General features: G+C 68.0%; 46 protein-coding genes (1 of these 46 running past the window's edge). 29 read left to right on the plus strand and 17 right to left on the minus strand.

Translation table 11 applies throughout. The annotated features are described in order from the left end of the window. Positions 1 to 95: 95 nt before the first annotated feature. Positions 96 to 2,357: an ATP-binding cassette domain-containing protein gene (locus tag ACZ6DT_RS25780; RefSeq protein ID WP_465599713.1), complete on the minus strand. Its 2,262-nt coding sequence runs from the start codon at positions 2,355 to 2,357 to the stop codon at positions 96 to 98. Positions 2,358 to 2,435: 78 nt separating this feature from the next. Between ACZ6DT_RS25780 and ACZ6DT_RS25785 the strand changes: the two genes are divergently transcribed. The 5 genes from ACZ6DT_RS25785 (at position 2,436) to ACZ6DT_RS25805 (ending at position 6,743) form a co-directional block, all read left to right on the plus strand. Further along, positions 2,436 to 3,218, plus strand: a complete 783-nt coding sequence (locus tag ACZ6DT_RS25785; RefSeq protein ID WP_465599715.1) for a TetR/AcrR family transcriptional regulator C-terminal domain-containing protein — start codon at positions 2,436 to 2,438, stop codon at positions 3,216 to 3,218. Between the two features lie 10 nt (positions 3,219 to 3,228). Beyond that, positions 3,229 to 3,660 (plus strand): nitroreductase family deazaflavin-dependent oxidoreductase, encoded by a 432-nt coding sequence (locus ACZ6DT_RS25790; protein WP_465599717.1) that lies wholly within the window; start codon positions 3,229 to 3,231, stop codon positions 3,658 to 3,660. Between the two features lie 381 nt (positions 3,661 to 4,041). Continuing rightward, positions 4,042 to 4,521: a pyridoxamine 5'-phosphate oxidase family protein gene (locus ACZ6DT_RS25795; RefSeq protein WP_465600045.1), complete on the plus strand. Its 480-nt coding sequence runs from the start codon at positions 4,042 to 4,044 to the stop codon at positions 4,519 to 4,521. A gap of 30 nt (positions 4,522 to 4,551) precedes the next feature. Continuing rightward, positions 4,552 to 6,099, plus strand: a complete 1,548-nt coding sequence (locus ACZ6DT_RS25800) for a GAF domain-containing protein (RefSeq protein WP_465599719.1) — start codon at positions 4,552 to 4,554, stop codon at positions 6,097 to 6,099. Further along, a complete protein-coding gene (locus ACZ6DT_RS25805) occupies positions 6,096 to 6,743 on the plus strand; it encodes a response regulator (RefSeq protein WP_465599721.1) in 648 nt (215 codons plus the stop codon). Before ACZ6DT_RS25800 ends, ACZ6DT_RS25805 begins: the two co-directional genes overlap by 4 nt. On the opposite strand, the gene ACZ6DT_RS25810 is transcribed toward ACZ6DT_RS25805, so the two are convergent. Continuing rightward, on the minus strand, positions 6,740 to 7,381 hold the full coding sequence (locus tag ACZ6DT_RS25810) for a sigma-70 family RNA polymerase sigma factor (protein ID WP_465599723.1): 642 nt from the start codon (positions 7,379 to 7,381) through the stop codon (positions 6,740 to 6,742). The two genes, ACZ6DT_RS25805 and ACZ6DT_RS25810, sit on opposite strands and share 4 nt — an antisense overlap. Positions 7,382 to 7,624: 243 nt before the next feature. On the opposite strand from ACZ6DT_RS25810, the gene ACZ6DT_RS25815 reads away from it, so the two are divergent. After that, positions 7,625 to 9,394, plus strand: a complete 1,770-nt coding sequence (locus ACZ6DT_RS25815) for a chitinase (RefSeq protein ID WP_465599725.1) — start codon at positions 7,625 to 7,627, stop codon at positions 9,392 to 9,394. 311 nt (positions 9,395 to 9,705) lie between these two features. Here the strand turns inward: ACZ6DT_RS25815 and ACZ6DT_RS25820 are convergent, their stop codons facing one another. From ACZ6DT_RS25820 to ACZ6DT_RS25830, 3 genes are all read right to left on the minus strand, one after another. After that, positions 9,706 to 11,082: a cellulose binding domain-containing protein gene (locus ACZ6DT_RS25820; protein ID WP_465599727.1), complete on the minus strand. Its 1,377-nt coding sequence runs from the start codon at positions 11,080 to 11,082 to the stop codon at positions 9,706 to 9,708. A gap of 10 nt (positions 11,083 to 11,092) precedes the next feature. Next, the gene (locus ACZ6DT_RS25825) at positions 11,093 to 12,730 is read right to left on the minus strand and encodes a glycosyl hydrolase family 18 protein (protein WP_465599729.1); all 1,638 of its coding nucleotides are present in this window, start codon (positions 12,728 to 12,730) and stop codon (positions 11,093 to 11,095) included. Between the two features lie 262 nt (positions 12,731 to 12,992). Then, positions 12,993 to 13,424 (minus strand): RpiB/LacA/LacB family sugar-phosphate isomerase, encoded by a 432-nt coding sequence (locus tag ACZ6DT_RS25830; RefSeq protein WP_465599731.1) that lies wholly within the window; start codon positions 13,422 to 13,424, stop codon positions 12,993 to 12,995. A gap of 60 nt (positions 13,425 to 13,484) precedes the next feature. Between ACZ6DT_RS25830 and ACZ6DT_RS25835 the strand changes: the two genes are divergently transcribed. Next, the gene (locus ACZ6DT_RS25835) at positions 13,485 to 14,123 is read left to right on the plus strand and encodes a TetR/AcrR family transcriptional regulator (RefSeq protein WP_465599733.1); all 639 of its coding nucleotides are present in this window, start codon (positions 13,485 to 13,487) and stop codon (positions 14,121 to 14,123) included. Here the strand turns inward: ACZ6DT_RS25835 and ACZ6DT_RS25840 are convergent. Then, positions 14,110 to 14,670, minus strand: a complete 561-nt coding sequence (locus tag ACZ6DT_RS25840) for a DM13 domain-containing protein (RefSeq protein ID WP_465599735.1) — start codon at positions 14,668 to 14,670, stop codon at positions 14,110 to 14,112. The genes ACZ6DT_RS25835 and ACZ6DT_RS25840 overlap by 14 nt on opposite strands. Positions 14,671 to 14,875: 205 nt before the next feature. Between ACZ6DT_RS25840 and ACZ6DT_RS25845 the strand changes: the two genes are divergently transcribed. After that, positions 14,876 to 15,733, plus strand: coding sequence for a bile acid:sodium symporter family protein (locus ACZ6DT_RS25845; protein ID WP_465599737.1), 858 nt, complete (start codon positions 14,876 to 14,878; stop codon positions 15,731 to 15,733). A 50-nt stretch (positions 15,734 to 15,783) separates the two neighbouring features. On the opposite strand, the gene ACZ6DT_RS25850 is transcribed toward ACZ6DT_RS25845, so the two are convergent. Then, positions 15,784 to 17,124 carry an aspartate aminotransferase family protein gene (locus ACZ6DT_RS25850; RefSeq protein WP_465599738.1) on the minus strand — a complete coding sequence of 447 codons (1,341 nt, stop codon included), beginning with the start codon at positions 17,122 to 17,124 and terminating at the stop codon, positions 15,784 to 15,786. 87 nt (positions 17,125 to 17,211) lie between these two features. Here ACZ6DT_RS25850 and ACZ6DT_RS25855 point away from each other — a divergent pair, with 87 nt between their 5' ends. Further along, positions 17,212 to 18,108: a LysR family transcriptional regulator gene (locus ACZ6DT_RS25855; RefSeq protein ID WP_465599740.1), complete on the plus strand. Its 897-nt coding sequence runs from the start codon at positions 17,212 to 17,214 to the stop codon at positions 18,106 to 18,108. Here ACZ6DT_RS25855 and ACZ6DT_RS25860 read toward each other — a convergent pair. Then, positions 18,029 to 19,255, minus strand: coding sequence for an MFS transporter (locus ACZ6DT_RS25860; RefSeq protein WP_465599742.1), 1,227 nt, complete (start codon positions 19,253 to 19,255; stop codon positions 18,029 to 18,031). The genes ACZ6DT_RS25855 and ACZ6DT_RS25860 overlap by 80 nt on opposite strands. A gap of 64 nt (positions 19,256 to 19,319) precedes the next feature. On the opposite strand from ACZ6DT_RS25860, the gene ACZ6DT_RS25865 reads away from it, so the two are divergent. Further along, positions 19,320 to 19,691: a MerR family transcriptional regulator gene (locus tag ACZ6DT_RS25865; protein ID WP_465599744.1), complete on the plus strand. Its 372-nt coding sequence runs from the start codon at positions 19,320 to 19,322 to the stop codon at positions 19,689 to 19,691. Positions 19,692 to 19,779: 88 nt separating this feature from the next. After that, complete coding sequence (locus tag ACZ6DT_RS25870) at positions 19,780 to 20,919, plus strand: Gfo/Idh/MocA family protein (protein ID WP_465599746.1); 1,140 nt, start codon at positions 19,780 to 19,782, stop codon at positions 20,917 to 20,919. Here ACZ6DT_RS25870 and ACZ6DT_RS25875 read toward each other — a convergent pair. Further along, on the minus strand, positions 20,916 to 21,659 hold the full coding sequence (locus ACZ6DT_RS25875) for a GAF and ANTAR domain-containing protein (protein ID WP_465600047.1): 744 nt from the start codon (positions 21,657 to 21,659) through the stop codon (positions 20,916 to 20,918). The genes ACZ6DT_RS25870 and ACZ6DT_RS25875 overlap by 4 nt on opposite strands. Before the next feature lie 369 nt (positions 21,660 to 22,028). Between ACZ6DT_RS25875 and ACZ6DT_RS25880 the strand changes: the two genes are divergently transcribed. From ACZ6DT_RS25880 to ACZ6DT_RS25915, 8 genes are all read left to right on the plus strand, one after another. Continuing rightward, on the plus strand, positions 22,029 to 22,964 hold the full coding sequence (locus ACZ6DT_RS25880) for an NAD(P)/FAD-dependent oxidoreductase (RefSeq protein WP_465599748.1): 936 nt from the start codon (positions 22,029 to 22,031) through the stop codon (positions 22,962 to 22,964). 67 nt (positions 22,965 to 23,031) lie between these two features. After that, a complete protein-coding gene (locus ACZ6DT_RS25885; RefSeq protein WP_465599750.1) occupies positions 23,032 to 23,631 on the plus strand; it encodes a TetR/AcrR family transcriptional regulator in 600 nt (199 codons plus the stop codon). After that, entirely contained in the window at positions 23,621 to 24,502 is an 882-nt protein-coding gene (locus ACZ6DT_RS25890; protein ID WP_465599752.1) for a crotonase/enoyl-CoA hydratase family protein, read from the plus strand. The genes ACZ6DT_RS25885 and ACZ6DT_RS25890 overlap by 11 nt, the downstream gene beginning before the upstream one ends. Next, on the plus strand, positions 24,499 to 25,389 hold the full coding sequence (locus ACZ6DT_RS25895) for an AurF N-oxygenase family protein (RefSeq protein WP_465599754.1): 891 nt from the start codon (positions 24,499 to 24,501) through the stop codon (positions 25,387 to 25,389). The genes ACZ6DT_RS25890 and ACZ6DT_RS25895 overlap by 4 nt, the downstream gene beginning before the upstream one ends. Positions 25,390 to 25,405: 16 nt before the next feature. Beyond that, positions 25,406 to 25,663 carry a hypothetical protein gene (locus ACZ6DT_RS25900; protein WP_465599756.1) on the plus strand — a complete coding sequence of 86 codons (258 nt, stop codon included), beginning with the start codon at positions 25,406 to 25,408 and terminating at the stop codon, positions 25,661 to 25,663. A gap of 114 nt (positions 25,664 to 25,777) precedes the next feature. Then, positions 25,778 to 26,089 carry a hypothetical protein gene (locus ACZ6DT_RS25905; protein WP_465599758.1) on the plus strand — a complete coding sequence of 104 codons (312 nt, stop codon included), beginning with the start codon at positions 25,778 to 25,780 and terminating at the stop codon, positions 26,087 to 26,089. A 482-nt stretch (positions 26,090 to 26,571) separates the two neighbouring features. Beyond that, complete coding sequence (locus ACZ6DT_RS25910; RefSeq protein ID WP_465599760.1) at positions 26,572 to 28,026, plus strand: hypothetical protein; 1,455 nt, start codon at positions 26,572 to 26,574, stop codon at positions 28,024 to 28,026. Beyond that, the gene (locus ACZ6DT_RS25915) at positions 27,918 to 30,383 is read left to right on the plus strand and encodes an ATP-dependent DNA helicase (RefSeq protein ID WP_465599762.1); all 2,466 of its coding nucleotides are present in this window, start codon (positions 27,918 to 27,920) and stop codon (positions 30,381 to 30,383) included. The genes ACZ6DT_RS25910 and ACZ6DT_RS25915 overlap by 109 nt, the downstream gene beginning before the upstream one ends. Positions 30,384 to 30,896: 513 nt before the next feature. Here the strand turns inward: ACZ6DT_RS25915 and ACZ6DT_RS25920 are convergent. The 3 genes from ACZ6DT_RS25920 to ACZ6DT_RS25930 form a co-directional block, all read right to left on the minus strand. Next, positions 30,897 to 32,000: a glycoside hydrolase family 88 protein gene (locus tag ACZ6DT_RS25920; RefSeq protein WP_465599764.1), complete on the minus strand. Its 1,104-nt coding sequence runs from the start codon at positions 31,998 to 32,000 to the stop codon at positions 30,897 to 30,899. Positions 32,001 to 32,387: 387 nt separating this feature from the next. Beyond that, the gene (locus ACZ6DT_RS25925; protein WP_465599766.1) at positions 32,388 to 33,623 is read right to left on the minus strand and encodes a hypothetical protein; all 1,236 of its coding nucleotides are present in this window, start codon (positions 33,621 to 33,623) and stop codon (positions 32,388 to 32,390) included. Positions 33,624 to 33,754: 131 nt separating this feature from the next. After that, positions 33,755 to 36,706, minus strand: a complete 2,952-nt coding sequence (locus ACZ6DT_RS25930; RefSeq protein WP_465599768.1) for an AfsR/SARP family transcriptional regulator — start codon at positions 36,704 to 36,706, stop codon at positions 33,755 to 33,757. 144 nt (positions 36,707 to 36,850) lie between these two features. Between ACZ6DT_RS25930 and ACZ6DT_RS25935 the strand changes: the two genes are divergently transcribed. Together ACZ6DT_RS25935 and ACZ6DT_RS25940 are read left to right on the plus strand one after the other, a co-directional pair. Beyond that, positions 36,851 to 37,507, plus strand: coding sequence for an SH3 domain-containing protein (locus tag ACZ6DT_RS25935; RefSeq protein WP_465599770.1), 657 nt, complete (start codon positions 36,851 to 36,853; stop codon positions 37,505 to 37,507). Between the two features lie 43 nt (positions 37,508 to 37,550). Beyond that, positions 37,551 to 39,122, plus strand: coding sequence for an alkaline phosphatase D family protein (locus ACZ6DT_RS25940; protein WP_465599772.1), 1,572 nt, complete (start codon positions 37,551 to 37,553; stop codon positions 39,120 to 39,122). A gap of 3 nt (positions 39,123 to 39,125) precedes the next feature. Here ACZ6DT_RS25940 and ACZ6DT_RS25945 read toward each other — a convergent pair whose 3' ends face one another. Further along, positions 39,126 to 40,130: a winged helix-turn-helix domain-containing protein gene (locus tag ACZ6DT_RS25945; protein ID WP_465599774.1), complete on the minus strand. Its 1,005-nt coding sequence runs from the start codon at positions 40,128 to 40,130 to the stop codon at positions 39,126 to 39,128. A 54-nt stretch (positions 40,131 to 40,184) separates the two neighbouring features. Further along, positions 40,185 to 41,363 carry a glycoside hydrolase family 88/105 protein gene (locus tag ACZ6DT_RS25950; RefSeq protein WP_465599776.1) on the minus strand — a complete coding sequence of 393 codons (1,179 nt, stop codon included), beginning with the start codon at positions 41,361 to 41,363 and terminating at the stop codon, positions 40,185 to 40,187. Between the two features lie 277 nt (positions 41,364 to 41,640). On the opposite strand from ACZ6DT_RS25950, the gene folP reads away from it, so the two are divergent. Then, entirely contained in the window at positions 41,641 to 42,507 is an 867-nt protein-coding gene (gene folP / locus ACZ6DT_RS25955) for a dihydropteroate synthase (RefSeq protein ID WP_465599778.1), read from the plus strand. A 192-nt stretch (positions 42,508 to 42,699) separates the two neighbouring features. Here the strand turns inward: folP and ACZ6DT_RS25960 are convergent, their stop codons facing one another. Continuing rightward, positions 42,700 to 44,220: a sensor histidine kinase gene (locus ACZ6DT_RS25960; RefSeq protein WP_465600049.1), complete on the minus strand. Its 1,521-nt coding sequence runs from the start codon at positions 44,218 to 44,220 to the stop codon at positions 42,700 to 42,702. 215 nt (positions 44,221 to 44,435) lie between these two features. Here ACZ6DT_RS25960 and ACZ6DT_RS25965 point away from each other — a divergent pair, with 215 nt between their 5' ends. The 4 genes from ACZ6DT_RS25965 (at position 44,436) to ACZ6DT_RS25980 (ending at position 48,354) form a co-directional block, all read left to right on the plus strand. Continuing rightward, positions 44,436 to 45,494 carry an ABC transporter substrate-binding protein gene (locus ACZ6DT_RS25965; RefSeq protein ID WP_465599780.1) on the plus strand — a complete coding sequence of 353 codons (1,059 nt, stop codon included), beginning with the start codon at positions 44,436 to 44,438 and terminating at the stop codon, positions 45,492 to 45,494. A 16-nt stretch (positions 45,495 to 45,510) separates the two neighbouring features. Next, positions 45,511 to 46,293 carry an ABC transporter ATP-binding protein gene (locus tag ACZ6DT_RS25970; RefSeq protein WP_034323110.1) on the plus strand — a complete coding sequence of 261 codons (783 nt, stop codon included), beginning with the start codon at positions 45,511 to 45,513 and terminating at the stop codon, positions 46,291 to 46,293. After that, entirely contained in the window at positions 46,280 to 47,173 is an 894-nt protein-coding gene (locus tag ACZ6DT_RS25975; RefSeq protein WP_465599782.1) for an ABC transporter permease, read from the plus strand. Before ACZ6DT_RS25970 ends, ACZ6DT_RS25975 begins: the two co-directional genes overlap by 14 nt. 248 nt (positions 47,174 to 47,421) lie before the next feature. Next, the gene (locus ACZ6DT_RS25980) at positions 47,422 to 48,354 is read left to right on the plus strand and encodes an acyl-ACP desaturase (RefSeq protein WP_465599784.1); all 933 of its coding nucleotides are present in this window, start codon (positions 47,422 to 47,424) and stop codon (positions 48,352 to 48,354) included. A 247-nt stretch (positions 48,355 to 48,601) separates the two neighbouring features. Here the strand turns inward: ACZ6DT_RS25980 and ACZ6DT_RS25985 are convergent, their stop codons facing one another. Further along, entirely contained in the window at positions 48,602 to 50,248 is a 1,647-nt protein-coding gene (locus tag ACZ6DT_RS25985) for a DEAD/DEAH box helicase (protein WP_465599786.1), read from the minus strand. A gap of 275 nt (positions 50,249 to 50,523) precedes the next feature. On the opposite strand from ACZ6DT_RS25985, the gene ACZ6DT_RS25990 reads away from it, so the two are divergent. Together ACZ6DT_RS25990 and ACZ6DT_RS25995 are read left to right on the plus strand one after the other, a co-directional pair. Beyond that, positions 50,524 to 51,861 (plus strand): serine hydrolase domain-containing protein, encoded by a 1,338-nt coding sequence (locus ACZ6DT_RS25990; RefSeq protein ID WP_465599788.1) that lies wholly within the window; start codon positions 50,524 to 50,526, stop codon positions 51,859 to 51,861. Positions 51,862 to 51,886: 25 nt separating this feature from the next. Then, positions 51,887 to 53,617: an acyl-CoA dehydrogenase gene (locus ACZ6DT_RS25995; protein ID WP_465599790.1), complete on the plus strand. Its 1,731-nt coding sequence runs from the start codon at positions 51,887 to 51,889 to the stop codon at positions 53,615 to 53,617. A 66-nt stretch (positions 53,618 to 53,683) separates the two neighbouring features. Here ACZ6DT_RS25995 and ACZ6DT_RS26000 read toward each other — a convergent pair whose 3' ends face one another. Beyond that, positions 53,684 to 56,089 carry a Tex family protein gene (locus ACZ6DT_RS26000; RefSeq protein ID WP_465599791.1) on the minus strand — a complete coding sequence of 802 codons (2,406 nt, stop codon included), beginning with the start codon at positions 56,087 to 56,089 and terminating at the stop codon, positions 53,684 to 53,686. A gap of 161 nt (positions 56,090 to 56,250) precedes the next feature. On the opposite strand from ACZ6DT_RS26000, the gene ACZ6DT_RS26005 reads away from it, so the two are divergent. Then, positions 56,251 to 57,671: the 5' portion of a chitinase gene (locus ACZ6DT_RS26005; RefSeq protein ID WP_465599793.1), read on the plus strand. It continues 70 nt past the right edge of the window; only the first 1,421 of its 1,491 coding nucleotides appear in the window; its start codon is at positions 56,251 to 56,253; its stop codon lies beyond the right edge, outside the window.

Genomic DNA, 57,671 nt, shown 5'->3' on the forward strand with positions numbered 1-57,671 from the left:
TTTCCTCCTTTTTGTTTTGGGTGCTTCCTCTGTGTTGTTTTTTTGTTCTCTTTCCCCCCCCCCCCCCCCCCCCCCCCCCCCCCCACCAGCGCGCGCTACTGGCCCACGTAAGCGCGAAGGTGCTGCGCCGTGAGCGTGTCGCCGGAAGCGACCAGATCGGCGGGAGTCCCCGTGAACACCACCTGACCCCCGTCCGAACCGGCGCCCGGCCCCAGGTCGACGATCCAGTCCGCGTGCGCCATCACCGCCTGATGGTGCTCGATGACCACCACCGTGTTCCCGTCGTCGACGAGCCGGTCGAGCAGCCCCAGCAACTGGTCGACGTCGGCGAGGTGCAGGCCGGTGGTCGGCTCGTCGAGGACGTAGGTCGCGGACTTCTCCGCCATCCGGATGGCCAGTTTGATCCGCTGCCGTTCGCCGCCGGACAGCGTCGTGAGCGGCTGCCCTAGCCCGAGGTAGCCGAGACCGACGTCGGAAAGCCGGTCCAGGATCGTCCGCGCTTGACCCGAGGTGAAGAATTCGCGCGCCTCGGCGACCGGCATCGCGAGGACCTCGCTGATGTCCTTGCCCCGCAGCTTGTACGTCAGCACCTCCGCGGTGAACCGCTTGCCCTCGCATTCCTCGCAGACCGTCGCCACCCCGGCCATCATCGCCAGGTCGGTGTAGATCAGCCCGATGCCCTTGCACTTCGGGCAGGCCCCTTCGGAGTTCGCACTGAACAGGGCCGCCTTGACGCCGTTGGCCTTGGCGAAAGCGGTGCGGATCGGGTCGAGCAGGCCGGTGTAGGTCGCCGGATTGCTCCGCCGCGAGCCGCGGATGGCCGACTGGTCGAGCACCACCACGTCGTCCCTTGTGGACAGTGATCCGTGGATGAGCGAACTCTTGCCCGAACCGGCGACCCCGGTGACCACGGTCAGCACGCCCAGCGGGATGTCGACGTCGACACCGCGCAGGTTGTGCCTGGTCGCGTTCCGGATCGGGATCTGCCCGCCTGCCACGCGGACGTCGGTGCGCAGCCGCGCCCGGTGGCCGAGATGCCGTCCGGTCAGCGTGCCGGACGCGCGCAGCCCGGCGACGTCACCGGTGTAGCAGATCTGGCCGCCGTTCGGCCCGGCGCCGGGTCCGAGGTCGACGACGTGGTCGGCGATCTCGATCGTCTCCGGTTTGTGCTCCACGACGAGCACCGTGTTCCCCTTGTCCTTCAGCAGGAGCAGCAGCCCGTTCATGCGCTGGATGTCGTGCGGGTGCAGCCCGACGGTCGGTTCGTCGAAGACGTAGGTGACGTCGGTGAGGCTGGAGCCCAGATGCCGCACCATCTTCACGCGCTGCGCCTCGCCACCGGACAGCGTCCCGGATTCGCGGTCGAGGCTCAGGTACCCGAGGCCGATCTCCACGAGCGAGTCGAGGGTGCCGCGCAACGTCTGCATCAGCGGGCCGACCGACGGGTCGTCGATCTTGCGGATGAAATCGGCCAGGTCGCTGATCTGCATCGACGAGCAGTCGGCGATGTTCAGTCCCTCGATCTTCGACGAAAGCGCCGCCTGGTTGAGCCGGGCGCCGTCACAGGCCGGGCACAGCCGGAAGGTGATCGCCCTGTCCACGAAGGCGCGGATGTGCGGCTGCGTCGCTTCCTTGTCCTTCGACAGGAACAGCCGCTGGACCTTCACCAGCAGGCCTTCGTAGGTGGTGTTCATCCCGCCGAGCTTCATCTTGGTGGCGGGTTTGTGCATGAAGTCTTCCCACTGCTGTGGGGAGTAGTCCTTCAGCTTGACGGCCGGATCGACGAACCCGGCTTCCGCCAGCCCCTTCCAGTACCAGCTGCCGGGCGCGAAGTTCGGGACGGTGATCGCCCCTTCGTCGAGCGAAAGCTCCTTGTCGACGAGCTGGTCGAGGTCGATGGTGGAGACCTTCCCCAACCCCTCGCATTCGGGGCACATCCCCTCGGGAAGGTTGAAGCTGAACATTCCCGAAGTCCCGATGTGCGGCTGTCCCAGCCTGCTGAAGACGATCCGCAGCATCGTGTGCGCGTCGGTCGCGGTGCCGACCGTGGACCGGGAGTTGGCCCCCATCCGCTCCTGGTCGACGACGATCGCGGCGCTCAGGTTCCGCAGCGCGTCCACGTCCGGCCGTCCGACCGGGGTCATGAAGGACTGGATGAACGCGGTGTAGGTCTCGTTGATCAGCCGCTGTGACTCCGCGGCGATGGTGCCGAACACCAAGGACGACTTCCCCGAGCCCGAGACACCGGTGAAGACGGTGAGACGGCGTTTGGGGATGTCGACCGAGACGTCGGCGAGGTTGTTCTCTCTGGCTCCGCGCACCTGGATCATGTCGTGGCTGTCGGCGGCCGAAGGCATGGCTCTCCCCTGGTTGGAACTCTTTAGCCTGTAAAGTGAGGGTAGCAGAGGTTAGTTTATGCTGTAAGGAGTTGGCAAGTGGTCGTCTACGCGGCGCAGGGAGACCCCTGGCGGTCGATGGCACTGCTGTGGCGCACCGAGTCACCGGAGGCCGAGCGGCCTGGCCCCAAGCCAGGGCTTTCGGTGGAGCTGATCGTCGAAACCGCCATCATCATCGCGGACGCCGAAGGTATGGCGGGCCTTTCGATGCGTGCCGTCGGGGACAGGCTCGGCCGCACGGCCATGGCGCTCTACACCTATGTCCCCAGCAAGAGCGAACTGCTCGATCTCATGTACGACAAGGCGCTCGCCGAACTGCCGGCTTCCTACGACGGGGAGGACTGGCGGGCCGACGCCGCGCGCTGGGCCGAGGATCTGTGGAACTTCTACCTGCGGCATCCCTGGGTGCTTCAGGTCTCGCAGGCGCGGCCGGTGCTGGGGCCGAACGAGTACGTCGTATTGGAGGCGCTGGTGAAGATCCTGCGCCGGACCGGTTTGCGCCCGGCGGCGTTGCGGCGGCTGATCAGCGCGTTGTACTCGTGCGTGCGCGAGCCCGCCAGGACGGCTTCGGAGTCACGCCTGGCCGAGAAGGTGACAGGACAGTCCGACGACGAGTGGTGGTACGCGCGGTCCGCGCGTCTGCGGGAGGTTTCCCCGGACTTCGCCGAGCGGTTCCCGACGCTGACCTGGATGGAGAACGAGCAGGCGTTCCGGATGGAGGACGAGACGGTGTCCTATCTGGAGCAGGAAGCGAGGGAGGCCTTCGAGTTCTCGCTGACCGTTCTCCTTGACGGGATCGAAGTCGCGACGAAAGCGGAGTAGCCTTCTCCACATGCCCAGTGATTTCGCCTTGAAGACCATGAACGCCGTCCACCGCGTCATCCAGAAGGTCAGCGGCGGCCGCGCCGGCTGGCAGGTCGCCGGGATGACCGTGCTGGAACTGACCACGATCGGCCGGAAATCCGGCCAGCCGCGCACCGTGCTGCTGACCTCGCCGCTGCGGGAGGGCGACGCGTACGTCATCGTGGCGTCCCGCGGTGGCGACGACCAGCACCCGGCGTGGTTCCTCAACCTCCGCGACAACCCGGACGTCCAGGTCACCCTGAAGGGCGAAAGCCCGCAGCCGATGGTCGCGACCGTGGCCGACGCCGAGCAGCGCGTCCGCTTGTGGCCCAAGATCACCGCGGACTACAAGAACTACGCGCAGTACCAGACCAAGACCGAACGGGAGATCCCCGTCGTCCTGCTGTCGCCGAAGGCGTAGGCGCTGGGTGGCGCGGCCGATGTCGGGCGGGGTGCGACCCGTCGCAACAGGGGTGCCCGGTGGGTCGCGTGGGGCGTTGAGTGTCCCGATTCCTCCATCGTCGAGAGGGCGTTCCGGTCTCGCCCGGAACCCTCCCCGCTCACACCACCCAGCACGAACCCGAACGGCAGCGGGGCAAGGCCGGATTCCCGTGAGTGGCGATTCGGGCTAGAACCCGAAACGCCACTCACGACCACCTGTACCGAACGGCCACCCGCTGCTCCCGTTCACTCGCCCTTTTCGGCCCGCATTCCCCGCGCGGGCCGGGTCCATCGGCCCTACCGGCGAGTCGTTCAGCCGGGGACCGTGGATCTCGACGTGGTACACGACGAGAACGCGGGGATGCCGATGTCCGACTCCTTGGGTCTCGAGGTGCTCGATCGCGAGCAGTGCCTGTCACTGCTCGCGGGCGCCGGGCTGGGGCGGGTGGTGTTCACCTCCCGTGCCCTGCCGGCGATCCAGCCCGCGCGGTTCGCGCTCCACCACGGCGCGATCGTGGTCCGGACGCCGTCACAGAGCGCGTTGTTCGCCGGGATTCTCGACAGTGTGGTGGCGTTCGCGGTCGACGAGTTCTCCGCGGATTTCGGGACGGGCTGGTTCGTCACCGTGCTGGGCCGTGCCTCCGAGGTGCGTGATCCGATCGTGATCGCCGAGCTCGAGACCTTGCCGCTGGGCTGCTGGACTGGTCAGACGGACGCCCGCCATCTCCGCATCCCGGTCGAATCGGTCACCGGTCGGAGGATCCTCGGTGATCGCGGTAACGAAGCACTGTCCGTGATCGACGCACCAGATGAGCGATCCGGGCGCGTTTGTCATTCCTGACCCCACTGCCCGGGGAGTTACTCCGGGACGGTGACGCCAGTGCGGCGGGTGAGTGCGGCGAGCGACGCCAAGGCGCCCAGGATTCTGGACGCGGTGGCCGGGATCGCCCACGATCTCAGTCTCTCCGACGTCCTGCGGCGTCTGGTCGAATCCGCCTGCGAGCTGACCGGTGCGCCGTACGGCGCGCTGAGCGTGCTCGATTCCCGCGAGTTCATCCGTTTCGGTGACGCCTGGGAACGGCCGCCGTCCGAGGACGAGTCCCGGGTGGTGCCGATCCGCATGCGCGGCCGCATCTTCGGGATGCTGTACCTCGCCCGCAAACCGGACGGCGAGGAGTTCACCGAAGCCGAAGAGGATCTGCTGGTCGCGCTCACCGCGGCGGCCGGTGTGGTGATCGAGAACGCCGCGCTGTTCGAGCAGGTCCAGCGGCGCGAACGCTGGCTCGAAGCCTCCTATCACGTCACCGGCGCGCTACTGGCCGACCAGGATCTGACCGCGACCCTGCACCTGATCGCCGAGCGCGCCCGTGTCGTCGCCGGCGGGACCGCGGGCGCGGTCGCCCGTCCGCGTGGTGACGGGATGCTGGTCTTCGAGATCGTCGAGCCGCCGGGGCCGGACGCCGACCGGATCGCCGGGGTCACCGTGCCGACCGAGGGCACCGCGACCGGGCTGGCGTACACGAGCGGCAAACCCGTCGTGGTCCGGGAGTACGGCGACAAGGTGATCGAGCACCAGGGCGGACGCGGCGTCACGATGCCCGCGATGATCAAGGACCTGGATTCCACGGTCGCCGTCCCGTTGATCGTCGGCGAGGAGAAACTCGGCGTCCTGCTGGTGGCGAAGTTCCGCGACAAGACCCCGTTCTCCGCCTACGACGTCCAGCTCGCCGAGACCTTCGCCGCGCACGCCGCGCTCGCGGTCGAATTCGCCCGCGCGCAACAGGACAGGCAGCGGCTCGCCGTCTTCGAGGACCGCGACCGGATCGCCCGCGACCTGCACGACCTGGTGATCCAGCGGTTGTTCGCGATCGGGCTCGGCCTGGAGGGGCTCAGCAGGCTGACGGGCGAGCCCGCCGTCTCCGGTCGCGTGGCAGGCTTCGCGCACGAGATCGACCGCACGATCCGCGAGATCCGCAACAGCATCTTTTCGCTGCAGGAACCGGCCGAGGCACAGGGCAGCCTCCGGTCGGAGTTGCTGCGCGTCGCGCTCGACGCGGGCTGCGCGTCCGAACCCAGGGTCGGGTTCGACGGGCCGCTCGACTCGGCCGTGCCGGACACGGTCCGCTCGGACCTCGTCGCGACCTTGCGTGAGGCACTGTCCAATGTGGTCAGACACGCGGCGGCGACGGTGGTGTCGGTCGACGTCTCGGTCGACCGCGATGGGCGGCGGCTGGAACTTTCGGTGGTGGACGACGGCGTCGGCATACCTGCCGAACCCGGCCATCGCAGCGGGGTGGCGAACCTCTCCGAACGCGCGGCCCGCTGGAACGGCGCCTTCGCCGTCGAAGCGAGGCCGGAAGGCGGGACGAGGCTCGACTGGTCGGTGGAACTGCCGGCCCGGCAGGGGAGTGTGGGATGACGATTTCGGTGTTCCTGCTGGACGATCACGAACTCGTCCGCACCGGGCTGAAGACCGTCTTCGAGGCGGAAGACGATCTCACGGTGGTCGGCGAGGCGTCCACGGCCGCGGAGGCCTACGTGCGGATCCCCGCGGTCAAACCGCAGGTCGCGGTGCTCGACGTCCGGCTGCCGGACGGTGAGGGGGTCAGCGTCTGCCGGGAGATCCGGGCGTCCGTCGACCCGCCGCCCGCCTGCCTGATGCTGACGTCCTACTCGGACGACGACGCGTTGTTCGGCGCGATCATGGCGGGCGCGGCGGGGTACATGCTCAAGCAGGTCTCCGGCGGTGCGCTCGTCAAGGCCGTCCGCACGGTCGCCGCGGGAGGATCGCTCCTGGACAGCACGCTGACGGCGTCGGTGATGAACCGGCTGCGCGGCGAGAGTGACGCTCCGGACCCGCGTTACGAACAGCTGAGCCCGCAGGAGCGGCGGGTGCTCGACCACATCGCCGACGGGCTGACCAACCGCCAGATCGCGGAAAAGCTCTACCTGGCGGAGAAAACGGTCAAGAATTACGTGTCGTCCTTGCTGCACAAGCTCGGTTTCGAACGTCGTACCGCCGCGGCCGTCTACGCCACCCGACGCCGTAAGCCCACCGTCTAGAAGAACGTGAACTCACCGGCGAATTCGGGATCCTCGCGCAGCACCCGGCGAAGTTCGTTGAGTGCCCTGTGCTGGGTGACGCGGACGGCGCCCGCGCTCGCCATGCCCAGCGCGCCGGCGGTCTCTTCGGCGCTGAACCCGTGGAGCACGCGCAGCACCAGCACGTCGCGCTGCTTCGCCGAAAGGACCTTGAACAGCCGCGACAACCGGCGGCCGAGATCCGCCTTCTCGACCTCTTCGAATGTCGGGTTCCAAGGACCGTCCTGTCCGGGCTCCGGATCGGGCACCGGCGCGGACGGGTCCCGCGCGAGGTTCCGCCGGACGTCGGCGACCTTGTGCGAGGCGATCCCGAAGACGTACGGCAGGAAGCTGTTGTTCTGGTAGTGGTAGCGCGGCAAGGCGACGAGGACGGCCATGAGGACCTCTTGTGCGCAGTCTTCGGCGTTGGAGACACCGCGCGTCGCCCCGCCCAGCCTGCCCGCGCAGTACCGGAACACGATCGGCCGGAGAAGCGTCAGCAGGCTTCCCATGGCCCGCCGGTCACCACTGATCGCCGCCCGGACCATTTCGCCGTCCGGCTCTCCCGGCCGGGGCTGATATGCCGGGCGTACGGCTGTCACGCTCTCGGACACGGTCATCACGACGGATGGGCCGTTCTCGGCAGGTGCCTGTGCGTTCCCATCGTCCCCACCTCTCGAAAGCCCCCAGCCCTCTTTGGCCCTTTCGACATTACGGAGCGCGTTCGCGCGTCACACCGGTACAGCAGCCCGGAGTGGTCGGGTCTTTAGGCCCTGGTGTCCGCGGGGTATGGACTTTCGCCGGATTGGTCTAGACAATTAACGCAGCGCGGCGGCAGGCCGCCCTTTCACGGAGGAATCGCGATGAGGCGTTCCAGATCCCTGGCCTTTCTGGCCGTTTTGGTGCTCACCTTCACCGGTCTGACAACGGGTGGCGGCACCGCGAACGCGGCCAACCTGCTCCTCAACCCCGGCTTCGAGACGGGCTCGACGTCCGGCTGGTCCTGCGCGGCGGGCGCGGCCGTGAGCACGCCGGTCCGTTCGGGCGGTTACGCCGTTTCGGTCACGCCCGGCTCGACGACCGGGAAATGCGCACAAACGGTATCCGTCCGGCCGAACACGACCTACGCGGTTTCGGCCTGGGTGAACGGGAACCCGGTGTACCTCGGGGTCACGGGCGGGCCGTCGACCTGGACGGCGGCGACCTCGTACACGCAGCTGTCGCTTTCGTTCACGACGTCGGCCACGCAGACGACGGCCGAGGTGTACGTCCACGGCTGGTACGGGTCGGGCACCTTCTACGCGGACGACATCAGCCTCGACGGGCCTGGCGGTGGCACTCCCGGCGCGCCGCCGACACCGGGAAATCCGGCCGTGGGCACGGTGACGAACTCGTCGATCGCGCTGTCGTGGGGCGCCTCGGCGGGCACGGTGACCGGTTACCGCGTGTACGAGGGCGGGACCGTCGTCGCGACGGTGACCGGGACTTCGGCGACGATCTCGGGGTTGACGGCCTGTTCTTCGCACAACTACTCGGTGGCCGCGTACAACAGCGCGGGCGAATCGCCGAAGACCACGGAAGCGGGTGCCACGACTTCGGGCTGCGTCGACACCGGCCTGCCGAAACACGCGCTGATCGGCTACCTGCACGCGAGTTTCGCCAACGGTTCCGGCTACACGCGGATGGCCGACGTCCCGGCGGCGTGGGACATCGTCAACCTGGCCTTCGGTGAACCGACGTCGGTGACCTCCGGCGACATCCGCTTCACGCGGTGCCCGGTGGCGGAATGCCCGACTGTGGAAAGCGACGCGGATTTCATCGCCGCGATCCGCGCGAAGCAGGCGCAGGGCAAGAAGGTGCTGATCTCCATCGGTGGGCAGAACGGCCAGGTCCAGCTGACCACGACCGCCGCGCGCGACGCTTTCGTCAGTTCGGTGTCCGCGATCATCGACCGGTACGGGCTGAACGGGCTCGACATCGACTTCGAGGGCCACTCGCTGTACCTCAACTCCGGTGACACCGACTTCCGCAACCCGACCACGCCGGTGATCGTCAATCTCATTTCGGCGCTGAAGACGCTGAAAGCACGCTATGGAGCGGGATTCGTGCTCACGATGGCACCGGAGACGTTCTTCGTGCAGACCGGATACCAGTACTACGGCGGCCTCGGCGGCGCCGACAACCGGACGGGTTCGTACCTGCCGGTGATCCACGCGATGCGGGACGCGCTGACCGTACTGCACGTCCAGGACTACAACTCGGGACCGGTGATGGGCCTGGACAACCAGTACCACTTCATGGGCGGCGCGGACTTCCACATCGCGATGACCGACATGGTCAAGGCGGGCTTCACCGTGTCCTCGACCGGATTCCGGTTCCCGGGGCTGCGCGAGGACCAGATCGCGTTCGGCCTGCCGGCCGCGGTGAGCGCGGGCAACGGGCACACCGCGCCCGCCGCGGTGCATTCGGCGCTGAACTGCCTGGTGAAGAATTCCGGCTGTGGTTCGTATTCCCTGCGCGGCGGCGCTTCGCCTGCGTTGCGCGGGCTGATGACGTGGTCGATCAACTGGGACCGGTACTACGGCTGGGAGTTCCAGAACGCCCACGAACCGTTCCTGAACGCCCTGCCCTGATCGCATTCAGAGGACTAAACGCTTTCCTCGGGAGGCGTTGCTCCAAGTCCGTGAAGGCCTCCTTGAGGGACCCAGGGTCCCTCAAGGAGGCCTTCACGGACCGACGGGTGCGCCGGAGGTCGCGACCCGTCCGGCACCTGATGACCGTGACGTCGTGAAGGCCTCTTTCCCTACCCTCAAAAGTAGGCAAGGAAGCATTCAGAGGACTAAACGCCTCCCGTGCGATTAGTCCTCTGAATGCGATGGATGCGCACGTAAGGAGCGGGCCCGCACCGTGCAGCATCGGTGCGGGCCCGCGGTTCAAGGGGACGTCAGAAGGCCGCGGTGATTCGCGTGAAGTCCCAGTCGTTCTGTGCGATGCCACTGCAGTTCTCGGCGACCCCGCCGCCCGCGCAGCCCCGGTCACGGTTGGTCGACCAGAACGCGAGCCTGGCGATCTTGTTGGTCTTGGACCAGTCGGTGATCCGGGTCCAGGTGTCGAGACTCGTCAGTTCCCGCTGGTCCGAAAGACCGTTCATCCCGCTGATGCCCAGGTGACTGTACGCCGTGGCGTCGTTCCACCCGAAGGTCGACTTCAGCTTGTCCCGCAGGCCGTTCGCCGCCTTGATGGTGTTCCCGTACATGTCCGCGCCACCACCGAAGTCGAACGGCATGATCGTGTAGACGTCGATCCCGGCGTTCAGCGCCTTCGACTGGTCGATCAGCCGTTGTCCCCAGGAGTTCGGGCCGCTGGTCGTCGTGCCGAAGGTGAGGATGGTCTGGATACCGGGGTTGTTCGCCTTCACGATTTTCAGCGCGTTCAGGACGCGGTCCTGCACCACCGCGTTCTCGAACTCGTCGGTGTTCTCGATGTCGATGTCGATCGCCTTCAGAGCGTAGGCGTCGATCACCTTCTGGTAGGCCCCGGCGAGCGCTTCCGGCGTCGAGCAGTTCGGCCCGAGTTTGTTGCCGCTCCACCCGCCGAAGGACGGCACGATCTGCCCGCCCGCGGCCTTGATCTGCGCGATGGCGTTCGCGTCGACCCCACCCTGTAGCGGGCGGCTGCCGTCCCAAGCGGGATTGCACCCACCGGAGGACAGGATGAACGCCATCGTGAACCATTTGATCCCGGTCGCGTTCATGACCGTCTGCGGGTTCGGCGGGCTGCCCCAGCCCATGTACAGATACGGCGCGCCACGGCCGCCGGGCAGCGGCGGGTTGCTCGTGGTCGTCGTCGGAGAGGTCGTGGTCGGAGAGGTCGTGGTGGTGGGCGTGGTCGGCGTGGTGGTCGGGCCGCCGCCGCCCGGATCGCAGGAGCCGCCGTTGATCTTGCAGTTGGCGGGCGCGGTGTAGGCGCCGGAGTACTTGACGTTGAAGCCGAAACTGGTGGAACCGCCGTTGGAAAGGTTGCCGTTCCAGGTGTTCTTGACGGTCACGTGCTGTCCGGAGACCGAATAACTGCCGTCCCACAGCGAAGCGATCGAGTGCCCCGCGGGAAGGTCGAATTCGACCGTCCACGCGGGCAGGCTCGATCCCGAGTTGTTGCTGATCGTGTACTTGCCTTCCCAGCCGGAGCCCCAATCGGAGCCCTTGCCGAAGGCGGCACCGACGCCGCCGGCCGCGGAGGCCGGCGCGATCACGAGGACCGCGCCGGCCGTTGCGGCAGCGGCGGCCAGGCCGACGGCCTGGATCCAAATCCGCTTAGCCACGGTCAACCTCTCAGTTCAGGCCGTTGCGCATGGCCGTGACGAGCTCGCCGTTGGAGGTGTCACCACTGAGTTCCCAGAAGAACGCGCCGCCGAGACCCTGGTTCTTGGTCCAGCCCATCTTTCCGTTGATGGTCGCGGGAGTGTCGTAGCTCCACCAGTTGTTGCCGCACTTCGCGTACGCGGTGCCCGCGATCGTGCCGGTCGACGGGCAGCTGTTCTTCAGGATCTTGTAGTCCTCGATGCCCGCCTCGTAGGTGCCCGGTGCCGCTCCGGTCGCGGTGCCGCCCGGCGCGTCCTGCGTGACACCGGTCCAGCCTCGGCCGTAGAAACCGATACCCAGCAACAGTTTGTTCGCCGGGACGCCCTTGGCCTTGAGCTTCTGGATGGCGTCATCGGAGGTGAAGCCCTGCTGTGGGATGCCCGGGTACGAGGTCAGCGGCGAGTGCGGGGCCGTCGGACCCTTCGCCGCCCAAGCGCCGAAGAAGTCGTACGTCATGACGTTGTACCAGTCGAAGTACGCCGACGCGGGGCCGTAGTCGGCGACGTCGAGCTTGCCGCCGCTGCTGGCGTCCGCGGTGATCGCGGCGGTGACCAGGAACGAGGAGCCGAACTTGGTGCGCAGTGCCTGAGCCACGTTCTTGATCGCGGCGGGGCCGCTCGTGTCACAGGTGAGACCGCAGGCGTTCGGGTACTCCCAGTCGATGTCGATGCCGTCGAAGACGTCGGCCCACCGCGGGTCCTTGAGCAGCTTGTAGCAGGATTCCGCGAACGCGGCCGGGTTCTTCGAAGCCTGGCCGAAGCCGCCGGACCAGGTCCAGCCGCCGAACGACCACAGCACCTTCAGGCCCGGGTACATCTTCTTCAGCTTGCGCAGCTGGTTGAAGTTACCGCGCAGCGATCCCGCGTCCCACGAGTCCGCGACACCGTCCACACTGGACGCCGCGTCGTAGTACTTGTCGTAGTCTGCATAGGTGTCGTCGTTCGCCGTGCAGGAACCGTTGGTGACGTTGCCGAACGCGTAGTTGATATGCGTCAGCTTGGCCGCCGAACCGGAAGTGTGAATGTTCTTCACGTGATAGTTGCGGCCGTAGACGCCCCACTGGACGAAGTAGCCGAGGTTCTTCTTCGCGCCCGGGTTCGGGTTCGAAGTCGTCGTGGTCGGCGGGTTGCTCGTGCTGGTCGACGTCGGGGGATTGGACGTCGTGGTGGTCGGTGTGGTCGGCGTCGTGGTCGGGTTGCCGCCACCCGGGTCACAGGAGCCGCCGTTGATCTTGCAGTTGGCGGGCGCGGTGTAGGCGCCGGAGTACTTGACGTTGAAGCCGAAACTGGTGGAACCGCCGTTGGAAAGGTTGCCGTTCCAGGTGTTCTTGACGGTCACGTGCTGGCCGGAGACGGTGTAGCTGCCGTCCCACAGCGAAGCGATCGAGTGTCCCGCGGCGAGATCGAACTCGAGGGTCCAGTTGGTGAGGTTCGATCCCGAGTTGTTCGTGATCGTGTACTTGCCTTCCCAGCCGGCACCCCAGTCCGAACCCTTGGTCAGGGTGGCTCCGACGCCACCGGCCGCGTTCGCCGGCACGGTCACCAGACCGACGGCCAGCGCCGCCACGGCCGTGAACAGGCCGACCAGATGCCATCTTTTTCTTGACATTTCACTCCTTACAACCCGGTGCAGGGAAATGATCTTGGAGATGATTTCGTCAAAGGGAAATCGGCGGCATCGCGTTGCCGCGGCCGGAGCCGGGCAGGCGGGGATGCGTCTTCATCGACCACCTCCACGGGAGAACCCTTTGTTGCGGGAGACGGTACGTGGTCTGGACCAATATGGGAAGCGTCACTACGTAGCGTGGTGATTTTCCTGCGAACGGCCTAATACGTTCGACAGCGTTAACCGTTCACTGGTTCGGTGCCGGTCAGCGACGGAATTCGTCCATTTCGCCGAGCCTGGCGATATTCGCGGATTCGTCGGGGTCGGGCAGGACGCCGGAAAGGAACACCTCGGTGATTTCGACGGCCACGTCGGGGGCCAGCCGCTTGAGGCTCAGTGCCAGCACATTGGCGTCGTTCCACTTGCGCGCGCCCGCGGCGATCCAGGTGTCCCAGGCCAATGCCGCGCGGACCCCGGGAACCTTGTTGGCCGCGATGGCCGTACCCGTCCCGGTCCAGCACATCACCACGCCGAACTCGGCCTCGCCGTCCGCGACCGCCCTGCCCACCGCCGCGCCGAGTTCCGGCCAGACGTCCGACGTCGCCGGGCGGAGCACCTCGTGGCCCGTCTCGGCGAGATACGCCTGGACGGCGTCCGTGGTGGCGTTGCGGTCGTCCGCGGCGAAGGCGATCCTCATGTCCGGATCGTAACGCCGCGTCGACAGGTGACGAACCGGAAGTCATGGGAAGATCGCGGCGTGGACTCGTCTGCGGAGGAGCGCCAGGTCCAGCGTGACCAGGAGATCGTACGGACACGGATTCTCGACACCGTCGCCCGCCTCATCGGCGAGGCCGGTTTCGCCCGGCTCAAGATCGGCATGATCTGCGCCAGGACCGGCTATCCCAGCGGCGTCGTCTACCAGTTGTTCGGCTCGAAGGAGACGCTGGTCCAGCGGCTCGTCGAGTTCGCCGCGGAGAAGTTCGCCGACGTCTTCGGCGCCGCCGTCGCCACCCGGACCGGTGGGCTGGCCCCGAGTCCGATGGACATGCTGCGCGCCCTGCTGGACATCTTCTTCGAACTGCTCACCGACATGCCGCCGCTGAACCGGGCGTTCGTGGTGCTGTGGACGGATGCGACCGTCGGCGATCCGGCGGTCCGGTCGGCGATGACCGAAGCCGATCGCCGGTACCGGTTCGCCATCGCACAGACCGTCGCCGCCGGGCTCGCGGACGGCTCCATCAGCGGCGTCCGCGATCCGGACGCGTACGCGGCGGCACTCGTGGGGCAGCTACGCGGGATCGCCGTGGCCGCGATCATCGATCCCGGCGGCATCGATCTGCGCGCCGTCCGCGCGGAGATGGAGTACGCCGTGGACAGGCTCGCTACACCGTTTTGATCAGCTCGGCCGCGCCGAAGGAGACACTGAACCGTTCGCACCAGATGGTCACACTCGAATACCGCGCCAGATCGGTGCCGGCGGGCAGTGTGTAGTTCTGGCTTCCCTTGTTGCCCTTGAGTTTCCCGGCACTGACGTACGCGCCGTCGTCGAACACGAACCAGCCGTCCTTGCCGGGGATGACCGGCGCGTCGGTGAGCCAGACCCGCAGATCGGGCCCATTGCTCGTGTCGAGGTTCTCCAGGCGCAGCACCAGGGATCCGTCGGCCGCGCGCAGGATCCGGACGTCTCCGCTGGTCGTGTGCTCGTGGCTGATCAGTGCGCCGGAGGCCAGGACCGTGGGCTCTTTCGAGGCGGGCGCGGCACTTTCGGAGGTCTGCGCCGAGGGCTGAATCGACGGCTGAGTCGATGGCTGGGCCGCGACGGGCAGGGCCTCCTGGACCGTTTCGTTCACCCAGAGCTTCCACGGCTGGAACCAGTAAAGGCCCGCGGCCACCGCCACCACCAGCCCGACCGCCAGTACGGCGAGCACCCGCTTGCGTTTCATGGGGGCCATTCAAGCGCGCGAACCGTCCGGAACGCCCGGTTCGCCTGGTTACCGATCTCTTACGACGCTCATGGAGAGCACTGCTCTCGTCCGGCTGGGCGGGGTCACGGCTGGGTTTCGGTGCCTTGACCCGGATCACGCCGCTTGACACGATTGCCGATCTGAAAAGGGCATATCGGACGGAGGCCCCTCGATGGGTTCGGCGATGTTTTCCATCCTCCTGCCGGTAGCGCTGGCGCTGGTCATGTTCGGGCTGGGGTTGACCCTGACCGTCGGCGACTTCACGCGCGTGCTGAAGTACCCGAAGGCCGCCGTGATCGCACTGGTGTGCCAGATGATCGTGCTGCCCGCGATCTGCGTCGGCCTCATCGTGCTGTTCGGGCTCGGCGGTGTGCTCGCGGTCGGCATGATGCTGCTCGTCGCGTCACCCGGCGGGACGTCGGCGAACCTGTTCAGTCACCTCGCCGGCGGCGACGTCGCCCTCAACGTCACCCTCACGGCGATCAACTCCGTGCTGGCCGTGTTCACTCTGCCGCTGGTCGTCGGCCTGTCGATGGCCGCATTCCTCGACGGCAGTGCCTCGGTCGGGCTCCAGCCCGCGAAGTTCGTGCAGGTGTTCGCCATCGTGCTGATCCCGGTCGTGATCGGGATGGCGGTGCGGCACCGGTTCGCCGACTGGGCGGAGCGCATGCGCAAACCGGTCAAGATCGGCTCCGCCGTGGTGCTCGTCCTGGTGATCGCGGCGGCGATCGCGCAGGAGTTCCGGACGCTGGTGGACAACATCTGGACGCTCGGGCCGGTGGCGCTGGCGCTTTCCGTGCTGAGTCTCGCCATCGGGTACTACGTGCCGCGGCTGTTCCGGGTGGACCGCGGGCAGTCGATCGCCTCCGCCATGGAGATCGGTGTCCACAATGCCACCCTCGCCATCGCCGTGGCGATCTCCGTGCTCGGCGACAAGGCGATGGCCGTACCGGCCGGAATCTATGGCGTGCTCATGTTCTTTCCCGCCGGGATCGCGGCCTTCCTGTTGTCCCGCAGCCGGGAGAGTGCGCCGGTCCGCTGAGGTACGTCGGGGCGTACCTCAAGGAGGGCTCGCCAGCACGACCCGAACACTCACGACCCGCTCAGCGCGCCGGCGTCACCGATCGCCTCGTCCAGGATCCCCAGCCCTTCCGCCAGTTCGTCCTCCGTCGCGGTCAACGGGGGAGCGATCCGGAAGACTCCGCCCATTCCCGGCAGCTGAACGATGTTCATGTGCAGCCCCAGTTCGAGGCAGCGCCGCGTGACCAGGGCGCCCAGTTCGTCGGAGCTGTGTTTCGTGGCACGGTCCACGACGAGTTCCACGCCGACCAGCAGGCCCCGCCCGCGGATGTCGCCGATGACAGGGTGGCGGGTGGCGAGGTCGTCGAGGCCGCGGCGGAGGAAGGCGCCCAGTTCGGTGGCGCGTTCGTCGAGGCGGTCACGGGTGAGGACGTCGAGCACGGTGTTCCCGACGGCCGCCACCAGCGGGTCCGCGACGTGCGTGGTGAAGAACAGGTAGCCGCGGTCGTGGGCCTCCTGCTCGATTTCCGCGCTCGTGATCACCGCCGCGAGGGGGAGTCCCGCGCCGAGCGTTTTGGACAGCGTGAGAATGTCGGGGACGACGCCATCGCGTTCGAAGGCGTACCAGTTTCCCGTGCGGCACAAGCCGGTCTGTGCTTCGTCGAGGATCAGCAGCATCCCGCGTTCGCGGCACTTCTCTCGAAGGGCGGCGAAGTAACCCACAGGCGGCTCGATGATCCCGCCCGAGCTGAGGATCGGCTCGACGACGCACGCCGCGAGGCTGCCGACGGACTGGGCGTCGATCATCTCGAATCCGAAGTCCAGCTGCCGCTTCCAGTCCAGTTCCCCGTCAGGGGTGAGGAAGTCCGGTCGGTAAGAATTCGGCGCGGGGATGGCGAAGTTGCCGGGCGCGGACGGGCCGTAGCCCTTGCGGCCCGCGCTGTAGGTCGCGCTCGCCGCCGCCTGCGTCATCCCGTGCCACGACCTGGCGAACGACACGATCTCGTGCTTGCCCGTCACCAGTTTCGCCATCCGGATCGCGGCCTCGTTCGACTCCGCCCCGGTGGTCAGCAGCAACGCCTTTTCCAGCGGTGACGGCAAGGTCTCGGCCAGCCGTCGCGCGAGGTCGACGACGGGGCGGCTCAGCATCCCGCTGAACAGGTGGTCGAGCGAGCCGATCTGCCGTCGCACGGTCTCGACGATCTCGGGATGCGAATGCCCGAGGATCGCGCTCATCTGCCCGGAGGTGAAGTCGAGGATCCGCCGCCCGGACTCGGTGAACAGGTAGCTCCCGGCGGCGTGGTCGATGATCTCGCGGGTGAAGTCGCCGGCCCCGGCGTAGCGCACGAGGTGCCGGTCGGCGTCGGCCCAGAAACGGTCGGCGGTGGACGGGTCGGTGATCGGAGCAGCCATGCCCCGACGGTAAAGCCGATCGGAGCGACACGTCCAGCTCACGATTCCGGCTGTGCTGTTCGGCTGGTCCGTACAACAATGGCGTCCATGCTCAACCCCTGGAGGCTCGGCCTGCTGAGCAGGCTGGACACGCTCGGCACCGTCCGCGCGGTCGCGAAGGCGGCGAACCTGAGCGCGTCGAGCGTGTCCCAGCAGCTCGCGGTCCTCGAGGCCGAGACGCGTACCCAGCTGCTGGAACGCACCGGCCGCCGCGTCCGGCTGACCCCGGCGGGGCGGATGCTGGCCCGCCGCGCTAGGGAGATCCTCGACCACATGGACACCGTCGAGGCCGAGTTGCGCGGTCTCGGTGAGGGACCGGCGGGGCTCGTCCGCCTCGGCGCCTTCCAGAGTTCGATCCACACCATCGCCGTCCCCGCGGTGAACCGGCTGGCGCGCTCGCATCCGCGCTTGCAGATCGAACTGCTCGAACTCGAACCGCACGTGAGCATGCCCGCGCTCCGCGTCGGTGACGCCGACGTCATCATCACCACCACGGACTTCGTCGAGCAGCCGCTGGGCTCCGACATCGAGCTCGTACCGCTCGCGACCGATCCGATCGTGCTCGTCGTCCCGCCCGGTCATCCGGCCGCGGGCCGGGGCCCCGCCGACCTAGCCGCCTACGCGAGCGAGCCCTGGGCGTTCGACATCCCCCGGTCGTACATGGCGAACCTCGCCACCCGGCTCTGCCGCGAAGCCGGTTTCGAGCCGCGCGTGATCGCCCGGTTCAGCAACTACATGATGACGTTGCAGCACGTCGAGGCCGGGCTTTCGATCGCTCTCCTGCCCGGCCTCGCCGTCGACAGGCGCTACCGCGTCACCACCCGTGAGCTCGCGACGCCGGTCGACCGCGCCATCACCGCGGCGATCAGGCGCGGGTCCGCGCCTCGCGCCGCTGTCGACCTGGTTCTCGAGGCGATCCGGAGTCATCCGGAACTGCCGCTGTGAACCCGTGCCGTCGCGCCACCAGCACCACGGCCAGCGTCGGCACGAGCAGCACCAGGACGCTCCACGGGAACGAACCGGCGCCGAAGCCGTCGAGGAGGACACCACCGGCGATCCCGCCGCCCGCCATCGCCGCGTTCCACAGGGTGACCAGCATGGCCTGCGCGATGTCCGCCGCGCCGCCCTTGTCACCCGCTTGCGCGGCCGCGGTCTGCAGCAGCGTCGGGATCCCGCCCCAGCCGAGTCCCCACAGCGTCACGGCGACGTAGACGAGCGCCGGGCTTTCGCCCAGCAGAGCCAAAATCGTCGCTCCGAGTGCCACGAGGAGGGTGCCCGCGACGGTCAGCGGACGCAGTCGCCGGTCGATCTGGAGGCCGACGAACCAGATGCTGACCATCGACGCCAGCCCGAACACCAGCAGGATCCGATCGATCGAGCCGCCCATCGACACGTGCTCGAGGAAGGTGGCGATGTAGGTGTAGAGGATGTTGTGCGCCAGCACGAACGTCAGCGTCACGAACAGGACCGCGGCCACGCCGGGGACGGCGAGGGTCTTGCGCACCGGGAGCCTGCCGCCCTTGTCCTGCCCCGGGAAATCGGGCACGGCCAGCGTGATCCAGCCGAGCAGGACGAGCGCGAGCGCCGACATGAGCGAGAACGTCACCTGCCAGCCGAAGAGGCCGCCCAGGAAGGTGCCGGCGGGGATGCCGAGGGAGAGCGCGAGCGGGATGCCGGTCATCACGATGGCGATCGCCTTGCCCCGCATCGATTCCGGCGCCAGCCGCCGGGCGTAACCGGTCAGCAGCGCCCAGACCACGCCCGCCGCGATTCCGGCGACGAACCGCGCGCCGAGGGTCAGGGGATAGTTCGTGGACAGGGCCGTGACCGTGTTGGCGACGGCGAAACCGGCCACTCCGGCCAGGAGCAAGCGTTTGCGGCGCCAGCCCGCCGTCGCGGCGGACAGGGGGATCGCGGTGAGCGCGGTGCCGATCGCGTACACCGTCACCAGCTGCCCTGTCGCCGCTTCGCCGACGCCGAGGCCGAGGCTCATCGCGGGCAGCACGCCCGCGGGCAAAGCTTCGGTGAGGACGGTGACGAACGCCGCCGTGGTCAGCGCGAGCAAGGCGCCGAGTGGGAGTTTCGGAGTCATGATCCGTATGCTCGAACCATCACATAGATGTGAAGGTCAAGTCGGACGAGGTGAGGTGGCGCACATGCGGATCGGAGAGCTTTCGGAGCGGACGGGGACGTCGCGCCGTCTGCTGCGGTACTACGAAGAGCAGGGTCTCATCATCTCGGAGCGGCAGGCCAACGGCTACCGCGACTACGACGAGCCTTCGGTCGACCGGGTCATCCAGGTCCGCGGCCTGCTCGACGCCGGGCTGCCGACCCGGATCATCAAGCAGATCCTGCCGTGCCTGGACAAACCCCGGCAGATCTACTTCCCGGACGCGACCAGGGAGATGCTCGAGACCCTGGAGGCCGAACGCGACCGGATGACCCGGCGTGCCGAATGTCTGCTGCGCAACCGGGACGCCATCACCGAGTACCTCGACGCCGTCCGCGCCTACGACCCGGCGTCCTGAGCCGGAGGGACTTTCCTCGCATCGGTCTTGACAGTATGAGAAAGCGCTTTCAGGATGTGGTCAGGAAAGCGCTTTCAAAGGAGAACGGATGACCACGCGGAAAATCGGCGTCGTGCTGAACGGCGTCACCGGGCGGATGGGCTATCGGCAGCACCTGGTGCGCTCGGTCCTGGCGATCAGGGAGGCGGGCGGGGTCGGGCTGGCCGACGGGTCACGGGTCCAGCTGGAGCCGGTCCTGGTGGGGCGCAACGCGGACAAACTCGAGGAGATCGCCACCCGGCACGGGCTCACCCGCTGGACCACCGATCTCGACGCGGCGCTCGGCGACGACGACCTCCCGCTCTACTTCGACGCGCAGCTGACCGCGGTCCGCGAGAAGTCGATCATCCGCGCCATCGACGCGGGCAAGCACATCTACACCGAGAAGCCGGTGGCCGAGTCGGTCGAAGGCGCGCTCGCCCTGGCACGGCACGCCGAAACGGCCGGGGTCAAGAACGGCGTCGTCCACGACAAGCTGTACCTGCCCGGCCTCCTCAAGTTGAAGCGCCTGATCGACAGCGGCTTCTTCGGCCAGATCCTCTCCGTGCGCGGCGAGTTCGGGTACTGGGTCTTCGAGGGCGACTGGCAGGCGGCGCAGCGGCCCAGCTGGAACTATCGCGCCGAAGACGGCGGCGGCATCGTCGTCGACATGTTCTGCCACTGGAACTACGTGCTGGAGAACCTCTTCGGTGCCGTCAACGCCGTGACCGCGAAGGCCGTCACGCACATCCCGGAGCGCGTCGACGAGAAGGGGGACCGGTACGCCGCGACGGCCGACGACTCCGCGTACGCGATCTTCGAGCTGGAAGGCGGGATCATCGCCCAGCTCAACTCGTCCTGGTGCGTGCGGGTCCACCGCGACGAACTGGTCGAGTTCCAGGTCGACGGCACCAAGGGCAGCGCGGTCGCGGGGCTGCACAGATGTGTCATCCAGCCGAGGGAGGCCACCCCGAAGCCGGTCTGGAACCCCGACCTCGCCGAGACGCGGTCGTACCGTTCGCAGTGGCAGGAAGTGCCGGACAACGAGGACTTCGGCAACGGTTTCCGCGCCCAGTGGGAGCAGTTCGTCCGCCACGTCGTGGAGGACGCGCCGCATCCCTACGACTTCATGGCAGGGGTGCGTGGCATCCGGCTCGCGGAAGCCGGCCTCGAGTCGTCCCGCGAGAACCGCCGGATCTCGCTGGGCTAACGGCCGAAGACCGCTCTCGGGTCCTCGGCGATCAACACGGAGATCTCCCGGATCTTGCGGTTCGTGTGCTGCGACGCCTCGGTGAGCCAGCGGAAGGCTTCCTCGGCGTTCAGCTCCAGACGTGCCATCACGATGCCCTTCGCGGTGGCGATGGCGTCCCTGGTCTCCAACGCGGCGACCAGGGTGTCCGCCTGCCGTTCGGCGGCGGCCCAGCGGGACGCGGTCAAAATGATCGCCGAGATCGCCGAGGTGAACATCGCGACCAGGGCCGCCTCGACCGGGTCGAAGGCGTTCTCCTGAAAGCTCCAGACATTGAGGGCGCCGGCCAGCGACTCGGTCTCGCGCCGCCTGAGGTGGGATTCGTCGGGGACGAACAGCGGACAGGCCAGCACGGTCCGCACGCCGAGCTGTTCGGCGGCGACCGTGAAATCCGGCCAGCGTTCGGCCGTCTCGCCGTCCAGCCGGGTCCGGACGATCGCACCGCTTTCGGCGGCTTTCAGGCAGGGGCCCTCGTCCGAGCTGTACTGCGCCTTGTCCAGGGGCAGCAGCGAATCGTCGGTGCCGGCGACGGTGCTGGGCTCGTCGCCGGAGTACAGCGTGACCGTCGCCGCGTCCGCGCCCGGCAGCAGGCCGACCACCTTCTTCGCCACCCGTTCCAGCAACTCGTCACGGGGCTCGTCGAGCCGCATCGACTCCGTGAGCTCCCGCAACGCCGAAGCGGTGTCGCGAAACTGATCCATCATGGCCCTTTCCCTCGGACGGCGGATTTCGCCGACCACCAGAACGTACTCGTTCCGGCTGGCGTGGCATTGGCCGATTCGGGGTAACCCTTGGCCGGTGGCCCGCCGGTTCGGTGGTCATCAGACCTTCGCCGCGGGTGAGTTCCGGCGTCGGCTGTTCGAACCTGGTGACCTCTCCCGTGGGCAGGGCTGCCCGGTGCGAGCCGACCCGCAGCCCAAGCGTCGCGAAGTACGGGTTCCGCTTCTCCGTGATCCCGTGCCGACCCCGAGGTCGGCAGCGCGTTTCGGGGCATCCCGCCGAACCGGTGTGAACGTGACGGCAATGGGTATGTGGGTGCTGCCCCGACTTCCCGAACAGAGAGGCATGTCGTGCGCGATGCCGAATATGACGCGGTGATCATCGGTGCCGGGCCCGCCGGGCTGAGCGCCGCGCTGGTGCTCGGCCGATCCCGGCGCAGCGCGCTGGTGATCGACGGCGGGCCGGGCCGTAACTCCTCGGCCATGGGGGTGCACGGTCTCTTGGCCTGCGACGGGATGACCCCGGACGCGCTGCGGACGGCCGGCCGCGAGCAACTGCGGGAGTACCCGACGGTCAGCCTGCGCGAAGGCCGGGTTCAGGCCGTCGAAGGCGACAGCGGCGAATTCACCGTCCGGTTGGAGGACGGCGACTCGGTGCACGCGCGTCGGATCGTGCTGGCCACCGGAGTGGTCGAAGACCTGCCTGGGATCGCGGGGCTGGCCGAACGCTGGGGAAAGAGTGTGCTCGGCTGCCCGTACTGCCACGCCTGGGAGGTCCGGGATCGGCCGTTGGCCGTCTTGGCCATCGAGGGGCGGCAGGACGTGTTGTTCGCCGCTCAGCTGACCGGATGGGGTTCGGAGGTCACTTTGTGCACCAACGGTATCCCGTTGTCCGCCGAGGACGAGGACATCCTGGGCAAACGTGCCGTCCGTGTGCGCACGGAGCCGGTGCGAAGTGTGGAGGGACCCGATGACGCCGTCGAACGGGTCACGTTCCGCGACGGCGACCCGGTGGAGTGCGCTGCGGTCTTCCTGCACGCCGCCACGCGGCAGGCCGACCCGCTGGCCGAGAAGCTGGGCTGTGTCATTCAGGACGACGGGACCGTGCGGGTCGACGACGCCGGTTTCACCGGTGTGCCGGGTGTCCAGGCGGTCGGCGACCTGGCGCGGCGGGAATCGAGTCCCTCGGGCATGACGTTCGTGGTGACCGCGGCCGCCATGGGTTTCGTGGCGGCCACCGCGGTGGATCACGAACTGTTCATGGAAGAAATGGGGGTGACGGACTGAAACGGTCCTCCGCGGATCTTCGCGCCGGGCGTTGCTGAAGTGCGGAATCCGTGCTTCACTCTTTGACGTGCCGTACCGACGGACCCCGAAGACCCAGGCAAGACTGGACTCCCAGCGACGGGAGATCCTGGTCGCGGCCATCGCGCTGCTGGCCGAGACCGGCTACGCGGGCTGCTCCATGGCCGCGGTCGCGGCACGGGCGGGAGTCGGCACCGGCAGCGTGTACCGGCAGTTCCCGTCGAAGGCCGACCTCGTGGTCGAGGTCTTCCGCGAGGTGGTCTCCCGGGAGGTCGACGCCGTCGAGGCCGCCGCGGCCGAAGGTGACGTCCGGGAGCGGGTGGTCGCGGTGATCGAGACCTTCGCCGGCCGGGCGTTGAAGGCGCCGAGGCTGGCGTACGCGTTGCTGGCCGAACCGGTCGACGCCGTGGTGGAGGCCGAACGGCTGGTCTTCCGCCGCGCGTTCCGCGAGATCATCGCCAGGAACATCGCCGACGGCGTCCGAAAAGGACTGCTGCCCCCGCAGGACGCGGAAGCGACCGCGGCGGCGCTCGTCGGCGCGGGCGCGGAAATGCTGGTCGGACCCCTGGCCGGGGAAAGCGGACCGGACACGATCCCGCATCTGGTCACGTTCACCCTTCGGGCGCTGGGCGGCTCCGATGGAGTTTGAGACGCTCACTTACCGCGTCGAAGACCGGAAGGCCTACCTGACGTTGAACCGCCCCGAGCGGCTCAACGCGATCAACGACGTCATGCCCGGCGAGATCCGGCAGGCCGTGGAACGGGCGAACGAGGACGACGCGGCCCGCGTGATCGTGGTGCGTGGCGAAGGCCGCTCCTTCTGTGCCGGATACGACCTCGAACAGTTCGCGGAGGAAGACGCCGAGGGCCGCTGGAACCAGGGACCGGTCTGGGATCCGGTCAAGGACTACCGGGTGATGAAGCGCAACACCGACGACTTCTTCAGCCTGTGGCGGTCGCTGAAACCCACCATCTGCCAGGTGCAGGGACACGCGATCGCCGGCGGCAGCGATATCGCGCTGTCGTGCGACGTGCTGATCATGGCGGCCGACGCGCGTATCGGCTATCCGCCCGCACGGGTGTGGGGCTGCCCGACGACCGGGATGTGGGTCTACCGCGTCGGTGCTCAGCGCGCGAAACGGATGCTGCTCACCGGCGACACCATCGACGGCACCACCGCGGCGGACTGGGGACTCGCGCTCGAAGCGGTGGACCCCGGACGGCTCGAAGCCGCCGTCGAGGAACTGGCGGACCGGATGGCGGGCGTGCCGACGAACCAGCTGGTGATGCAGAAGCTGATGATCAACCAGGCCTACGACAACATGGGCCTCTCCGGCACGCAGACGCTCGCGACGCTTTTCGACGGCATCACCCGGCACACCCCGGAAGGCCGCTGGTTCCGCGAATTCGCCGAACGCGATGGTTTCCACGAGGCGGTGGCCTACCGCGATTCCGGACAGGTCATCCCGGACGGCGGCGGACCGCTGCCGGAGCACACGAACCCAAGGAGGTCGTCATGACCGCGAACGCCGAAAGCGAACGTGTCGCCGAGCGCCTGCAGCGCTCCTCCGCACGGCTTTCCTACGACCCGGACGTCGACGTCGACTGGCTGGCACCGCTGGTCGACGGGGCGTACGGCAAGGCGCCGGAACGATGTTCCCTGTACGGCACCGAATTGTGGGAGCGTCTCGACGAAGAGCAGCGCGCCGAGCTGAGCCGTCAAGAGGCCGCGGCCGCGGCGGCGTCGGGTATCTGGTTCGAGCTGATCCTCATGCAGGGCCTCGTCCGGCACGTCTACAACAGCGACCCGACGACCCACAACGCCCAGTACGCGCTCACCGAGATCGCCGACGAATGCCGTCACAGCACCATGTTCGCCCGCTCGATCGCGAAGACCGGCGGCGTCGTCCGGCGCCCGAGCCGCTCGGCGCACCGCGCGGGCAAGGTGTTCGGCGCGATCTGCGGTCCGGCGCTGCTGTTCGCCGGCGCCATCTACGTCGAAGAACTCGCCGATGGCATGCAACGTGAGATGATGCGCGACCCCGGCCTGCAACCGATGATCCGGATGATCTCCCGGATCCACGTCATCGAAGAGGCACGCCACATCGGCTTCGCCAAGGACGAATTGGGCCGGGCGTGGGCCCGGCACGGCCGCGTCGGCCGCGAACTGATCCGCTGGACGATCGCCGTCATGGCCTACGTCGCGACGTCGGAGCTGTTGCACCCCAAGGCATACACCGCTGTCGGACTCGATCCGCGTGAAGCCCGCCAGGTCGCCGACGCGAACCCGCACTGGCGCCGGACCAAGGCGTCGTGGGCGGCCAAGGCCGTCGAATACTTCACCGAGATCGGCCTCATCGGCGGCCCGAGCCGACGGCTCTGGCGCCGCGCCGGCGTCCTCGACTGAACAAGGAAGGCAATCCATGTCCTCACGCACCGGCCAGGTCCTCGGCCTCGGCATCGCCGCGACCGGACTCGCCCACTTCGCCGCTCCGGCGGCCTTCGAACCCGTCACGCGGATGGCGTTCGCCGACGACGTCCGTAACTGGACCTATCGCAACGGCGCCACCGAACTCGCCATCGGTCTGGCGATCGCGGCCGGTCCCACCAGGAAGGCCGGGGTCGCCGGACTGGCCGTCTACGCCGGTTGGCTGGCGAAGCGCGTCCTCGCCCGGCGCTGAACCCCGCCGCCAGGACGAAGCTCCCGTCCTCGGCGGCATCTACGTAGGGTTGATGGTTCTGGCCCACGGCGGACAAGGGAGCGCGGCGGTGGATGGGCGGCATCGGGGACCGTTATGCGGGCCATCGCCTCCGCCGAGGATGTGGCGGGTCGCCGTGACAGCTGGGCACAGACCGTCTGTCTCGTCTGTGTGGAGGCTTTCGACCAGGTGGACGCGGCCATTCTGGCGTTGCGGGGTGGCCCGCACGCCGAGGCGGTGCTGGGCGCCGGCGACCCATGGGCCGCCGATCTGGCGGAAGCGCAGGACACCGTCGGCGAGGGGCAGGACGGGGAGGCGTTCGCCACCGGTGCCCCGGTGCTGGTGTCCGACCTCAGGTTCGAGCAGGTGTGCCGGCCGGGTTTCGCGCAGGCCGCCCGGAAATCGTGAATGAAACCGTCGGTGGGCTTCGGTTTACTGCTGTGCGCCATCAGGGACTCAAACCCCGAACCCGCTGGTTAAGAGTCGGCACTTGGGCGTGTCGACGGTGTCGAGTAGTGCCGGGCGAAACCTTTCTCTGGCCGCGAGGTGTCCGAGGTGTCTAGATGTGCCACCGGGTGTCGGACTGTTTCGGACCTCTCGGGCTCGTCTCGGGCACGCCGGTGCGAGATTCTCTGACGGATTTCGCTGAGGTCAGGGCGGTCCCCGGAATGGTGGAGGTTGACAGCTCCTATACGCGGTGGCGTGAAATGCCCAGCGACTTCGCCGACTCGTCGGCCCGCCGCTGCACGCTTGGTCCCCCTCTGCTGTTCACGGCTCACGACAAGATGGACGGCTGTGAGGTAGAGGCGGGTGAGGCGCTGTGTATGTCACATGCCGACGAACCGTCGTGTTGATTTCCGTACCGCGGCCGGAGGTGCTAAACCTGGTGAGTGGCCGGTATTCAGCATTTGTCGATGAGGGTTCCGTGGCGGGACCGTCCCTGGGACAGCTTCGTTTGCGACGACCCGCTGGGAAACTCATCCTGCACGTTGCTCGCCACTGTGGGTAAGCGCCGGGACGATTTGTTCGAGGCTGAGAGCGCCGGGGCGTCCATCGACACGCTTGATCAGAACCGGTTGCCCTGTCTCGGCGAGCGGGCGACGTTCATGTCAGCGCTCGGCTACACTATAGTTAAACAACACCCGTACCGTAACAATTCCGCGCTGCGCGGCAAGCTCTACGACACCGCGGTCACCGTCCCGGGGTACGCGTTCGAAGCCATCCCGTTCCGCTGGATGAACCGCGAGTCCTTCGCGGAGGAGATCGGTCATGACCGGGTTCCGCTGTTCGACCCAAGGGCAGAGGAGACAGCGGACGCGGCATTGAATTACTCGCCGGTGTGGACGATGGACAGCGCGAACCAGCGCGCGATCATGGATGCTTTCTTCGAACCAGTCTCTCCAGATGATTCTCTGGTCTTCGCGTACCTGAAGCATTCGCCATTGCAGGAGCAACGCGTGGATCGCCTGTTGGTCGGAGCCGCTCGAATCACCCGGATCACTCCACCGCCGATGTGGAAGCAGTCCGGGAACCCGCCGTTCCTGTCCTCCATGTGGGAGACGATCATCGAGCACTCTCTGCGAGCCGACATGATGGACGGGATCCTCTTGCCATATCAGCAGCTCATCGGGCTGATGGACGACGACGTCGAGGTCGAGAAGGCGCTGGCATGGGCGCCGGAGGGACGTGACGTCGAGTTCTCCTATGTCACGGAACATATGTCGGACGATGCGGCGATCGAAGCGCTGAGCGCGTTGCAGGCGGCGGCGGACGGGATGCGGGAGCTGGGTATCGATGTTCCCGCTGCCGGGCGAGCATGGCTGCAAGCGCAGATCGACCGGCTCTGGCAACTGCGAGGTCCCACGCCGGGCTTGCCAGGCGTGCTGAAGATGATCGGCGTCCAGCAGCCCTACGTTGCAGCGCGCACGGTGTTCGAGGAAGCCGGCGACGCGGGTCCTTGGGACCTTCTCGACGCCGTATTTGCCAAGCCGTCGGAAACGCCAGCATCGATCCGCTCCCATATCGGCGCGATCCAGAGCCGGGTTTGGAACAGGGTCCCGTCCGCACGCCAGGCTGTGCTGCGCTTACTCTCCGGTTTCGACATCTCCCCGGCACAAGTACATATGTTGCTGAGCGGTGCCACCGAGGTCGAAATCGCCGCCGAGGACCTCCTCGAGAACCCCTACCTCGCGGTCACTTGCACGTATGGCATTCCTGAGCACGTGCCGTTACGACCGTGGATCGGGCCTTGTTCCCGGCGGCGCATGTGTCCTGGAAGCCGCCGGTTCCCGACGAGGTGGAACTGGAAGGACACCTCGATAGGCGCCGGGTGGAAGCACTGCTGACCGACGTGCTCGAACGGCAGGGTCAGCAGGGAGACACCGTTGTGCCGGAAGGTGAGGCGATCGCATTGGCCAACGAGATGCCGCTCGCTCAGCCGCCCAACCTGACCAAGATGATCCTCGCCGGCCTCGACCTCGACCATGACGGCATCCACGAATGGGACGAGTGGTCGCCGTTGACCAGTGTGGCGCTCAGCGACGGGACTCCTGCGTATAAGCTATCTCGCTTCGAAGACACAGCTGTCATGATCCGGGATTGGGTCGCGGCACAGCGGAGCCGTCCCAACCTCGGCACTGTTTCGGATTCCCGGCAAGTTCTGGATCGTGCGCTGAGCCAGAACGAAGATGTGACGGGAGCCTTGGACGAACGGGAAGAGCGTGCTCGCGCTGAGAAAGCCGTGGGCCTTTCAGCCTTGCATGATGCCCCGCTTTCCGTGTTGATCGGCCCGGCCGGCACTGGGAAGACGACGCTGCTCCGCGCGCTAGTAGCGTATCCCGGCGTGGCCAACGGCAACATCTTGTTGCTCGCGCCGACGGGCAAGGCCAAGGTCCAGCTCGAAACAAAGGTCGGCTTCCCTGCCAAGACTCTCGCGTCCTACCTCAGCGCCACGCAGCGTTACGACGGTGAAACGGGCCGGTACCTCGTTTGGGGTGACCAGCAGCCACGTCAGAACTACGCTCTTGTCGTCATCGACGAAGCCTCGATGCTCACCGAAGACATGTTAGCCGCGACACTTGACGCGTTGTCCGGAGTCAAACGACTTGTCCTGGTCGGTGACCCTCGGCAGCTTCCGCCGATCGGGGCGGGACGTCCGTTTGTCGACCTCGTCAGTGAGCTGCGGCCGGACAAGTTCAGAGACTGGATGCGGGTCGCGCCGGGCTACGTCGAGTTGCAGGTACCCCGGCGCCAGCTGGCGGACGGCAGTCACGGCATCCGCCATGACCTCGAGCTGGCGGCGTGGTTCGGTAGTGACACCCGGGGCGCTGGCGACGAGGTGATCTGGAACGAGCTCGCGACCAACCCAAACTTGCCCACTCTGCGGTACGTGTCATGGAGCGACCGGACCGCTGTCGAGGCATTGACCGACGAACTCGAACACAATCTTCCTCTCGGTGGTCACACTGATCCGGCACGCGCCTTCGCTCTCACCTACGGCGGCGTGGTGAACGGTGAATACCTCAACTGGCAGATTGGCGCCGGCCAACGTGCTGAGGATTGGCAGGTTCTCGCCCCGACGAGGTCTCGCGCGTTCGGCACAGTCGAACTGAACCGTCACATCAAACGGACCTACCGTGTCGGTGATACGGCGTGGGCGCAAAGAGACAGCCGCGGCGGCAACATCCCGAGGCCGATCGGACCAGAGCTGATCGTTCGCGGTGACAAGGTCATGCAGACCACCAACAAGCGATTGACTGCGTTCCCCAAACAGGGCGCGATGAACTACGTGGCCAACGGGGAGATCGGCGTCGCGATCGGATTCGTCACACCGGCGAAGAAGGCACCGAAGAACAAGCTCCGTCTCGGTGTCGAGTTCTCTTCGCAACCCGGATTCGAATACCCCTACTGGCCAACGGACTCGGATGACGCGCTGCTGGAGCTGGCCTGGGCCGTCACTGTTCATAAGGCGCAGGGATCGGAGTTCGGCACGACTTTCCTGATTCTGCCGGCTCGTGCCAAGGTGTCGCGCGAACTCATGTACACCGCTCTCACCAGGCAAAAAGACAAAGTAGTCATCCTGCACGAGGGCACGCTCGCCGAGCTGCGTGACCTTGCCCAGCCTTGGCACTCCGAAACTGCTCGGCGCCTCACCGACCTTTTCTCTCCACCGCACCCCACAACGCTTGAGATTCGTGGAACTACCCGGCGCTTCGACCGAAAGCTACTGCACGTGTCGGCGGGCGGTGTACCGATGGCGTCGAAGAACGAGGTGATCATCGCTGGACTGCTCGAACAGCTGGTTCCAGGGCAGTGGTACTACGAGCAGTCGCTAACCGGGGAGGACGGCAGGGTTATCCTTCCGGACTTCACGATCGCTGCCAGTGATGGTCGCACTATCTACTGGGAACACGCCGGATTGCTAGACCTCCCCGACTACGCAAGGAAGTGGGAGCTCAAGAAAATCTGGTACGCGGACAACGGCATTTTTCCGCACGATGAGGGCGGCGGGCAGAATGGCACGCTCATGTGGACCGACGACCGCAACGGCGCCGACGCACAAGCTTGGTTTGCTCTCGCGTCCGAGATACTCGGAGTGACGCCAACGCCGTTGAACTCGAGTAGCAGACAACCTGGCGCGGTGCGGCGAAACGCCCGACGTACTCCACGGCGGCGTCCGAACTCGCCAGGAGGTGCTCGGTGACAACTGCGAGCAGGCCGAACACGACGAACCGGGAACCGGAGGAGCCGGACCATATCCAGCACTGACGGCGCATCATCCGTACTGCGGACGTCGTCCTCATGCTTACCCATCAAGGAGGGGTGATGTCGCTCTTCCGGGGGCGCCCTCGCCGAGGTTGTGGCGGTCGCCACGTGGTGAGATCGGAGTCGGTCAACGCCAAGCGCTGCATGCATGCAATCGCGGAGGAACGCGGCGTAATCACGCGCTGCGTCAGGGTGCCACTGACTCAGCCACGGCGCGAGCTCGTTCAGGCCGGCCAACAGCGGTACGAGACTGTGGGGATCGAGATCGCTGCGGCTGAGCTTTGAGGAGATAAGATCTGGCCGTGGTTGTCAGTAGGTCTCAACGTCCTGCCAGCGGTCACTGAAAGTGATCGAGGAAGCGTTCAGTGCGGGTTTCCATCGCATCGTCCACCGGCCTGACCAGCGCTAACCTTGTCGTCGTCACCCATGCCAACGACAGTAGGTCAATAAATCAGCAGTCTCCAATGCGACATTGGGGACCAGGCAGCCAGCCGAGGATCAGCCGCTCGACAGGTCGATCGCCTTGTCGATCTCCGCCGGCATGAGCACCCGCAGGATGCCCTCCAGCAGGTAGTAGTCGCCGTAGGGTAACGAAACCTCGACGCCGTCCTCGGCCGGGCGGTGGCGCGTGCCCCGCGCCATGATCGCCTCGGCACGGGTGGATTTCGTGGTCAGGCAGGTGTCGCACAACGCGGTGAGGATCCGGATCGCGGCCTCGCGGTACTGCGGCCGGTTCGCGACCTTCGCGAGGTCGAGCAGGCCGCACGCCAGCCAGCACGGCACCGGCGGAGGAGTCCTTGATGTCGTGCGGTGCCTGCGGCGCGAGGTAGTCCCACCCCGGCACGTTGTCCGGAGTCAGGGCGCGCAGCGCGAAGTCGGCAAGGCGTCGCGCGGTTCGCAGGAACAGCGGGTCGCCGGAGCGCCGGTACATCGTGGTGAAGCCGTAGATCGCCCACGCCTGACTGCGCGACCAGCAGGACGCCGGGCTGTAGCCCTGCACGGTGTCGGGGCCGATCGCGGCGCCCGTGACCGGATCGAAGTCGAACACGTGCGGGGTCGAACCGTCCGGGCGCGGGAAAACCCGTTCGGTGGTCTTCGCGTGTGAGACGGCGATGTCGAGGTACTTGCGGTCACCGGTCTGTTTGCTCGCGAAGGCCAGCAGGTCGAGGTTCATCATCGTGTCGACGATGACCCGGCCGGCGTTGCCGGGGGCGGCGAGCGCGCCCCATGCCCGGATGAACTTTCCTTTTTCGTTGTAGCGCTGGATGAGCGACGCGGCGGCGTTGAGTGCCCCGGTGCGCCATTTCTCGTCGCCGGTGAGCCGCCAGCCGGTCACCCACGACGGGTAGAACAGGAATCCGAGGTCGTGGTCCCGCGTCTCGTGCTGGCGCGGCGCGAGTTTTTCCGCCGACGCCATGGCGAGCGTGCGGAATTGTGGATCACCGCTGTAGATCGAGGCGAGCCACAAAGTGCCCGGCCAGAATCCGCCGATCCAGCCGCCGTTCTGCGAATAGGTCCATTTCTCGAATCGGGTGATCTCCGGAAAGGCCGGCACGCCGGGGCGACGGTCCGCAGCTTGGTCACCGCGTAGTCGGCCGTACGGCGGAAAGTCCTTAGCCCGGCGGCTTCTTGCTCGGCCCCGGCGGCGTTCGGAGTGATCGCGGTGGTCGCGACGGCGGCGGTGGTCAACAGGGTTCGCCGGGAAACGCTCACAATGCCCGCCATTCGTCAGTGGGAATGCGTCACGGAAGTTTCGCACGACGATTACGGGCTTGTGAAGAGCATTCAAGGTTGTGAATAACTGCGTCACTCAGTGGGACTGATGTTCGCATTGTGCCGGAACACGTTTTCCGGGTCGTGCCCGCCTTGATCGGGGCGGCCTAAAGGGCGAAGGCCCGGCGCTATGGGGTGCGCCGGGCCTTCACGTTCAGGGTTCAGTGCCTTACGAGCACTTGGGCGCCACCGGCAGGTCCGATCCGGTCCGCAGGTAGGTGTCCGAGATGTAGTGTCCCGGGCCGATCCGGTCCCAGATGTTGCTGGTACCGAACTTGCCGGTGACGGTCTCACCCTCGACGTAGCATTCGATGTTGACCTTCGCGTAGTTCGCCGCGAGGCCCTTGATCGCCGCGCTGGTGCTCGCGGAGGCCCGGATGTTCATCGGGTCGCCCGCCGTGCTGACGACGCCGGTCGGACCGGAGCCGGTCCACAGGTAGGAGACGTTGACCCAGCCGTTGTCGGTCATCTTCAGACCGTCCCAGAAGGTGCCGTCCGCGAGGTCGATACCCGCCGGGTTGGCCACCTTGCGGCCGAACTCGTCCTTGCCGCCGTTGTAACCGTCCTGGTACGCGGCTTGCGCTTCGGGCTTGCCCTGCGGCAGGTTCTTCCACATCTGCCGGGTGGCCGACGGGTTCCAGTAGTCGTCCTTGGTGTTCCACGGGCCGACGTCCCACACCGGCGCGTATTCGCAGCGGCTGTTGTCGGTGCGGCAGATGCGCACGGTGTAGTTGCCGGTGTTCTTCGGCGCCAGGCCTCGGCCCGACGGGAGGGCGACGAAGTGGTCGCGGGACTTGATCACGTGCCCGTTGGCGGTGGTGCCGCCGACGAGGCCTTCGCGGGTGGCGAAGACCCGGTACGTCAGCGGGGCGGCGGCCGCGCCGATCGCGTTGACCTGCGGGCCGAGCTCACCCTGGAGGGTGACGTCGCTGACCTTCGCGGTCACGCCGTCGTTCACCGTGCGCAGTCCGATGCGGACCTGGACCGTGGAGGCCGAAGTGGACAGCCGGGCGGCGCCACCCTCGGCGGGCGTCCATTCGGTCCAGTCGTTGCCGTTGAGCTTGCCGCGGACGGCGACCTCGACCTCGGTGCCCTTCGGGGTGTCTGCGGTCACCTGGGCGGTGACCCGGTTCACCGGCTTGCCGAGCTTCTGCTCGGCCGACAGCAGGTAACCCTGGCTGCCGATGGAGTCGGGTTTCCGGTGCCAGGCGGCGTTTTCGAGGCTCAGCACGCCACCATCGCTGCGGACGTTGACATCGTCGCCGTCTACAGTGGACAGGTCGGCGCGCCAGCTTCCCTCTGGCGCCGCGTTCGCTGGGCCGGCGGCCAGCGCGGTGCCCGCCCCCGAGGCCAGCACAGTCAGCACGGCCGCCATCACCCGGCGGGCCTTCACGGTCCGGACCATTCCGGTCTCCCTTCGAGCACTCTCGGTTGCCATGAAGGGAGCTTCGCCGGGGCGTGTACACGATCGATACAAACGCGAACCGGCACCTGATCGCGGTGTGTACCTCGATCAGGTGCCGGTGGGAGAAAAGGTCAGGCGCTCGCTGAGTCGCCGTAAGAGGCTTCGGCCGATTCCTGCAGACGCGAAGCGAGCGCGGATTCCTGCGGCCGCGCGGAGAGTTCCCGCCACAACGCCAGCGCGCGTTCCGAATACGTCCGTGACCGTTCGGGCTGGCTCAGCGCCTCGTGCAGTTCCCCGAGCAACTGCGACACCTCGGCCTCGGACCGGCGGTCCCCGTTGCGCCGGTGCACGCTCAGCGAATTGACCAGCAGCAGTTGCGCGTGGGCCAGATCGCCGCTGTGCAGGTACAGCTCGCCGAGGTTCTGGTTCGCGTAGCCGACGCAATGGTCGTCGCCGAGTTCGTTGAAGATCGCGATCGCCCGGTCGACCCGCTCCCGCGCGCCCGCGAGGTTGCCCTGATGCTGGCGCAGCATCGCGAGCCGCTTCAGCGCGTGCGCCTCCCGATGCCGGTCGCCGATGCGCGCGGAGTGCTCGAGCGCCTCGGTGAACCAGCGTTCCGCGTCGGAGAACCGGCGCCGCGCCAGCCACACCGCGCCGATCGCGATCCGCGCGACCGCCTCGCCGTGCGGATCACCGGCCGCCGCGAACTGGTCGAGCGCCGCGTGACAATGCTCCAGCGCGACGGTGTCCTCGCCCTTGATCCGCAGCACGGTCCCGAGCCCGGCCAGTGCGATCGCCGCGCCCCGCGCGTCACCGATCTTGTCGAACAGCAGTTGCGACTGCTCGAACGCGACCAGGGCTTCGGCGTAACTGTCCTGGTAGAGCTGGATCTGCCCGAGGTTGCGCTGGATGATCGCCTCACCGCGGACCTCGCCGGACCGGCGTGCGGCGGCCAGCGCGACGGCGTGCGTGTGCAGCCAGTCGTCCTGGTGCCCGCGCTGGTCGAAGTACGGCGCCAGCGCCGCGGCGAGCCGCCAGGCCAGCGCGTCGAAGCCGAGGTCCGCGGCCAGCGAGACGGCCGCGACACAGGTGTGCCGCTCGGCGGCGAACCACGCGGCCGGATCCTCGATCAGCGGTGCGGTCCCCGGCGGGAGAGCGGGCTGGACGGCCGTGTCGTCCCGGTAGAGCCCGAAGAAGTGGATCGGCATCCGGTCCGCGGCTTCGAGCGCGAGCGCGAGATAGCCCTCCAGCACCCGTTTCGTGGCGTCGTGCGCTTTCGCCGGGATGTCCTGCGCGCGCAGTTCGAGGGCGTAACACCGCAACAGGTCATGCAGGCGGTAGCGGGGCTCGCCGGTGCCGTCCGAGCCGCTGAGCTCGACCAGATGGGCGTCCACCAGCACATCGAGGACGTCTTCACCGTGCGTGCGGCCGAGCAGAGCCGCGACCACCCAGCCGGGGAACTGGACCGAGCCGAGGCCGCCCAGGCCGCGGAACGCGGTCGCCGCCGACATCGGCAGGAGGTCGTAGCTGAGGGTGACACTGGCCCGGACGGCGAGATCACCGACGCGGAGCTCGTCCAATCTTCGTCTCTCGTCCCGCAGCCTGTCGGCCAGCACCCGCAACGTCCAGCCGGGCCGATGGGTCAGCTTCGCCCCGGCGACCCGGATCGCCAGCGGCAGGTACCCGCAGTGGCGCAGGATCGCGGCCGCGCACTCCGGTTCGGCGGCGACCCTTTCGGTGCCGACGATGCCCTCGAGCAGTCGCGCGGCCTCGGCTTCGGGCAGGAGTTCGACGTCGATCGGGGTGGCGCCCGCCAGATCCGGCATCCGCACCCGGCTGGTGATCAGGACCACGCAGGAGCCCGCGCCGGGCAGCAGCGGCCGGAGCTGTGCCGCGCTGCCGGCGTCGTCGAGGACGACGCACATCCGCAGGATCGTCAGCCGGGACCGCAGCAACGCCGCGCGTTCGGGAAGCTCACGCGGCAGTCCCGCGTCGGGGACGCCCAACGCGCGGAGCAACTCGGCGAGCACGGTCATCGGGGGCCGGGGCGAGGACGACGTCCCGGCGAGGTCGACGTGCAGCTGACCGTCCGGGAAATCGTCACGGACCGCGTGCGCCACCCGGATCGCGACCGAGGACTTGCCGATCCCCGGCGCGCCCGAAAGCACCGCGATCGCGGGTTTCCCCTGGTCGCGGCGATCGCGGAAGAGGCTGACGAGTTCACTGACCACTCCGTCGCGGCCGGTGAAGTCCGGCAGGTCCAGCGGCAGCTGGCAGACCGGCGCCATCGGCCGGGGGAGGGCGACGGCCATGGCGTCCGGGCTCACGGACGGTGCCGCGATCAGCGAAGCCCGCAGTTCCCTCAGCCGCGGGCCCGGTTCGGTGCCGAGTTCGTCGGCCAGGACCTGCTCGGCCGTCTCGTAGGCCTCGATCGCGTCGGCCGTGCGGCCGTCGGCCCGCAACGCGACGATCAGCTGCTGCCAGAGTTCCTCGCGCAGCGGGTGTTCGGTGACCAGGCCACGCAGTTCGGCGACGGCTTCGGCGGTCCGGCCGAGTTCGATCCTGGCCCGCAACCGCTGTTCCTGGACCGCGAGCCGCAATTCCGTCAGCCTGGCCACGGTCGCGCCCCAGCCGTGGTCGTGGGGGAGGCCTTCGAGGACTTCTCCGCGCCACAGCGCCTCGGCCTGGTCCAGCAGGTCGAGAGCGGATTCGGCCTCTCCGCGGCCGAGTGCGGACTGGGCGTGGGCGGCCAATTCACCGAAGCGGACGTGGTCGATCTCCCCGGGTGCGGCTTTGAGGATGTACCCGGAGGCCCGGCTCCCGATGCGTTCCCCGAGTTCGGGGTCGTGGTCGGCGAGGCGTTTGCGGAGTGAATGGACGTAGGTGCGGATGTTCGCCGCCGCCGAACGAGGCGCCGACGAAGGCCACAGGACCTCGATCAGCAGTTCGGTGGAGACGACGACGTTGGGCTGGAGCAGGAGAGCGGCCAGCAGCAGACGCGGTTTGGGGCCGCCGAGCGGCACCACCTGTCCGTCCACCGCCACTTCGAGCGGCCCGAGAACGCGAAACCCGAGAATAGTCACCTAAACCGCCAATACGGCAGGAGCCCCATATCCGCCGATAATATTGCCGTCCCGCCATCGTTGGCTAGATCCATTCGCATGCATGTGCAGACACCTGGTCGTCGTTTGTACGTGATGTGTATGACGCCGGTCGACGCTGAAGCCATGAAGCGTTCAAGTGTCCGGCGGCTCGCCGGTTTCTTTCTCGTGCTGGTGACGGCGGGCGCCTTGGGCCTCGCCGGAGCCACTCCCGCACTGGCCGCGGCCACCGGGACGGTGAAGACGGCGGGCGATCCACTGAACGTGCGCCGTGCCCCGAGTACCTCTTCGACCGCGGTGCGCACGGTGGACAACGGGGCCACGGTGACCATCGACTGCCAGACGATCGGGACCTCGGTCACCGGTCCGCTGGGCACGACGACGTTGTGGGACTACGTCCCCGCGCTCGGCGGTTACATTTCGGACGGTTATGTCCACACCGGCTCCGACCAGCGGATCGCGCCCGACTGCGGGGTCGGTTCCGGCAGCGCCGAATGTTCCACCGGCGTCTGCGCGGGCGAGGGGAGGTTCCGTTCATCGGATGCTCATTTCCTCGTCTACGACAAGGACGCCGACGGCAAGTCCGCCGTGGTCGCCTACTGGCTGAAGGGTGGCGCCGGCCCGTTCTACGTATGGGCCTCCGGCGGTAACGGCACCCACGTCGACAAGGCCGTGCCGGTCGCGAAGGGATCGTGGGTCTATTACAAGGTCTGCGTCGCCAACGCCGCCGCGAATCCGACCCTCGAAGCCTGTAGTGGCGGCATCACCGATTACGCCGCGTGAAATCCCTCCCCGTTCTTTCCCCACTTCGAAAGGTTGAATTCTCATGGGTCAGGTGAACCGGCGGGCGGTACTCCTCGGTGGAGCCGCGGCGGTTTCCGCGGCGGCGTTGCCGTCGACGGTGCCTTCCTGGGCGAACGCCAGAACGATGGCGGCGGCGCCCGCCATCCACGACCCGTTCCAGCTCGGGGTCGCCTCGGGTGATCCGCTGCCGGACAGCGTCGTGCTGTGGACGCGGCTCGCGCCCGCGCCGCTGAACCCCGACGGTTTCGGCGGTATGCCGGACGCTTCGTATCCAGTGGACTGGGAGATCGCGAACGACCAGGCGTTCTCCTCGGTCGTGCAGAAGGGCACCGCGACCGCGGCCCGGGCCTCCGGGCACAGCGTGCACATCGAGCCTGCCGGGCTCGCACCGGGACGGGAGTACTTCTACCGGTTCAAGACCAGCGGCCACCTCTCGCCGGTCGGCCGGACGCGGACCGCCCCCGCCGCCGGTGCCGCGGTGAATCAGCTGAAGTACTGCTTCTCCTCCTGTCAGCATTGGGAGGAGGGCTGGTACCACTCGTACAAGGGCATGCTCGCCGACAACCCGGATCTGGTGCTGTTCCTCGGCGATTACATGTACGAGCGGAAGTCCGGCCGCGTCGCCGCCGAACGGAACCCGCGCAGACTGGCTTTCACCGAGGACGTGACGACGCTGGCCCAATACCGGGCGCGGCACGCCCAGCACAAGACCGACGCCGATCTGCAGAACGCGCACGCGATGGCGCCGTGGGTCGTGGTCTTCGACGACCACGAGGTGATGAACAACTGGAACGGCACCACCAGCCCGGCCACCGCGGACCGCAAGGCCGCCGGTTTCCAGGCGTTCTACGAGAACATGCCGATCCGGTCCACGGCCAAGCCGAGCGGTGCGTCGATCCGGCTGTACCGGCAGTTCGGCTGGGGCGACCTCGCCCGGTTCCACCTGCTCGACACCCGCCAGTACCGCAACGCGCAGGTGCCCGACCCCTCCGGCTCGGCGGGACCGTCGTGCACCGACATGCGGTCGACGTCGCGCAGCATCCTGGGCACGACGCAGGAGGCGTGGCTGCTGAAGGCGCTGGAGACGCATCCGGCGAAGTGGGACTTCCTCGGCCAGCAGGTCTTCTTCGCCACCCGTGACGGCGACGGCAACAAGGCGACCTGCGAGAGCCCCGATTCCTGGCAGGGCTACGAGGCCTCCCGCGACCGGATCGCGAAGGGCATCGTGGACCGCAAGGTGCCGAACCCGATCGTGCTGACCGGCGACGTCCACCGGCACTGGGCGGCCGACCTGCGCCGCGATTACTTCAACCACAGCGACCCGGTGTTCGGTTCGGAACTGGTGACGACCTCGGTCACGAGCAACAGCGACACCGCGACCGACCCGTCGTCGACCTGGCTCTCGAACAACCCGCACGTCAAGTACTCCCGGGGAAAGCGCGGCTATGTCCGGGTGACGGCGTCGCAAACGCAGATGCGAGCCGACTTCATGACGGTTTCGGACACCACCGAGTACGACTTCTCGAAGGTGACCCTGGCCGCGGATCGGTCCTATGTCGTCGAGGCCGGGAAGCCGGGGTTGCGGCGGGTCTAGGCGTCAGGAGAGCAGGTCCACCAGCGCGTCACCGCGAGGTGTCCGGACGACGAGGACGACCTGACCCTCGCGGTGCCGCTGGATCAGCCCGGCCGAGACGAGCTGTTCGCAGTGGTAGGTCGCGGTGCTGGCGGCGCATGACAGCAGATTCGCGATCTCGCCCATCCGGGCGGGTTTTCCCAGATACCGCAACAGTTTCGCGCGGTGGGCGCCGACCACGAGGTCGAGCCCTTCGACACCGGGCGCCGGTTCGGGCCTGCCGTTGCCGAGCAGGCCGTCCAGCCCCGGCAGCGGGTAGCCGATCCAGATGGCGTCCTCTTCGTCGAAGTTGGACACCACCGAGCGGGCGCCCGCGAGCATCGGGACGAGGATCAGTTTGCGGCCACGCGTGGTGTACCGCGCCGGCTCGGCGTCGGGCAGCAGCAGACAGCCGTTGCCGAACCGGAAATGGGGCCGCAGCAGGCCGATCACCGCGTCGGTCCCGCCTCGGACGGAGGCGACGCCGATACGTTCGATTTCGCGGTCGAGCAGGGGACGGGCCTTGGTCCAGAGGCTTTCCGTCGCCACTCTGGTCGCGGTGAAGGCGTCCGCGAGCGAGGCGACCCAGCGTCTCGGATGGTCGGCGGCCTGCCGCCACTGCGCGGGCAACCGATCGCCGAAGACCTCTTCGAGGCCTTTCAGGACGTCGGTTTCCGTCAGGTCGCGCAGCATTTCCGCCTGGGCGGCGGCGGAAGAGTCCTCGCCGGGGCTGATCGGGACGATGAAATCCGGCTGGACCGAGGTGCCCCGGCGGGCGAGCGCGCTCGCCGCGAGGTATCCCTGTTCGGGGATCGCCGAACCCACCTGACGGCGCCAGGCGGCGGGCAGTCCTCGGTCGTACCCGCCGACGACCTCGACGAGCATCGAAATCAGCGAAACGTGCGGGGAAACCGTCACCCCGATCGGGATCGTGCTGGTGTCACCGAGTTCGAGCCGGGTATAAGAAGCCGGGGGCGGCGTCTCGCGCATCCGGTCGTCCCTCCTGGGAGTGGGCGTCGCAGCACGCGATGTTAGCGCCTCCGGTCAATACCCGGCACTGTCCCGGAAACCCCATTGCTCATTCATGATGAGGAACGCGCCGAGACCGTGGAAATCGTTGGTATTGCGTTTGCGCGCGTAGTAATACGCGGTGTCGCCGACATTGGTGCCTTCGGAGATGTTCCGGATATCGGTCAAGCCGTCGGCTCCGGTCGAAACCTGGGACAGGACCCCGCGATGACCTTTCGCCGCCACGGGTCCGTACTCCGCGCCGATGTAGCGGCGCTCCACCGCTCGGGAGAGCAGGAAGGTGTACATCGCCGAAGCCGAGGTCTCCAGCCAGTTGTCCTTGTCACCGCCGCGGTCGACGACCTGGAACCAGCGCCCGGAGGTCCGGTCCTGCCAGCGGGTGTAGCCCGCCGCGAGGAACTTGACGACGTCGACGAGCCGCTTTCGTCGCGGATGGTCGCGGGGCAGGATCTCGAGCAGATCGATGGCCGTCATCCCGAGCCAGCCGATCGCGCGGCCCCAGTGGTACTTCGAATGCCGTCCGGCGCCCGACGCCCACGGTTCGGAGCCGTCCTCGTCGTAGGCGTGGTAGAGCAGGCCCTTGGCGGGCTCCTTGAGCCGGTCGAAGTAGACGCTGACGTTCTTCGCGGCCTCTTCGTAGCAGTAGGCCGTGTCGCCGAAGGTCTTGCCGTACAGGGCGAGGAACGGCTGTGCCATGTACACGCCGTCCGCCCACAACTGCCCGACCTTGCTCGTGGCGTGGAACATCCCGCCGTCGGACGTCCGCGGATAGGACGGGAACCGACTACGCAGCTGGTCCGCCGCGGTCTTGTACTTTTCCTGCCCGGTTTCGTTGTACAGCAAGGGGAACATCTGCCCGGAGCGCATCGCGTCCAGGTTGGTGAAGCCGTTGGATATCCCGCTCTCGGTGACGAACCGGTCGTACCAGGCGAGGATGTAGTCGAGATAGGACTTCTCGCGGGTGCGCCGGTACACCAAATACTGGCCGTAGAGGTAGAGGCCGCGGGTGTAGCCCCAACCGCCGAGGGTGGCCGGGGTGAAGCGTTCCATCGTCGAGTCGACGATCGCCCGCGACCAGTCCACCGGCGCCGCGGTGGCCACGCCGGGCAGGGCGAACGCGCCGAGGGCGCCCGCGGTCCCCGCCAGTACCGCGCGCCGGGAAAGTCGTGCCGCGTGAAGAGGATCCGATGACATTCGAGGTCCTTCCTGCACCAGGGACCGGGGAATGAGTGGCCGGGAGGCCGATCCGCCGTCCGACGGCATCCCGACCAGCCGCGGGGGGCGACCGGGTCGCCGGGCTGAACTTCCTTGCGGGACAACGTCTACTCGCGTGTTCGTCGGTGAGTCAAGAGAGATCCGATCTCTTACGTCATATATCAGATACGTCACTCGAACGGGCGCTCCCGGTGTCCGGGACGGTCCCGCTGGGCGGCACCCTTCGCGAAACCTTCCGCTCGCCTACGATCGGTGCGTGAACGAGCTGACCTTCCGCGGGCGCCGCGTCGCCCGAGACCGAGCCCTGGTCATGGCGATCGTCAACCGTACCCCCGATTCCTTCTACGACAAGGGTGCGACCTTCTCGGATCCGGACGCGCTCGCGGCCGTCGCCAGGGCGGTGGAGGACGGCGCCGACATCGTCGACATCGGCGGGGTCAAGGCCGGACCCGGTGCGGCGGTCGACGTCGAGGAAGAGATCCGACGGGTGGTCCCGTTCGTCGAGCGGATCCGCGAACTGCACCCCGACCTGGTGATCAGCGTCGACACCTGGCGCCACGAGGTGGGCAGGCGTTCGGCGGAGGCCGGCGCTGACCTGATCAACGACACCTGGGCGGGAGCGGATCCGGAACTGGCCGAGGTCGCCGCGGAGTTCGGCACCGGTTACGTCTGCTCGCACACCGGTAACGCCGTCCCGCGCACCCGCCCGTTCCGGGTGCACTATCCGGACGTCGTCGCGGACGTCGTCGCGGAGACGACGGCGCACGCCGCGGCGGTCGTGGCGCTCGGTGTCCCGCGTGAGGGGGTGCTGATCGACCCGACCCACGACTTCGGCAAGAACACGTGGCACAGCCTGGCGCTGCTGCGGCACGCGCGGGAACTGGCCGATACGGGCTGGCCGGTGCTGATGGCACTGTCCAATAAGGACTTCGTCGGGGAGACGCTCGGCGTCGAGCTCGCCGAGCGGGTCGACGGGACCCTCGCCGCGACGGCCTGGGCGGCGGCCGAGGGGGCGAAGGTGTTCCGGGTGCACGAGGTCAGGCGTACCCGGCAGGTGCTGGAGATGGTCGCGTCGATCCAGGGGGTGCGCCCGCCCGCGCGCGCGATCCGCGGGCTGGCCTGACTCCGGCGAATGGCGACATTCGCGTGTCCGGACACGGGACACGCGTGATCGAAGCCGGAACTCGCGTGTTTGGAGAGCGCACACGCGAGTTCCGGCTTCAATCACGTGAGATCCGGCTTCAATCACGTGAGTTCCGGCTTCAATCACGTGAGTTCCGGCTGGAGGCACGCGTCTTCCGGCCGGGCACACGCGTCAGCCGTCCAACGGGATGGCGGCCGAAACCGTGGTGCCCGAGCCGGGTTCGCTCGCGACGGTCAGCTCGCCGCCGAGCGCCCGGACCCGGTCGCGGAGGCCGTGCAGTCCGGAGCCGCCGTCGATGTCGGCCGCGCCGGTGCCGTCGTCGTGGACGTCCACGCGCAGGCCGTCCTCCTCGACCCGGATGCACACGCGGACCTCGCGCGCTTGCGCGTGTTTCAAGGCGTTGGTGACCGCTTCCGAGACGACGAAGTACGCCGTCGCCTCGACGGCGCCGCTGAGCCGCGGCACGTCCGCCCCGTCGAGGTCGACGGCGAGCGGCACCCGGTCCAGCAGTGACCGGACCGCGGGGATCAACCCGGCCTCGGTGAGAATCGCGGGCCGGAGTCCGCGCGCGAGTTCACGCAGTTCGGTGATGGTGGCCTGGAGTTCGTCGATCGTGCCGGTCAGCAGGGCCGAGACCGGCGGGGTGAGGTCGCTCCCGAGCCGCCGTCCCGCCATTCTCAGCAGCAGCACGACACTGACCAGCCGTTGCTGGGCCCCGTCGTGCAGGTCCCGTTCGAGACGTCGCCGCTCGTCGTCGGCGGCGGCCACGATGCGAGCACGGGACGCCTGGACTTCGACGAGACGCTCCTCCAGTTCCGCGGCGAGCCGCTGGTTGTCCAGCACCAGCCCGGCGGCGGCGTTGAGCGCGTCGATCGACCGGCTGTCCTTCCACACCTCGTCGTCCTGCACGAGCGCGGCCAGGCCGGAACCGTCGCGTTCCAGCAGGAGCCGGATCATCTCCGCGTTGCCGACCCGCGCCCGCAGCACCCCGATCAGGAAGGTCAACGGCCACAGGCAGAACGAGATCCGGTAGACGTCCAGCAACGGTTCGGAGAACGGATGCGCGGAGCCGAGCGCGCTGCCGACCGTGGTGCTCACCGCGCCGACCACCGCGATCGCGACGACGGGGGAGAGCAACCGTCGCTGCGGAAGCCGTCCGGCGAGCCAGCGGTAGAGCAGCACCGCCAGCACCCCGGCGCCGATCAGCGCGCCGACCAGTTCCAGCAGCCGTTTGACCAGCTGCTCGGCCTCTGGTGAGGCGGCGACCGCGGCGAGGTTCTTCGGATCGTCGTTGACCAGCAGGCCGAGCACCGCCGCGCCGAAGACCATGGCGTACGCGGAAAGGACGAGCACGCGTTCCCAGCGGGACCGGAGCTTCCCGTGCGGGAAGACGACCACGAGATGGGCGATCACCGGACTGGACGCGGCGGTCAGCGCCAAGCCGACGGTGTGCGCGAGCGGTTCGTCGGCGAACTGCAGGTCCTCGGCGAACAACGCGAGCCCGGCGAGTGCGATCAGCAGGCCGATGGGGTTCGAAGCGCGGCGCACGTGCGCGACGGCGCCGGCGAGGAGGAAGAGGAACCCGGTCGTGGAAGAGAGGGTGGTGTCGAGCACGGTGTGCGTGCCGTCGGCGATCTTGAGCGTCGTCGCCACGACACCCATGCCGATACCGGCGGTCAGCACGCCCGCCATCGCGACGGTTCGAGGGTGCTTCACCACTAAGCGTGATTCGCCCGTTCGGGCCGAACCGTTACACCGGTCCTGAAATGTGGAACAGGTGTTCCGCCTGGTGTCAAGGATTCTCGGCATCTTTCCCGTCATTCGGATGGCGATGCAGGCATGTGGGTGGACATGCGACTCTCGCGCCACCACCCGAGCCGAGTCGTATCCCCGAAAGGCGACCTTCCGTGCGCACCCACCACAGACCCCGCTTGCTGGCCGCGGCCTTCGCCGCCTTGACCTTGGCCGGCGGGGTCGTGGGATGTTCGCGTGCCGATCGGGGCACCGAAGTGGAGCAGAAGAGCCAGGGCGCCGCGGCCGAGGTGCGCGTCGGGTACTTCCCCAACGTGACGCACGCGCCCGCGCTGATCGGGGCCAAGAACGGCTTCTTCGCCAAGGAACTCGGTTCGACGAAGCTCACCACCCAGACGTTCAACGCCGGCCCCGAAGAGGTCAACGCGCTGCTCGGCGACTCGCTCGACATCGCCTTCATCGGCTCCGGCCCGGCCATCAACGCCTTCACCAAGTCCAAGGGCGCCATCCAGCTGGTCGCCGGCGCGGTCAGCGGTGGCGCGCAGCTGGTGGTGAAGCCGGAGATCGCCGCGCCGGAGCAGCTCACCGGCAAGAACATCGCGACTCCGTCGCTGGCGAACACCCAGGACGTCGCGCTCAAGAAGTTCGTCGCCGAGAAGAAGCTGGCGGGAGTCAAGGTCACCAACCTCGACAACCCGAAGACGTTCGACGCCTTCAAGAAGGGCGAACTCGACGGCGGCTGGCTGCCGGAGCCGTGGTCCTCGCGGCTCGTGCTGGACGCGGGCGCGAAGGTCCTCCTGGACGAGAAGACCCTGTGGCCGGAAGGCAAGTTCCCCACCACGGTCGTGATCGTCCGCAGTGAGTTCCTGCAGCGGCATCCGGAGACCGTCACCGCCGTCCTCAAGGGTGAACTCGCCGCCATCGACTGGGCGAAGACCAACCCCGCCGAGGCGAAGAAGGTGGTCAACGGAGAACTCAAGACGCTCGCGGGCAGCACACTGAGCGAGGCCGTTCTCGACCGTGCGTTCTCCGGCATCGAACTGGGCATCGATCCGGTGGCGTCGACCTTCACCCAGCTCGCGCGGGACTCGGTGACCGCGGGCGTGGTGAAGTCCGCGGTGGACCTCAAGGGGTTCGCCGATTTCGGCCCGCTCAACGCCGTGCTCGAAGAGCAGGGCAAGCCCGGCGTGAACGCGCCAGGGCTGACGAAGTGACCGGAGGGGATCAGCGATGACGACCACCTTGGAGCCCGGCCTGTCCACCGGTGTCGCCGTGCGGCTCGACGGGGTCCGGAAGGCTTTCGGGCCGACCGGTCGCGCCGTCGTCGCCCTCGACGGGATGGACCTGACGGTCGCCCCCGGCGAGTTCGTCTGCCTCCTCGGCGCCTCCGGCTGCGGCAAGAGCACGCTGCTGAACCTGGTCGCCGGCCTCGACCGGCCGACGTCGGGCTCGATCACCCTCGAGACCTCCCGGCCCGCGGTCATGTTCCAGGAGGCCGCGCTGATGCCGTGGCTGACCGCGGCCCGCAACGTGGAACTGCCGCTGCGGCTCGCCGGTTTCGGCCGGTCCGAGCGCCGCGCGAAGGCGGCCGAACTGCTCGAACTCGTCCGCCTCGGCGGCGCGGGCGACAAGCGGCCGCACGAGTTGTCCGGTGGGATGCGGCAGCGCGTCGCGCTCGCCAGGGCACTGGCCGCGACCCTGCGTGTCGGCGGCGACCCGGAGCAGTCACTGCTGCTGATGGACGAGCCGTTCGCCGCGCTCGACGCCATCACCCGCGACGTCCTCCAGGGTGAACTGCTCCGCGTCTACCGCAGCACCGGCACGTCGGTGCTGTTCGTGACCCACGATGTCCGAGAGGCCGTCCGGCTCGGCCAGCGGGTCGTGCTGCTCTCGTCGCGGCCGGGCCGGGTCGTGCGCGAATGGCGCGACGTCCAGGCCTCCGACGCCGAAGAGCTGACCTTGGAGATCACCGGTCACCTCCGGGAGGTGATCAGTACCCATGCCGCGGCTTGACCGCCCTGACACAGCGGCGGAGGAGGCGGACGAGGCCGTCGGCGCGGGACTCGACTCGCTCGACACCCCCACCGGGGAGCGCCGGGAAAGCCGGGGAAAGCGGTTCCTGCGAGGCTTCGTGCCGCCGTTGGTCTTCCTGGCGTTGCTGGTCGTGCTGTGGCAGGCGCTGTGGGCGGCCGCGTTCTGGCCGGAGTCGATGCTGCCCGCGCCGCTCGCGGTCTGGGACGAACTCGCCGGCATCACCGTCGACGGTGAGATCTTCGAATTCGTCTGGACGTCGGTGCACCGCGCCGCGCTGGGCTTCCTGATCGGCGTGGTCATCGGGACCCCGCTCGGCCTGCTGGTGGCGAAGGTCCGTCTCGTCCGCGCCGCCGTCGGGCCGTTCCTGACCGGGCTGCAAAGCCTTCCGTCGGTGGCCTGGGTACCCGCGGCGATCCTGTGGTTCGGGCTGAACGACGCCTCGATCTACTTCGTCGTCCTGCTGGGTTCGGTCCCTTCGATCGCCAACGGCCTCGTCGCCGGCATCGACCAGATCCCGCCGATCCTCCCGCGCGTCGGCCAGGTGATGGGGGCGAACCGGCTCTCGTCGGCCCGGTACATCCTGCTGCCCGCCGCGCTGCCCGGTTTCCTGGCCGGGCTCAAACAGGGCTGGGCGTTCTCGTGGCGTTCGCTGATGGCCGCCGAGCTGATCGCGCTGTCCCCGGCGCTGGGCAAGGGGCTCGGCGCGTACCTCAACGAAGGCTCGTCCTTCAACAGCATGGAAGGCGTGATCTCGGCGATCTTCCTGATCCTGCTGGTCGGCGTCGGCATCGAATTGATCGTGTTCCGGCCGCTGGAGCGTTCGGTCCTGCGTGCTCGTGGTCTCACCGCGTCCCTTTAGGACTTTGGTCAGGCTCGGATGCGGAGCGGCCGTACGGGAAGTGGACGCGGGCGCGGTGGGGTGACAAGCGGCCGGCGATCGTCGGCGAACGCGATGACTACAACCTCGAGAAGATCGCCGCGCGGCCGCCGAAGCTCGCGGCCGTCCCCGGCTCCCGAGCGTTCACCTGCCGGCGGTGGCAAACCTACGGCACCGTAAGTTACGGTGTCGTAGGTAGGCGTTTTCCGTACCCTGGAAGGACGAGACGCATGACGGTCCCCGAAAGCACCCGGCTGATGCTCGAGCTGGAGGGAACGGTCGAGGAAAACCTCAACCGGCACCTCTCGGTCGCCAAGGAATGGATGCCGCACGAGTACGTGCCGTGGAGCGAAGGCAAGAACTTCGCCGAACTGGGCGGCGAGCCGTGGGATCCCGAGCAGTCACGGGTGTCGCCCATCGCGCGGACCTCGCTGGAGGTCAACCTCCTCACCGAGGACAACCTGCCGAGCTACCACCGCGAGATCGAGCGGGCGTTCGGCCGCGACGGCGCGTGGGGCACGTGGGTGCATCGCTGGACGGCCGAGGAGGGCCGCCACGGCATCTGCATCCGTGACTACCTGCTGGTGACGCGCGCGGTGGACCCGGTCGAGCTGGAGCGGGCGAGGATGCAGACCATGCAGGCGGGATACGACAGCGGCGACAAGGCATTGCTGAACGTCTTCGCGTACGTGTCGTTCCAGGAACTGGCGACGCGGCTTTCCCATCGCAACACCGGGAAGTACACGCAGGATCCGTTGTGCGAGAAGCTGCTCTCGCGGGTCGCGATGGACGAGAACCTGCACATGGTCTTCTACCGGAATCTGGTGCAGGCCTCGCTGGAGCTTTCACCCGACGCGATGATGCGCGCCATCACCGACGAGGTCGTCCAGTTCCAGATGCCGGGCGCGGTGATCCCGAGCTTCGTGCGGAAGGCCGCGTTGATCGCGAAGGCGGGCATCTACGACCTGCGGATCCACCACGACGAGGTGATCTGGCCGTTGCTGCGGCAGTGGAAGATCTTCGAGCTCGAAGGGCTCGGCGAGGTGGGGGAGAAGGCGCGGGACGAACTCGACCAGTTCCTGAAGGCCCTCGACACCCAGGCCTCGCGCTTCGAAGAGCGTCGCGCCGCCTCAGAAGCCCGCGCCGCCGCCCGACGCACGTGATCCGCCCCTAATCACGCGAGCTCCGCCTCCGGTCACGCGAGTTCCGTCCCTAATCACGCGAGTTCCGTCCCTAATCACGCGAGTTCCGCCTCCGGTCACGCCAAGTCGGACTCGCCGATGCCGGGATGGAAGCCGGAACTCGCGTGACGGAAGGCGGAACTCGCGTGATTGCAGGCGGAACTCGCGTGATGGAAGGCGGAACTCGCGTGACGGCCGCCGGATCACGCGTGACGGCCGTCGGGGAGAACTAGCGCGAGCGGCGCGAGCCGGCGCGGGTTCCCGAGGAGAACGCGGCGGCACCGCCCCGGCGAGCCGGAGCCCCACCGGACTGGGCCTTACCCGCGCCGGAAGCCCGGCGCGGCTGGGAGTCGGCGGCACCGCGACGAGCCTGGCCGCCCTTGGGCGCGCCTTCGCGACGTCCGGTGGGCTCGGCCGCGCGACGGCCGCCCTGACCGGCGGGGGCGCCGCCACGGCGATCGCCCTCAACGCGCGGCTGACGCGAACGGCCTTCCGACGAGCCACCGCGACGCGCGCCGCCACCGGAAGCACCCCGGCCGCCACCGGAAGCACCCCTGCCACCGGCGGAGGGGCCCCGGCCGCGACCGGCGCGGCTACCACGGCCATGGCCTGCCGGACGGTCTTCGTCCTCGCCCCCGATGGCCTGACCGCTGGCGCTGACCTTCTTCGGGCGCGTGTCCACGATCGGCCGCCGCGGTGACGCGGTGAACGAACGCTCGCCGGGCGCCAGCTCCGACAGCAGCGGGTGGCCGGGGCCGAGCTGCGTCGTGGTCGGCTTGATGCCCGCCTTGCGCGTGAGGTCGCGGACGTCACGGACCTGCTCGTCGGTCATGAGGGTGACGACGGTGCCGGACGCCCCGGCCCGCGCGGTCCGGCCGGACCGGTGCAGGTACGCCTTGTGCTCGACCGGCGGGTCGGCGTGGATGACCAGTGTGACGTCGTCGACGTGGATACCGCGGGCGGCGATGTCGGTCGCGACCAGCGTCTTCGCGGCGCCCGAAGAGAACGCCTCCAGGTTGCGTGTCCGCGCGGTCTGGCCGAGGTTGCCGTGCAGTTCGACCGCCGGCACGCCGGAGGCCATGAGCTTGCGCGTCAGCTGCTTGGCGCGGTGCTTCGTCCGGGTGAACACCAGCGTGCGGCCGGGCGCGGCGGTGAGGTCGATCAGCACCTGCAGCCGGTGGGTCTCCTCCAGGTGCAGCACGTGGTGCTGCATGGTCGAGACCGGCGACTGCGCCGAGTCGACGCTGTGCGTGACCGGGTTGTGCATGAAGCGCTTCACCAGCACGTCGACGCCCGCGTCGAGGGTCGCGGAGAACAGCAGCCGCTGGCCGCGCTCCGGGGTCTCGGCCATGATGCGCCGGACGTCGGGCAGGAAGCCGAGGTCGGCCATGTGGTCGGCCTCGTCCAGGACGGTGACCTCGATGTTGTCGAGCTTCACCTCGCCCGAACGCATGTGGTCGGCGAGCCGGCCGGGGCAGGCGACGACGATGTCGACGCCGTCACGCAGCCGGGTGATCTGCGGGTTGGGGCTGACGCCGCCGAAGATGGTGGTGACCTTGAGGCCGAGCGGCTTGGCCAGCGGCAGGAACGACGCCTCGATCTGGGTGGCCAGTTCGCGGGTCGGCGCCAGGACCAGCGCGCGCGGGCGGCCGGGGCGGCGCCGGGTCGGGCCGGCGGCGAGCCGGGCGAGGACGGGCAGCACGAAGCCGTACGTCTTGCCGGAGCCGGTGCGGCCGCGGCCGAGGACGTCGCGGCCTGCCAGCGAATGCGGCAGCGTGGCGGCCTGGATGGGGAACGGGCTGGTGACGCCCTGTTCGGCGAGCGAGTCCACGAGGGTCTTGGGCAGGCCGAGTTCGGTGAAAGTAGGTGTGCTCATAAGCGTGTGGGCACAGGTGCGCCCTGGTATCTCCGTAAGGATAGGAAGGGTTGTCCTGCCCGGCGCAGACCTCGGGGGGCCGCGGCGCGTGGTCCTCGACAACGAAACGCGGCCCGAGGCAGAACTGAGCGGACCGCGCTGTCCAGTGTACTGGGTCGTGATCTCTCCGGCTACGTGATATCGCCCGCACCGGTCCGGTGATGTTCGTCGGTTCGTACGAGCCGGGCGCGGTGCCGCGGTGAAACGCTGGTCCGACCGGACGAAAGGGGACACGGGTGTCGAACGTCCAGGATCTGCGAGGCGTGCTCGACGAGGAGGCGCGCGGGGCGGGTGTCCCGGGAGCCGTGGTGGGGGTGACGCACCGCGGCGAGGAGTCGGTGTTCGCCACCGGAGTGTCCAGTGTGGACACCGGGCTTCCGGTCGATCCCGGCACCCTGTTCATGATCGGCTCCACCAGCAAGACCTTCGCCGCGGCCGCCGTGCTGGCCCTGGTCGAAGACGGTGCGCTGGACCTGGACAGGCCGGTCGTCGAGTACCTTCCCGATCTCTCGCTGGCGGATCCGGTGGCGCGGCGGACGGTGACCCTGCGGCATCTGCTCACCCACTCGGCCGGGTTCCTCGGCGACGTGGACTTCACCACCGGGTGGGGTGACGACGCGTTGGCTCTCGCGATCGCGAAGTTCGGCGACCTGCCGCAGAACTTCCCGCCCGGCGAGGTGTTCTCCTACTGCAACGCCGGATTCCAGCTGGCCGGACGGGTCGTCGAGGTGGTGGCGGGCGAATCCTTCGAGGACGTGGTCCGCGCCCGGCTGCTCGAGCCGCTGGGCATGACCGAGTCGTATTACCTGCCGTGGGAGGTGCTCACGCGGCGTCACGCCGTCGGGCACGTGCTGCGCGACGGCGAACCGGCGGTCGAGCACACCGTGGGCCTCACCCGTGCGGACAGCGCGAGCGGCGGACTGTGGTCGACGGCGGGCGACCAGCTGAAATGGGCCCGGTTCTTCCTGACCGGTGAGGCCGAAGGCAAGCCGCCGCTCAGCGAAGCCGCCCGCGACCTCATGCGCGCGCCGCAGCGCAAGGCCGCGTTGCGGTTCGAAGAGGTCGGGCTGAGCTGGCTGCACACGACCCACGGCGCCGCCCGGCTGGTCCGGCACGGCGGCAACGTGAGCAATCTGCAGCTGTCGGAGTTCGTGACCCTCCCGGACGAGGACTTCGCCGTCACGGTGCTGACCAACAGCGCGGGCGGGTCCGCGCTGGGTGCGAAGATCGTCGACTGGTGCTTGGAGACGCTGGTCGGGCTGCCTCCGCTCGCGAGTCCGCCGCCGGTAGCCCAGCCGGACCTCGCCGAGTACCTCGGCCGCTACCAGACCGGTGACCTGGCCTTCGTGGTCAGCGACCGTGACGGCGCGCTGTGGGCTCAGCTGGTCGCCGACGTCGAGGGCTTCCCCTCGCCGCCGCCGTTCCAGGCCGTCTTCGTGGCCGGCGACGCGATCGCCCCGGCGGCGGACACCCGCAAGCCCACCGCGCGTTTCCTGCGGAACGACCACGGGGAGGTGACTTCGATCGAGTTCGGTGGCCGGACGGCGAAGCGGGGCGCTACGGTTACCGAGTAGTAACTTCGGCTGATCAGGAGTGACCATGAGCGAAAAGGCGACCGCGTTGTTGCTGAACCCGGGTGGGTACGACCCACGGCAGTTCGACCCGGAGACGCGTCGCCTGCTGCGTGCCACCATCGAGTGGTTCGAACAGCGCGGCAAACGCAAGCTCGTCGAGGACTACCACGACCGGACCTTCTACGCGGACTTCCTCGAGTTCGCGGGCAAGGAAGGGCTCTTTTCGACGTTCCTCACTCCCGGCGCCAACGCCGAGGGGAACCCCGACAAGCGCTGGGACACCGCGCGGGTCGCGGCCCTGTCGGAAATCCTCGGCTTCTACGGCCTGAACTACTGGTACCCGTGGCAGGTCACGATCCTCGGCCTCGGCCCGGTGTGGCAGAGCGCGAACGAGGCCGCCCGCAAACGCGCGGCGGACTCGCTCGCCGCCGGTGGCGTCGCCGCGTTCGGACTGTCCGAAAAGGAGCATGGCGCCGACATCTACTCGTCGGACCTCGTGCTCACTCCGGACGGCAGGGGCGGCTACCGCGCGAACGGGTCGAAGTACTACATCGGCAACGGCAACTGCGCGCGGACCGTGTCCGTGTTCGGCCGCATCGACGGCGTCGAGGGACCGGACCAGTACGTGTTCTTCTACGCGGACTCGGAGCACCCGAACTACCACGTGGTGAAGAACGTCGTCCCGTCGCAGATGTACGTCGCCGAGTTCGAGCTCAACGACTACCCGGTGTCCGAAGAGGACATTCTGCACGTCGGCGCCGACGCGTTCTCCGCGGCGCTGAACACGGTCAACATCGGCAAGTTCAACCTGTGCTTCGGCGGCATCGGGATGTCGACGCACTCGCTGTACGAGGCGATCACGCACGCGCACAACCGGGTGCTCTACGGCAAGAAGGTCACCGATTTCCCGCACGTGCGCCGGGAATTCGTCGAGGCGTACGCGCGGCTCGTCGCGATGAAGCTGTTCTCCGACCGTGCCGTGGACTACTTCCGCGGCGCGAACGCGGACGACCGCCGGTACCTGCTGTTCAACCCGATCACCAAGATGAAGGTGACCACCGAGGCGCAGAAGGTCATCGGCCTGGTCGCGGACGTGGTGGCGGCCAAGGGTTTCGAGGCCGACACCTATCTCGCGATGTCTAAGAACGACATCGACGGCCTGCCGAAGCTGGAAGGCACGGTGGCGGTGAACCTCGCGCTGATCGCGAAGTTCGTGCCCGCGTACCTGTTCGCGCCGCAGGCCTACGAGCCGGTGCCGACCCGTTCCGACGCGGCCGACGACGAGTTCCTGTTCCGCCAGGGGCCCGCGCGCGGCCTGTCCAAGGTGCGGTTCCACGACTGGCGTGAGGCCTACGCCAAGGCGTCCGCGATCCCGAACGTCGCGCGGTTCACCGAGCAGGCCGAGGCGCTGGTGAAGCTGTTCACCGAAGCCGCGCCGGACGAGGCGCAGCAGCAGGACATCGATTTCGGCCTCGCGCTGACCGAGCTGTTCACGCTGGTCGTCTACGGGCAGCTGGTGCTGGAGCAGGCGGAGATCACCGGCATCGAGACCGAGGTCGTCGACCAGATCTTCGCCATCCTGGTGCAGGACTTCAGCGTTACCGCGATCGATCTGCACGGGAAGTCTTCCTCGACCGAGGCACAGCAGGTGCTCGCGCTGGCTTCGATCCGGAAGCCGGTCGTCGACGCGGCCCGCTTCGACCACGTGTGGTCGCTGGTGCGGGACCTCTCGGGCGCCTACGCCATGAACCCGTGAAGTTCCGTGAAGGCCTCCTTGAGGGACCCAGAGTCCCTCAAGGAGGCCTTCACGGACTTCTGAGCCCTACTTGCCGTAGCCGGCCTTGCGGAGGGCGTCCGCCAGCGAGCCGCCGCCGGAGTTGCCGCCGCGGTCCCGGCCGCCGCCGCCACCGCCACGGCCGCCCTGACCGCCTTGGCCCTGACCGCCTTGGCGCTGCCCACCTTGACGCTGGCCGCCGCCCTGGCCGCGGTCCCGACCGCCGCCACCGCCGCGGCGCTCCTGCTGTCCACCCGAGCCGGGCTCGTCGTCCAGCCGCAGGGTCAGCGAGATCCGCTTGCGCGGCACGTCGACCTCCAGGACCTTCACCTTGACGATGTCGCCGGGCTTCACGACCTCACGCGGGTCCTTGACGAAGTTCTTCGACAGCGCCGAGACGTGCGCGAGCCCGTCCTGGTGCACGCCGACGTCGATGAACGCGCCGAACGCGGCGACGTTCGTCACGACACCTTCCAGCCGCATTCCCGGCTTGAGGTCGCCGATCTTCTCGACCCCGTCGGCGAAGGTCGCGGTCTTGAACGCCGGACGCGGGTCGCGGCCCGGCTTTTCGAGTTCGGCGAGGATGTCGGTCACCGTCGGGAGACCGAAGGTGTCGTCGACGAACTCCGTGGGCTTCAGCGCCTGCAGCGTCCGGGAGTTGCCGATCAGCGCGCGGATGTCCGTGCCGGTCGACGACAGGATCCGCCGCACCACCGGGTAGGCCTCGGGGTGCACCGAGGACGAGTCGAGCGGGTCGTCGCCGTCCGGGATCCGGAGGAAGCCCGCGCACTGCTCGAAGGCCTTGGGGCCGAGCCGCGCGACCTCCTTGAGCCCGCTGCGCGTCTTGAACGGACCGTTCTCGTCGCGGTGCGAAACGATGTTCTCCGCCAGCGTCGTCGTGATGCCCGAGACGCGGGTCAGCAGCGGCGCCGACGCCGTGTTGACGTCCACGCCGACGGCGTTCACACAGTCTTCGACCACCGCGTCGAGTGACCGCGACAGCGAGATCTCCGACAGGTCGTGCTGGTACTGTCCGACGCCGATCGACTTCGGGTCGATCTTCACCAGTTCCGCCAGCGGGTCCTGCAGCCGCCGCGCGATGGAGACCGCGCCGCGCAGCGAGACGTCCATACCCGGCAGTTCCTGCGAGGCGAACGCCGACGCCGAGTAGACCGACGCGCCGGCCTCGGAGACGACGGCCTTGGTCAGCTTCAGTTCCGGGTGCTTCTTGATCAGCTCACCGGCGAGTTTGTCGGTCTCGCGGGACGCGGTGCCGTTGCCGATCGAGATCAGGTCCACCTTGTGCCGGGCGCAGAGCGCGGCGAGTTCGGCGATGGACTGGTCCCACTTGTTGGCGGGCTGGTGCGGGTAGATCACGTGCGTGCCGACGACCTTGCCGGTCGCGTCGACGACGGCGACCTTGACGCCGGTACGGAAACCCGGGTCGAGGCCCATCGTGGCGCGAGTGCCCGCCGGGGCGGCGAGCAGCAGGTCGCGCAGGTTCGCGGCGAACACGCGGACGGCGTCGTCCTCGGCCGACTGGCGCAGCCGCATCCGCAGGTCGATGCCCAGGTGCAGCAGGATCTTCGTCCGCCACGCCCAGCGGACGGTGTCGCCGAGCCATTTGTCGGCCGGGCGGCCCTCGTTGGAGATGCCGAACTTGTGCGCGATGCGGGTCTCGTAGTCGGTCGGCCCGGTGCGCGGTTCTTCGGACGGCTCCTCCGACTCCATCGTGAGGTCGAGGATCTCTTCCTTCTCACCGCGGAACATCGCGAGGATCCGGTGCGAGGGGAGCTTCGCGTAGGGCTCGGAGAACTCGAAGTAGTCGGAGAACTTCGCGCCTTCTTCGGCCTTGCCGTCGCGGACCTTCGACGCGAGGCGGCCCTGCGACCACATCTTCTCGCGCAGCTCGCCGATCAGGTCGGCGTCCTCGGCGAAGCGTTCCACGAGGATCGCGCGGGCGCCGTCGAGCGCGACCTGCGCGTCCGCGACTCCCTTGTCGGCGTCGACGAACACCGCGGCGGCGGCCTGCGGGTCGGTGTTCGGGTCGCTCAGCAGCCCGTCGGCGAGCGGCTCCAAGCCGGCCTCGCGGGCGATCATCGCCTTCGTCCGCCGCTTGGGCTTGAACGGCAGGTAGATGTCCTCGAGGCGGGACTTGGTGTCCGCCGCCATGATCGACGCTTCGAGCGCCTCGTCCAGCTTGCCCTGGCCGCGGATGGACTCCAGCACCGCGACCCGGCGCTCGCCGAGTTCCCGCAGGTAACGGAGGCGTTCTTCGAGGGTGCGCAGCTGGGCGTCGTCCAGCATCCCGGTGACCTCTTTGCGGTACCGGGCGATGAACGGCACGGTCGATCCACCGTCCAGCAGGTCGACGGCCGCCTTGACCTGCCCTTCGCGCACACCGAGTTCTTCGGCGATCTTCTGCTCGACTGTCTGCAGGCCCTGCACGCTCACTCCCACGCTCCTGAATCCGCCCTCGGGTGCTCTCGGACCCTGCATTCTGCCGCTCGTGCCGAGCCGACTTTCGTATGGCCTCCCCTAACCGAACCCTTGACAGCTGTATTGGTCTAGTCCATTTTGAGGTGGCCGACGTCACCCGTTCGTGGAGGTCAGCTGTGAAAGTCAAGCCGAAACACGCGTTCCTCGCCCTGCTGTCGTCACTGGCCGTGTGCCTGGGGGTGACCTTCGCGGTGTCGGGCAGTGCCTCGGCCGCCAACATCCTGACCAACCCGGGCTTCGAACTCGGGACCACGAGCGGCTGGACCTGCTCCGGCGCGAACGCGGTGGTCACCACGCCGGTCCATTCGGGCACTCGCGCGCTCAGCGCCACCCCGGCGGGGCAGGACAACGCCCGTTGCTCGCAGAGCGTGGCGGTGAAGGCCAACACCGCGTACACGCTTTCGGCGTGGGTGCAGGGCAGCTACACCTACCTCGGCGTCACCGGCACCGGGACGGGTGACAAGAACACCTGGACTCAGGGCGGGGCCAGCTGGTCGCAGCTCTCGCTGAGCTTCACCACCGGCGCGTCCACCACCAGCGTCCAGATCTACCTGCACGGCTGGTACGGCCAGCCCGCGTACTTCGCCGACGACGTGAACCTCGACGGCCCCGGCGGCTCGCCGACGACGACCCCGACCACCCCGACGACGTCCACGAGCCCGACGACCACCACCAGCAACCCGCCGACGACCACGACGAGCACCCCGCCGACCGGGAACCTGCCGAAGCACGTGATCACCGGCTACTGGCAGAACTTCTACAACGGCGCGAAGGCACTCAAGCTCGCCGACGTCCCGACGAAGTACAACATCATCGCGGTGTCCTTCGCCGACGCGACGGCCACGCCGGGCGCGGTCACCTTCACCCTCGACTCCGGTCTGTCGAGCCAGCTCGGCGGCTACACCGACGCGCAGTTCAAGGCCGACATCAAGACGGCGCAGGCACGCGGGCAGAAGGTCATCCTGTCCGTCGGCGGTGAGAAGGGCACGATCCGTGTCGACTCCGCGGCCGCGGCCACGAACTTCTCCAACAGCATGAAGTCGCTCATCGCGACCTACGGCTTCGACGGCGTCGACATCGACCTCGAGAACGGCGTCAACGCGACCTACATGGCGCAGGCGCTGCGCAGCATCCACGCGGCGGGCGGCTCGATCATCACCATGGCGCCGCAGACGATCGACATGCAGAGCCCGGCGGCCGAGTACTTCAAGCTGGCGCTGAACGTCAAGGACATCCTGACGATCGTCAACATGCAGTACTACAACAGCGGTTCGATGCTCGGCTGCGACCAGAAGGTCTACTCGCAGGGCACGGTCGACTTCCTCACCGCGCTGGCCTGCATCCAGTTGCAGAGCGGGCTGCGGGCCGACCAGGTCGGGCTCGGCCTGCCCGCGTCGGGCTCGGCGGCCGGTGGTGGCTACCAGGCGCCCGGCAACACGGTCAACGCGCTGAACTGCCTCGCGAAGGGCACGAACTGTGGTTCGTTCAAGCCTTCGACGACGTACCCGACGATCCGGGGCGCGATGACCTGGTCGAT

The sequence above is a fragment of the Amycolatopsis sp. NPDC041971 genome (genome assembly GCF_055588925.1).

Bases quoted from the DNA above. Each gene is read 5' to 3' on its own strand.
- ACZ6DT_RS25960 (WP_465600049.1), bottom strand. From the start codon at position 44,220: ATGGCGGGCGTGCTGACCGCCGGTATCGGCATGGGTGTCGTGGCGACG.
- ACZ6DT_RS25815 (WP_465599725.1), top strand. From the start codon at position 7,625: ATGAGGCGTTCCAGATCCCTGGCCTTTCTGGCCGTTTTGGTGCTCACC.
- ACZ6DT_RS25925 (WP_465599766.1), bottom strand. From the start codon at position 33,623: ATGGTCCGGACCGTGAAGGCCCGCCGGGTGATGGCGGCCGTGCTGACT.
- ACZ6DT_RS25935 (WP_465599770.1), top strand. From the start codon at position 36,851: ATGAAGCGTTCAAGTGTCCGGCGGCTCGCCGGTTTCTTTCTCGTGCTG.
- ACZ6DT_RS25805 (WP_465599721.1), top strand. From the start codon at position 6,096: ATGACGATTTCGGTGTTCCTGCTGGACGATCACGAACTCGTCCGCACC.
- ACZ6DT_RS25855 (WP_465599740.1), top strand. From the start codon at position 17,212: ATGCTCAACCCCTGGAGGCTCGGCCTGCTGAGCAGGCTGGACACGCTC.
- ACZ6DT_RS25980 (WP_465599784.1), top strand. From the start codon at position 47,422: ATGACGGTCCCCGAAAGCACCCGGCTGATGCTCGAGCTGGAGGGAACG.
- ACZ6DT_RS25865 (WP_465599744.1), top strand. From the start codon at position 19,320: ATGCGGATCGGAGAGCTTTCGGAGCGGACGGGGACGTCGCGCCGTCTG.
- ACZ6DT_RS25850 (WP_465599738.1), bottom strand. From the start codon at position 17,124: ATGGCTGCTCCGATCACCGACCCGTCCACCGCCGACCGTTTCTGGGCC.
- ACZ6DT_RS25900 (WP_465599756.1), top strand. From the start codon at position 25,406: ATGTCCTCACGCACCGGCCAGGTCCTCGGCCTCGGCATCGCCGCGACC.
- ACZ6DT_RS25790 (WP_465599717.1), top strand. From the start codon at position 3,229: ATGCCCAGTGATTTCGCCTTGAAGACCATGAACGCCGTCCACCGCGTC.
- ACZ6DT_RS25970 (WP_034323110.1), top strand. From the start codon at position 45,511: ATGACGACCACCTTGGAGCCCGGCCTGTCCACCGGTGTCGCCGTGCGG.
- ACZ6DT_RS25895 (WP_465599754.1), top strand. From the start codon at position 24,499: ATGACCGCGAACGCCGAAAGCGAACGTGTCGCCGAGCGCCTGCAGCGC.
- ACZ6DT_RS25795 (WP_465600045.1), top strand. From the start codon at position 4,042: ATGCCGATGTCCGACTCCTTGGGTCTCGAGGTGCTCGATCGCGAGCAG.
- ACZ6DT_RS25890 (WP_465599752.1), top strand. From the start codon at position 23,621: ATGGAGTTTGAGACGCTCACTTACCGCGTCGAAGACCGGAAGGCCTAC.
- ACZ6DT_RS25825 (WP_465599729.1), bottom strand. From the start codon at position 12,730: ATGTCAAGAAAAAGATGGCATCTGGTCGGCCTGTTCACGGCCGTGGCG.
- ACZ6DT_RS25870 (WP_465599746.1), top strand. From the start codon at position 19,780: ATGACCACGCGGAAAATCGGCGTCGTGCTGAACGGCGTCACCGGGCGG.
- ACZ6DT_RS25905 (WP_465599758.1), top strand. From the start codon at position 25,778: ATGCGGGCCATCGCCTCCGCCGAGGATGTGGCGGGTCGCCGTGACAGC.
- ACZ6DT_RS25860 (WP_465599742.1), bottom strand. From the start codon at position 19,255: ATGACTCCGAAACTCCCACTCGGCGCCTTGCTCGCGCTGACCACGGCG.
- ACZ6DT_RS25995 (WP_465599790.1), top strand. From the start codon at position 51,887: ATGAGCGAAAAGGCGACCGCGTTGTTGCTGAACCCGGGTGGGTACGAC.
- ACZ6DT_RS25945 (WP_465599774.1), bottom strand. From the start codon at position 40,130: ATGCGCGAGACGCCGCCCCCGGCTTCTTATACCCGGCTCGAACTCGGT.
- ACZ6DT_RS25840 (WP_465599735.1), bottom strand. From the start codon at position 14,670: ATGAAACGCAAGCGGGTGCTCGCCGTACTGGCGGTCGGGCTGGTGGTG.
- ACZ6DT_RS25975 (WP_465599782.1), top strand. From the start codon at position 46,280: ATGCCGCGGCTTGACCGCCCTGACACAGCGGCGGAGGAGGCGGACGAG.
- ACZ6DT_RS25780 (WP_465599713.1), bottom strand. From the start codon at position 2,357: ATGCCTTCGGCCGCCGACAGCCACGACATGATCCAGGTGCGCGGAGCC.
- ACZ6DT_RS25875 (WP_465600047.1), bottom strand. From the start codon at position 21,659: ATGGATCAGTTTCGCGACACCGCTTCGGCGTTGCGGGAGCTCACGGAG.
- ACZ6DT_RS25830 (WP_465599731.1), bottom strand. From the start codon at position 13,424: ATGAGGATCGCCTTCGCCGCGGACGACCGCAACGCCACCACGGACGCC.
- ACZ6DT_RS25985 (WP_465599786.1), bottom strand. From the start codon at position 50,248: ATGAGCACACCTACTTTCACCGAACTCGGCCTGCCCAAGACCCTCGTG.
- ACZ6DT_RS25940 (WP_465599772.1), top strand. From the start codon at position 37,551: ATGGGTCAGGTGAACCGGCGGGCGGTACTCCTCGGTGGAGCCGCGGCG.
- ACZ6DT_RS25810 (WP_465599723.1), bottom strand. From the start codon at position 7,381: ATGACCGTGTCCGAGAGCGTGACAGCCGTACGCCCGGCATATCAGCCC.
- ACZ6DT_RS25845 (WP_465599737.1), top strand. From the start codon at position 14,876: ATGTTTTCCATCCTCCTGCCGGTAGCGCTGGCGCTGGTCATGTTCGGG.
- ACZ6DT_RS25950 (WP_465599776.1), bottom strand. From the start codon at position 41,363: ATGTCATCGGATCCTCTTCACGCGGCACGACTTTCCCGGCGCGCGGTA.